Origin of the sequence: Nonomuraea sp. NPDC005501, from assembly GCF_040605905.1 — a bacterium.
Lineage (GTDB): Bacteria > Actinomycetota > Actinomycetes > Streptosporangiales > Streptosporangiaceae > Nonomuraea.
Window position 1 is genome coordinate 1 of sequence record NZ_JBEXDT010000063.1, and the last position, 55388, is coordinate 55388.

Consider the following 55388-nt stretch of genomic DNA (forward strand, 5'->3'; position numbering starts at 1 on the left):
CGTGCGACCAGTCGTCGGAGGCGAGCAGGATCTCGCAGACGGTCCGCGAGTCGCGCATGGCGCACGACAGGCCGGTGCCGAGGACCGTGTCGGCGCCGAGCCTCCCGCCCGCGACCCCTCGTCCGGCCTCGACGGCTCCGACGGCGCCCGGGAGCCCGGCGGCGCCGCGTACGTGATCCAGGAGCACCACGCCCGCTCCCTGCACTGGGACCTGCGGCTGGAGCGCGACGGCGTGCTCGCCTCGTGGGCCGTCCCGAAGGGCCTGCCGGCCGACCCCGCCGTCAACCACCTGGCCGTCCACACCGAGGACCACCCGATGGAGTACCTCTCCTTCCACGGCGAGATCCCGGCGGGCGAGTACGGCGGCGGCACGATGACGATCTGGGACCGGGGCACGTACGAGACGGAGAAGTGGTCGGATCGCGAGGTCAAGGTGGTGCTGCGCGGGTCCCGCGCCTCGGGACGGTTCGTGCTGTTCCAGACGAACGGCAAGAACTGGATGATCCACCGGATGGACCCGCCGGCGCGCGACCCGTTCCCGCCGCTGGAGCCGATGCTGCCGATCGAGCGCGCCCGGCCGCCGCGCGACGAGGAGGCGTACGCGTTCGAGTTCGCGTGGGGCGGCCGGCGGCTCCTGGTGCCGATCGACGGCGGCCGGACGGACGCCGCGCGGGAGCACCCGTGGCTGCGGCCCCTCGCCGCCTCGTTCGGCAGCCGCAGCGCGGTCCTGGACGGCGAGGTCGTCACGCTGGGCGGCGCGGAGGTACTGGTCTGCTACGACCTGCTGTACGACGACGGCCGCTCGCTGGTGGCCGAGCCGTTCACGGTTCGCCGCGCGGCCCTGGAGGCGCTCGGACTGTCGGCGGCGCGCTGGCAGACGGCCCCGTCGTGGCCGGGCCAGGCGGCACCGGTCCGCCGGGCCGCCCGCGAGCAGGGCCTGCCGGGCGTCGTCGCCAAACGCCTCGACGCCCCGTACGAGCCGGGCCCGTCCAGGGCATGGCTCCTCATCCCCTCCGCCAAGCCGTAGCGAACGGCGACCAGCACGTCAGGCAGGTGGGATGAGCTCCGCCCCGGCGCCCCGCGAACGGAGCGGGAGCCGAGGCACGGTGCGCGGTGAAGCCGGGTCAGTTGACGCGGATGTCGGGGAAGAGCGGCTCGGTGGAGTCGGTGTCGGGCATGAGGACGGCGAGCATCTCCGCGGTCCGCTTCCCCTCGTCCGCCGAACGGGCCAGCATCACGGCCTCGTAGGCGGCCAGGGCGTCTTCGACCGTGGGGTGGTCGACGAGGGCCTGGGCGAGTTCGGCGCCGTCGAGCATGGCGAGGTTGGCGCCGACGCCGGCCGGCGGCATCAGGTGCGCGGCGTCGCCGAGCAGGGTGATGCCGGGCACGCGCTGCCAGATGTGCGGGACGGGCAGCACGAAGATCGGCCGGTTGACGAACGGGCCCTCGTTGAGGCGCAGCATGGCGAGCAGGCTCTCGTCCCAGCCCTGGTACATCTCCAGGAGCCGGGCACGGACGGCGTCGGTGTCGTCGGGGGCGAGGCCGGCGTTCCAGTCGAGAGGGCCGCGGAAGGCGATGTAGACGCGGACGTGGGCGTTGCTGTTGCGCTGCGCGATGAGGCTGAGGCGGCCGGCCTTGGCGGTGAAGGTGCCCTGGCCGATCAGCCGGGCGAGGTCGGGGTGGCGGTTGTCGATGTCGTCGAAGTGGATCTCGACGAAGGTGACGCCGCTGTAGACGGGTTCGGTGTCGGTGAGGGCGGGGCGAACCCGGGACCAGGCGCCGTCGGCGCCCACCACCAGGTCGAACACCTCGCTGCCGCCGTTGGCGAAGTCCAGGCGCACCGTGCCGTCCGGCAGGGCGGTGGTGGTCTCCACGGAGTGCTCCCAGCGGACGGTGCCGGGGAGGAGGGAGTCCATCAGCAGGGTGCGCAGCTGTCCGCGGTCGATCTCGGGGGCGGCGGTGTCGTCTGGCTCGGGGACGAAGTGCCGCACCATGACGGCGTTGCGGTCCATCATGCGCAGTTCCTGGCCTTCGGGACGGGACAGGGCGAGGAACTGGTCGAACAGCCCGGCGGCGCGCAGGGCGACCTGGCCGGTGGGGGCCTGGATGTCGAGGGTGCCGCCCTGGGAGCGGGCGGTGGGGTCGGCCTCGCGCTCCAGGACGGTGACGGGGATGCCGTGGTTCTGCAGGATGCGGGCGCAGACGAGCCCGCCGGGGCCGGCGCCGATGATCGCGATACGGGAAGTGCCGGTCATGGGGTGGTGCTCCGTTCCGTAAGGGAGTGATTGAGGGATGGAGAGGGTCAGCTCTGCTGCTTCTCGGCCTTGGGCAGGAGGCAGGCGAGGGCGATGGGCGCGGCGGTGAAGGCGACGGTCCACCAGAAGGCGGTGCCGAACGCCGTGGCCGGCCCGGCGGCGGTGTGCGGGGCGTGGCCGATGGCGCGGGTCAGGACGATGGCGATGACGGTGGTCCCGAACGGCGCGCCGATGCGCTGGACGATGTTGAACGCGGTGGTGCCGCGGGCGATCTCGGCCTTGGGCAGCCCGGCGACGGCCAGTGCGCTGATGGAGGGGGTGCCGGCGCCGATCCCCATGCCCCGCACGACCAGGGACACGATCAGTAACCAGGTCATGTCACGGGTGGCGGGGAAGGCGAACGGGATGGTGCCCAGTGCCATCAGGATGAAGCCGCCGATGATCCGCCACCGGGCGGGGACATCGGCCAGAAGCTTCTTGGCGAAGATGATCAGGACGGCCGCGCCCAGGCCCTGGGGCACCAGGAGCAGGCCGGCTTCGATGATGGAGGCGCCGCGCACCTGCTGGAAGTACAGGGGGAGCAGCAGGAGCCCGCCGAACATGGTGAAGCCGGACAGGACGGTGAGGCCGCCGGCGACGGTGAAGCTGCGGTCCCTGAACAGCCGGACGTCGATCAGGGCCTTGGTCCCATCGCGCAGGGACCACAGGACGAAGGCGGCGAGCAGGGCGAAGCCCGTGGCGATGGGAGCCCACACGCCGGCGGAGGCCGGGCCGCTGCCGGCGTCGACGTTGCTCAGGCCATAGATCACGGCGACCAGGGCGGGGGCGAGCAGGGCCAGGCCGACGGCGTCCAGGGAGCGCTTCTGGCCATCGTCCTGCCTGGGCGGCAGAACGATCCGGGCGAGGATCAGCCCGGCGACGCAGAACGGGATGTTCACCAGGAACAGCCAGCGCCAGTTCGCGCCCTGGACGAGGGCGCCGCCGACGACGGGGCCCAGGATCGGGCCGACCTGCACCATGAGGGACAGGCTGCCCATGGCGACCATCAGGCGTTCCCGGCCGGCGGCCTGGGCCATCAGGGCCATCATCGCGGGCAGGATCAGCCCGGCGCCCAGGCCCTGCAGGACCCGGAAGCCGATCAGCGAGGGCAGGTCCCAGGCCAGGCCGGACAGCACCGAGCCGGCGAAGAAGACCCCGAGCGCGGTCGTCCACGTGGCCCGGCCGCCCAGGCGGTCGATCATCCAGCCCGACAGCGGCACGACCGCGGTCATCGCGAGCAGGAACCCGGTGATCACACACTGGGTGGCGGTCAGGCTCGTGCCGAACACCTGGGCGAGGTGGCCGACCGCGACGTTGACGATCGTCGAGTCCAGGATGCTCGCGATCGCGCCGACCCCGAGGGCGACGATCGTGAAGGTGAGCCGCCGGTCGCTGACCTGCGGCGGAGCGCCGGTCGTCGCGGGTTGCTGCGTCGTTTCCATCTGGGGGCTTCCTCTCAGCAGGTCGGCGAGGGGCGCCGGGGCGCCACCGGCGCGCTCCATCACCATAGGCGGATCTGCACCGAAATCAAAACTGATTCGACTTCGGACTCATTCCGGCGACTCGGTAGGATGGGAGGATGACGGAGACCACGGGGCGCCGCGAGCGCAAGAAGGCCCAGACCCGCCAGGCCCTGGCCGACGCCGCGCTGGCGCTGTTCAGCGAGAAGGGCTTCGACAACGTCGGAGTCCGGGAGATCGCTCAGGCCGCCGACGTCGCCCTGAGCACGCTGTTCCAGCACTTCCCCAGCAAGGAAGCGCTCGTCTTCGACATGGACGCCGATCTGGAGGCCGGCCTGGTGGCCGCCGTACGCGACCGGCCCGCCGGGCAGAGCGTCCTGCACGCCCTGCGCGACCACCTCACCGCCAGAGAGCAGCAGCGCGGCGATGACGACGACCCGGTCCACGCCGCCCACGCCGCCCTGGTGAACTCCAGCCCCGCGCTGCGCGAGTACGCGCGTGGCATGTGGCTACGTCACGAGGACGCCCTGGCCGCGGCCATCGCCGAGGCCGCCGGTGTTCCCAGGGATGATCTCGCCGCCACCGCCCTGGCCCGGTTCGCCCTGGAATGCCCTTCCCTGGTCCGTGGCGGCCACGACCTCCGGCAGCTGTTCGACCTGCTGGAACACGGCTGGGGAGGCTGGCTCACCGACCGGACGCACCGGCCCTGAGGCCAGGCCACACCCGCCGGCCGCCCGAGCGGAGGGCCAGGGGAGACCGGATAGGCCATACTCGTCGAGTGCTCATCTCGGACATCTCCCCGCATGACGACCCCTTCGGCCAGGAGCTGCTGGACCTGCAGCACGCCGCGTACGCCGTGGAGGCGCGGCTCATCGGCGACGACCGGATCCCGCCCCTGCACGAGACCCTGGACGCGCTGCGCGCCGAGCCGCTGACCTGGCTGGGCGCGTTCGACGAGGACGGGCGGTTGGCGGGCGCCGTGGCGTGGGAGGAGACGCCGGACGAGGTGGACGTCAACCGGCTGATCGTGCACCCCGGCGCCCACCGGCGCGGCATCGGCCGCGCGCTGGTCGAGGAGGTCGTGGCGCGGGCGGCCGGCCGCCGGGTGGTCGTGTCCACCGGCCGCGACAACGTCCCCGCCCGGACCCTGTACGAGCGGCTGGGGTTCGAGGGGCGGGGTGAGCGCGAGGTGATCCCGGGGCTGTGGATCGCCAGCTACGCCCTCACCGCCTGACCGTCTCAGGGGGCAGGGGGCAGCAGGCCCTCCGCCTCCAGCTCCGACCACAGGTCCTCCGGCACCGGGCGGTCCCACAGGGCGGCGTTGGCGTGGACCTCCTCCGGGGAGCGGGCGCCGAGCACGATCGAGGCCACCGCCGGGTGCCGCAGCGGGAAGGTCATCGCCGCCTGAGGGAGCGGCACGCCGTACGACTCGCAGACCCGGGCGACGCGGTGGGCCCGGTCGAGGACGGCGGGCGGCGCCGGGGCGTAGTCGAAGGTGCCCGAGGGTCGCGCGGTGGCCAGCAGGCCGCTGTTGAACACCCCCGCCGCGAGCACCCGCACGCCGCGTTTCGCGCACGTCTCCAGCAGCGGCAGCCCCGACTGGTCGAGCAGGGTGTAGCGGCCGGCCAGCATGACCACGTCGACGCCGGTCTCCTCCACGAACCGCAGCGGCGCCTGCCACTGGTTCATGCCGACCCCGACGGCCTTGACCACGCCCTGGTCGCGCAGCTCGGCCAGCGCCGGGTAGGCGTGGGCCAGCGCCTCCTCCATGTGGTCGTCCGGGTCGTGGATGAGCGCGATGTCCACGGCCGGCAGGCCCAGCCGTTCCAGGGACTCCTCCAGCGAGCGGCGGACGCCGTCGCGCGAGAAGTCCCAGACCCGGACGTGGTCGGCGGGAACGTCGAAGCCCTGATCGTCGTGCCCGTCCCGGCCGGACGGCACCAGCAGGCGGCCGACCTTGGTGGACAGCACGTATCCGGTACGGCCGGCGAGCGCGGCCCCGAGGCGGCGCTCCGACAGGCCGAGCCCGTAGTGCGGGGCCGTGTCGAACAGCCGGACCCCACTGTCCCAGGCGGCGTCGACCGTGGCGCGGGCCTGCTCCTCGCTCACCGCCTCGTACAGCCCCGCGATCGGCGCCGCGCCGAACCCGTGGCGCGGTAACGTGATCATGTCATCTCCCACACCAGTGAGAGCCCGCCGGAGCCCTTGTCGAAGTCTCCGTCGAGCAGCCGGTTCATCCTGGCCTGCCACGCCTGGTCGGCGGGGTGGTCGCGGAGGGCGGCCTGCAGGGCGGCGTAGTCCTCGACCTCCACGAAGTGGAACAGGTCCAGGCCGTCGCGGTAGATGCGCCACGAGCGCACCCCGTGCTCGCGCATGGCCTGCTCCAGCTCGGCCGGGATCTCGGCGTGCTCCCGGTCGTAGATCTCCTCGCAGCCCGGTCTGAGCCGGGTGCGCAGAGCGAGCCGTTCCATCAGTCCTGCGCCTTTCCGCCCGCGATGCGGCTGATGATGAGCGCGATCAGGATGATCCCGCCGTACACGACCGGCTGCCAGAAGCCGGAGACGCCCTTGAGCGTGAGGATGTTCTGCACCAGGCCGATCACGAGGACACCGGTCAGCGCGCCGAGGATCGTGCCCTTGCCGCCGTCCATGCTCACGCCGCCGATGACCGCCGCCGCGAACACCATGAAGATCCAGCCGACGCCCTGGTTGGAACCGATCGCGCCGAGGCGGCCCGTCTCCAGCACGCCGGCGAGCGCCGCGAGCGTGCCGCCGAGGATGAACACGCCCCACAGCACCCGGTCCACGCGGATGCCGGCGGCCCGGGCGGCGTCGATGTTGCCGCCGATGGCGTACAGGGAGCGGCCGATCCGGAAGTAGGCGAGCCCGGCGATGCCGGCCGCGAACAGCACCCCGGCGATCCAGATGGCCGCCGGCAGGCCGAACCAGACGGCGCTGCCCAGGTAGAGGATCGACTCGGGGAGCTCGAAGAGCGTCTTGCCCTCGGTCGGGCCGAGCTGGAGCCCGTGCACGATGATCAGCATGGCCAGCGTCACGATGAACGCGGACAGCTGGAACTTGACGATCAGCCAGCCGTTGAACGCCCCGATGGCCGCCCCGACCAGCAGGCAGAGCGGGATGACCAGGCCGCCGGGCAGGCCGAGGCCGAACCCGCCGGCCGAGGCCGGGATCACCAGCATGACCGCGATCGCGGGTGCCATGCCGACCGTCGACTCCAGCGACAGGTCGAACTTGCCGGCGATCAGGATCATGGCCTCGGCCAGCACCAGCAGGGAGATCGCCGCCTGTTGCTGGAGCACGTTCGTCAGGTTGCCGCTCGTCAGGAACGTCGGGTCCAGGAACGCGCCCACGACGAGCAGGATGAGGATCACCGGGACCAGGGTCAGGTCCCGGAGCCGGGCGAGCCGGACCCGGGGGGTCGGCGACGCGGTCAGTGTCGTCACTGTTCAATGCCTTCCATCACGGCCACGAGCTCGTGGTCGGTCCACCCACGCGGCACGTCCTTCACGACCCTGCCGTGGAACATCACCAGCACCCGATCGCAGACGCGCAGGTCGTCGAGGTCGTCGGAGACGAGCACGGCTCCCGCGCCCCGCTCGACCGCGTCCTCGACGGCGCCGAGCAGGGCCTGCTTGGCCTTGACGTCGACGCCGGCCGTCGGGTTGATCACTACCAGCGCGGACGGCTCGTCGACCAGCGCCCGCGCGAACACCACCTTCTGCGCGTTGCCGCCGGACAGGTCGCCGACGGGCTGCTCCGGTCCTTCGGTCTTGATGTCCAGGTCGCCGATGAGCTGTACGGCCCGGGCCCGCTGCCTGGACGGGGAGATCGTGCCGAGGCGGCCGAGCTTGCGGGCGACGGGGATGGTGGCGTTCTCGGCCACCGACAGCAGCGGCACGAACCCCTCGTGGTGGCGGTCCTCGGGGACGAAGCCGAGCCCGGCGCGCAGCGCGGACGGCACGTCGCCGGGGCGGACCCGGACGCCGTTGACCGTGACCGTGCCGGTATCGGGGCGGCGCAGGCCGACGAGGGTCTCGGCGAGCCCGACCTTGCCGCTGCTGGCCGAGCCGGCCAGGCCGACGACCTCGCCGGACCGGACGGCGAGGTCCACGTCCCGGTAGCGGCCACCGAGCGACAGGCCCTCCCCCGCGAGCACGACGCGGTCGCCGGCCGTGCGAGCACGCGCCTCGTAGGCGACCGTGGCCTCCCCGGTCATGGCGCCCACCAGCTCGTCGTGGGGGAACCCGGCGACGGGCCGGGTGACGATGTGCCGGGCGTCGCGGAAGACCGTGACGCTCTGACAGATCTCGTACACCTCGTCGAGGTGGTGCGAGATGTACATCATCGTGACGCCCTGCTCGCGCAGCGCCCGCATGCGGGTGAACAGCCGGTCGATGGCCGGGCCGTCGAGGCGGGCGGTCGGCTCGTCCAGGATGATGAACCGGGCGCCGAACGACAGCGCGCGGGCGATCTCGACGAGCTGGCGCTGCTCGACGCTCAGGTCGCCGGCCAGCGCCTGGACGTCGACGTCCACCTCGTACGTGTCGAGCAGCTCGCGGGCCCTGGCCCGCAGCGCCCGCCACCTGATCATCCCGCTGTCGGTCTGGCGGTTGAGGAACAGGTTCTCGGCCACGGTGAGGGCGGGGATGATCGTGGACTTCTGGTAGACACAGGCGACGCGACGCCGCCACGCGTCACGGTCGGCGAGGGCCGGCGCGGGCTCCCCCGCGAACAGCACCTCGCCCTCGTCCGCCGGCTGCAGGCCGGTGAGGATCGACACCAGCGTGGACTTGCCCGCGCCGTTCCGGCCGACGAGGGCGTGCGTCTCGCCCTCGGCGATCGCGATGCTCGCACCGTTCAGCGCCACGGTCGGCCCGAAGCGCTTCACCACATTGCGCGCTTCAACGTGATATTTCATCACTTGACCTGATTGCCCCAGAGGTTCTTGTCATCCACGTTGTCCTTCGTCACCAGCGGGGCCGGAAGCTGGTCCTCCAGGCCGTTGGGAAGCTGGATGATCGAGCTGTCGTGGTCCGTCGCGCCCGGCTTGAAGGTCTTCCCCTCGGTCGCCGCCTTCGCGTAGAACATCGCGTACTTCGCGTACAGGTCGGCCGGCTGGGAGATCGTGGCGTCGATCTCACCCTTGCGGATCGCCTCCAGCTCCTGCGGGATGCCGTCGTTGGAGATCACGAAGACGTGCTTGGGGTCGCTGGGCGGGACGAGCAGGCCCTTCTGCTTGAGCACCTGGAGTGTCGGGGCCAGGTGGACGCCGCCGGCGTGCATGTAGACCCCCTTGATGTCCGGGTTCTGCTCCAGGCGGGTCTGCAGCATGGACGCGGCCTTGCTGCCCTCCCACTCCGTCGGCTCCTCGAAGACCGTGATGCCGGGGAACTTCGTCTTCATGCACTCGCGGAACGCCTCGGCGCGGTCACGGCCGTTGATCGAGCCGAGCGAGCCCATGAGCTGGACGACCTTGCCCTTGCCGCCCAGCTTCTCGCCGAGGAACTCGCAGGCCTTGGTCCCGTACGCCCGGTTGTCGGCTCGGACCACCATGTAGACCTTGCCCTTGTCGGGGCGGGTGTCCACCGAGACGACGGGGATCTTCTTGTTCTCCAGCGTCTGCAGGGTGGTGGCGATCGCGCCGGTGTCCTGGGGGGCCATGACGATCGCCTTGGCGCCCTGGCCGACCAGCGCCTGGACGTTGCTGACGAGCTTGGCCACGTCGTTCTGCGAGTTGGTGGGCTGCATCAGCTCCACCTTCTGCTCGGCGGCCATCTGCGGGACGTACTTGATATAGGAGTTCCAGAAGTCGGAGTCGGCGCGCGGGTAGTCGACGCCGACCTTCCCACCGCCCGCCGCGCCGCTGCCGGTGGTGGACGTAGTACTGGAGCCGCACGCGGCGACGACCGCCATGAGGGCCGCGCCGGCGACGACCGGGCCGAGCTTCATCGTGGAGAGCCACCTTCCTCGGGCTGGGCCGGTCCCCCCACTGGGGCCGGCCCTGGATTGCTGTCTTCAGTTCGAGGGCCTGCGGGCCCTCAGGTGGCGGGGCGCAGCCGCAGCCCCTGCATGCCTCCGTCGACCGCGAGCGCCGTGCCCGTGGTCGAGCTCGACTCCGGGCTCGCCAGGTACGCGATCGCGGCGGCGACCTCCTCGGCGGTGACCAGGCGGCCCATCGGCTGCCTGGCGTTCAGCGCCAGGCGTTCCGCCTCCGGGTCGTCGGCCACGTCGAGCAGCCGGCCCACCCACGGGGTGTCGGCGGTGCCGGGGTTCACGCAGTTGACGCGGATGCCCTCACGGACGTGGTCGGCGGCCATCGCCAGGGTCAGCGAGAGCACCGCCCCCTTGGTGGCGCTGTAGAGGGCGCGGTTCGGCAGGCCGGCGGTGGCGGCGATGGAGCAGGTGTTGACGATCGCCGCGTGCTCCGACCTGCGCAGGTACGGCAGCGCCGCCCGGCTCACCCGGACCATGCCGAGCACGTTGACGTCGAAGACCCGCTGCCACTCGCTGTCGGGGTTGTCCTCGACCGTCCCCTGTGCGCCGATGCCCGCGTTGTTGACGACCACGTCGATGCCGCCGAGCCGCTCGGCCGCCTCGGCGACGGCCGCGCGCACCTCCGCGTCGTCCGTGACGTCCACCTTGACACCGACGAACGGGTCGCCCGGGGGGTTGAGGTCGAGGCACGCCACCTTCATGCCGCGCTCGGCCAGCAGGGTCGCGGTGGCCAGGCCGATGCCGGACCCGCCGCCTGTCACGATCGCTCTGAGACTCATGCGTCCTTCCAGACCTCGCCGTCGGGGAAACTGTGGGCCGCGATCGACTCGGGGCGCATCTCCGCGCTGAAGCCCGGCGCGGAGGGCGCGCGGTACCTTCCGTTGTCGATCACGACCGGGTCGATGAAGTGCTCGTGCAGATGGTCGACGTACTCGATCACCCGGTCGTCCATGGAGCCGCTGACCGCCGCGTAGTCGAACATCGACAGGTGCTGCACCAGCTCGCACAGCCCCACCCCGCCCGCGTGCGGGCAGACCGGGACGCCGAAGCGGGCCGCGAGCAGCAGGATGGCGATGTTCTCGTTGACGCCGCCGACCCGCGCCGCGTCGATCTGCAGGTACGAGATGGCGCCGGCCTGGAGGAGCTGCTTGAACACGATGCGGTTCTGCACGTGCTCACCCGTGGCGACGGGGATGGGCCTGATGCCCTCGGCGATGGCGGCGTGGCCCAGCACGTCGTCGGGGCTGGTCGGCTCCTCCACCCAGTGGGGGCCGAACTCGCCGAGCGCCTTCACCCAGGCGATGGCGGAGGCGACGTCCCAGCGCTGGTTGGCGTCGATCGCGATCGGGTAGTCCGGCCCGCACACCTCGCGGGCCACCCGGAAGCGGCGCACGTCGTCGGCCAGATCGGCGCCCACCTTGAGCTTGATCTGCCGGAAGCCCTGGTCGAGCGCCTCCTTGCAGAGCCGCCGCAGCTTGTCGTCGTCGTAGCCGAGCCAGCCGGGCGAGGTGGTGTACGCGGGGAAGCCGTCGCGCCGGAGCGTCTCGATGCGCTCACGCTTGCCGTCCTCGGCCCGCCTGAGGATCTCCAGGGCCTGCTCCGGCGTCAGCGCGTCGCTGAGGTAGCGGAAGTCGACCAGGTCGACGATCTCCTCGGGGGTCATCTCGGCCAGCAGCAGCCAGACCGGCTTGCCCGCGCGCTTGGCCTTGAGGTCCCACAGGGCGTTGACCACGGCGGAGATCGCCATGTGCATGACGCCCTTCTCGGGGCCCAGCCAGCGCAGCTGCGAGTCGTTGACCATCTCCTTGTAGAGCGCGCCGAGGTCCTCGGCGTCCCTGCCGATCACGTACGGCCTCAACGCGGTGATCGCGGAGGTCTGCACGTCGTTGCCGCGCCCGATCGTGAACGCGAACCCGTGGCCGGAGAAGCCGTCGTCGGTCCTGAGCACGACGTAGGCGGCGGAGTAGTCGGGGTCGGGGTTCATCGCGTCGGAGCCGTCCAGCTCGCGCGAGGTGGGGAAGCGGATGTCGTGGGTCTCCATCTCCACGATCCGGTACGGCCGCGCCGCCTTTCCGACGTCTCCCGTCATGCCTGCCCCACCGTCTGCCGCTGCCGGCCCAGGCCCTCGATCTCCAGCTCCATCACGTCGCCGGCCCGCAGGTACGGCTGGCCGGGCATGCCCATGGCGACGCCGGCCGGGGTGCCGGTGTTGATGACATCACCGGGTTCGAGCACCATGAACCGGCTCAGGTAGCGCACGATCTCCGCCACGTCGAAGATCATGTTCTTGGTGTCGCCGTCCTGGCGCAGCTCGTCGTTCACCCACAGCCGCAGCGCCAGGCTCTGCGGGTCGGGGATCTCGTCGGCGGTCACCAGCCACGGCCCGAGGGGGTTGAACGTCTCGCACGACTTGCCCTTGTCCCACTGGCCGCCACGCTCAAGCTGGAACTCCCTCTCGGAGACGTCGTTGGCCACCGCGTACCCGGCGACGACGTCGAGCGCCTCCTCGCGGCTGTCCAGGTAGCGGGCCCGCTTGCCGATGACGACCGCGAGCTCCACCTCCCAGTCGGTCTTCACGCTGCCGCGCGGCACCAGCACCTCGTCATACGGCCCCACCATGGTGTTGGACGCCTTCATGAACACGACGGGCTCGGCCGGCACGTCGGCGCCGGACTCGGCGGCGTGGTCGCGGTAGTTGAGGCCGATGCAAACGATCTTCCCCGGACGCGCGATCGGCGGCCCCACCCGCAGCCCCTCGCCGACGACGACGGGCAGCTCGTCGCGCTCCAGCGCCTCGCGGACGCGGGCCACTCCCCCGGAAGCGAGGAAAGCACCGTCGATATCGGGCTCTCCGATGTCACGCAGGTTGCCGGCGTCGTCCATCACCACCGGCCGCTCCTGCCCGACAGGTCCTACTCGCAGCAGCTTCACACCGCATCCTTCGTCCATACATCGGATGTCTATAGCTCTGATGCTGCTGGGCGTGGTGGGGGCATGTCAAGCCTTCCTGGAGCGATACATCGGATCCGTGACGCGAAATATGCCGACGTAGCACCTGAAGTCCCCCAGGACGGGATCGAAGCGCCCCAAAAGATCACCCGACCGGGCCGCAGAGACATCGGAGGAGGACGAACCCCCGGCCCGGCCTGGACGGCGCATCCGTGCGGCCCGATCATCGGACGGCTTCTCCGATCAGCCCTCACCCGGAGGAGCCCCTGGGAGGGCCCGCGCCTTGTCGCCCCTCGCCACGGCACTCCCGGCCGCCGAGCGGACAAATCGCGACAGCCAAACACCCGATGTCTCATACCCGCCAAGGGAAGCGGTGAAGCGCGGGTGGCCATGCGGGAGCAGGTGCGCTTGACTGGAGGGCACACCGCAATAGAACACGTTCCAGATAGCTGGGAACCATCCCCCTAGAGGTGAGTCACCGTGCGGATCGACCTCGTCGACCAGGACCTGTACGCGCAATCCGGACCACCCCTCGACCAGCTCCGCTGGCTGCGCGAGCACGAACCGGTCTACCGCCACGAAGGCGACCCGGCGTTCTGGGCGGTCACGCGCTACGACGACGTCGTGCAGGTGTCGCGGCGCTCCGACGTGTTCTCCTCGGAGCGCAGGCTCGCGCTGTTCGACGAGATGCCGGAGGAGCAGCGGGCGTTCCAGCGGATGATGATGCTCAACCAGGACCCTCCGGAGCACACGCGGCGGCGCTCGCTGGTCAACCGGGGCTTCACCCCGCGCACGATCGGCGCCCTGGAGCAGCACATCCGGGAGATCTGCGACGACCTGCTCGACAACTGCTCGGGCGAGGTGGACTTCGTCACCGAGGTCGCCGCCCCGCTGCCGCTGTACGTCATCTGCGAGCTGCTCGGGGCGCCCGTGTCCGACCGGGACAAGCTCTTCTCGTGGTCCAACCGCATGATCGGCGCCCAGGACCCGGACTACGCGGACGCGCCCGGCGAGGGCGGCGACGCGGCCATGGAGCTCTACGCGTACGCCAACCAGCTCGCCGCCCAGCGCCGGGAGAACCCGCGCGACGACATCGTCACCAGGCTCATCCAGTCCGACGAGCACGGCCAGACCCTCGACGAGAACGAGTTCGACCTGTTCGTGCTGCTGCTGGTCGTGGCGGGCAACGAGACCACCCGCAACGCCGCCTCGGGCGGCATGGTGGCCCTGTTCGACCACCCGGAGCAGTGGGAGCGCCTCGTCGCGGACCCGTCGCTGGCGCGCACGGCCGCCGACGAGATCGTCCGATGGGTCTCGCCGGTCAACCTGTTCCGCCGCACGGCCACGCGGGACGTGACGCTCGGCGACAAGCAGATCAAGGAGGACGACAAGGTCGTGGTGTTCTACTCCTCGGCCAACCGGGACGCCTCCGTCTTCCCCGACCCGGAGGTCTTCGACATCGGCCGCGACCCGAACCCGCACATCGGCTTCGGCGGCGGCGGCGCCCACTTCTGCCTGGGCAACCACCTGGCCAAGCTGGAGCTCAGGGTCCTGTTCGAGCAGCTGGCCCGCCGCTACCCGCGCCTGCGCCGCACGGGCGAGGCCCGGCGGCTGCGCTCGTTCTTCATCAACGGCATCAAGGAGCTCCCCGTCTCGGTCGGCTGAGCACCAAGATCGTTTTTCACGGGGCGGACGGCGGGCCGGCTGCCTAGCCTGGCCTGCATGACCGCCTCCCCCGCCCCGCCCACCACCGCGAGAGCCGACGTCCACGTCTCCTACCGTCAGCTCCTGGTCGCCGAGCCGGGGCGTGACCATCCCGGCAGCGTCCCCAACGGGCTGACCGCCTCCGTCCCCGGCGCCGCCGTGATCCTGACCGGCATCCACACCGGCGTCGTGGACGTCACGGTGCGCCTGGCCGCGACCCGGCCACCCGTGGACACGGGCTGGGACGAGACGGAGGAGGTGGAGCTCGTCACGTTCACCGGCGAGATCCACGTGTGCGGCCTGATGTCGGAGCATCCCGCGGCCCTCCCGGTCCTGACACCGCAGGGACCGGGACGGTACGGCATGCGCGTGCAGGCCCGCGGCCGCGACCTCGACCCCGCGGCGGTGCCGAAGGTGCCGTTCGAGTTCTACCTGGTGACGGTGTGGCCGCTGGACGTGGGGTCCGAGGCCGCCGCCCGGCTGGGAGTGGGGGTCGCCGAGGAGCTGGGACTGCCGGACAAGTCCTCCGAGCTCCGGCGATGGGCGCGCGAGCACGGGGTACCGCAGTCGGAACGAGCCCGTTCGCCGCGGTCGGAACGAGCCCGTTCCCCGCGGTCGGAGCCGGGCCGGGCGGCGGGCCTGGGTGCGCCGCTCCGCCTGCCCACGGCGGTGCGTGGTGTGGTGCCCGTGGTGGATCACCGGATCCGGATCGTCAATCCCTTCCAGGACGTCGCCGCCCCGCCGCCGCTGCCGGACGGGCTCGTCGCCGCCGCCCCCGACTCGCTGCTCATCCGTACGGAGAAGCGCAGGGGCGTCGTCGGCATGCACGTGACCTGGCAGCCCGCCGCGCCCCGGACGCGCGGGCGGGGCTGGGAGCAGTACGAGGAGATCGAGTTCGTCACCACGACCGGCGTGATGCGCGTACAGGGCATGGCTGTCGAGGACGGTGGCGAGACGAACCTGACGCCCCAGGGCGCGGGCCGTTACGGGCTGCGGGTCCACGGCCGCGCCCGTGACGCCGACCGGCTGTCGGACCGGCTGTCGAACCGGCCGGGCGAGTCGTACCTGCTGGTCGTGTGGCCCGCCGCCCTGGGCGCCGCAGCGACCCTGGCACCGTGACGAGGCATGGTCAGCGGTGGCGCTGGCGGTGGGTGTGGCGGGCGGCGCGGATGCGGGAGAGGATGCGGGTGGTCTGGCGTGGTGTGGGGCGCCAGCCGCATTCGATGAGGGCGTTGGCGACGTGCTCCAGCAACGCCGCCGTCTGGCCGGGGATCGCGTCCTTGCGCACCGGGATGACGCGCCACCCGTGCCGACGCAGCTCCGCGCGGCGGGTGTCGTCGCGGTGCTGGTCGGCCGTGGAGGTGTGGTGCTCCTGGCCGTCGTACTCGACCGCCAGCCGGTACGGCCTCCAGCCGAGGTCGAGGTAGGCGTGGCGGTCGCCGGCCAGGGTGACGCGGATCTGGGTGGCGGGGCGGGGCAGGCCGCCGTCCACGAGGATGACGCGCAGCCAGCTCTCCCGGGGTGAGCCAGCGCCCCGATCGGCCAGGGCGAGCGTGTCACGCACCTGCCACGAGGGGGCGCGACGCCACAGCTCCTCCAGGTCCACCCCGCGCCGGGCGAACTGGTCGAGGGCGGCCACCGCCTCCAGGCGCGGCAGCCAGCGGGCGCAGTCGAGCGCCGTGCGGCCGGGGGTGGTGACGCGCACCCCCTTGTGCGCGGTCACCTCCTCCGGCCGCAACAGGCAGACGTGGGTCACGCAGCCGGGGAGCGCCAGGTGACCGGGGGCGGCCAGCTCGACCGGCCAGTCGGCGTCGGCCGTCCCCGGGCTGAGCACGCGCAGGCCCCACACGTGCGCGGCGGTCTGACGGCAGGCGACGGCCTGCGGCACCGCCCTGGTGACGCTCCGCGCCCGGTCGAGCAGCGTGGCCCGACGACGCGGCACGCATTCCAAGGGCACGGGCACCGAGGACGTGGATGCCGGGGATACGGGCGCCCGAGACATGGGCCCCGGGGACACGGGCTCCGGAGACACGGGCGTCGACGGCATGGGCGCGGACGGCACGGGGGTCGTGGCCTGTGAGGGAGGGGGCGGTTTCACCCGCTCAGGATGGCGGGGGCCAAGGCCGCCCCCACGCGCCGAACGGGGTTCTGTGGACGACGCGGGCCCGTCCACAGAAGCGGGCCGTCCAGAGGCCGGGCCAGGAGGCGGCGGCGCGCCCGCCTGGCCCCCGGCGAGGAGCTCAGGAGGCAGGGGCTCCTACTCGACCCAGATGGGCCGCCAGTCCGGGATCTCGTGGAAGCGGCGCAGCTCCGACAGCCCCGCCAGGATGCCGCCCCAGGCCCCGTACGGCGGGCGCTCGCCCTCGAAGCCGCTCTGCACCAGCGTCAGCCGCGTCCGCCCGCCGGAGCCCTCCAGCTCCCAGGTGCCGACGCCGGTGGGGCCCCAGTCCACGGAGAGCCGCCGCCCCGGCTCCAGTTCGAGGATCTTGGCGGGCTGGGGGTTGTCGAACCCGCCCATGGCGTAGCGCCCGCCCACGTACGGCTCGATCGCGATGGGGAACCCGAACCAGCGCGTCACCTTCTCCGAGTCGACCAGCGAGTCGAACACCGCCTCCGGCGCCGCGTCGATGACCACGCCGGCGCTCATGTCCCGCGTGGTGAAGTCGATCTTCGGGGTCAGCTCGCGGCCCTCCAGGTGCTCGGCCAGGTTCGCCAGGGCCAGGCACCAGTACGTCTGCAGGACCCCGCGGATGCCGGTGTTGGCCATGGCCTCCTGGTGGTCGTAGTGGCTCTGCGTGATCGTCACGATCGTGGCGTCCGGGCCCTCTTCCTCGACCCCGAACTCGGCGGTCGTCTCGACGCCGCCGAGTGTCCAGGCGAAGCGGACCGTGCGGTCGTCGGCGTGCAGGAGCCGCTGGTGCGGCGCGTCGCCCTCGGGCGTGTGGCGGCCCCAGAAGGCGAAGGAGCCGTCCGGGCCGGCCTCCGCGCGCTCGGCCAGCCAGATCCGCATGGCGGCGGGGTCGGTCAGCGCGTTCCGGACCTCTTTGACGGGGGCCTGGACGCGGGCGCGCAGGGTCATCGGGTCACTCATCGTGCTCCTCCTTCGGTTGCACCGGGTAACAGGCGACGGCGAGCTTGAAGGCGTCTCCCTCGGCTCCGCCGTACCTCGTGAACAGCTCCTGCAGCGTGGTCTGCAGGTCGCTCAGGAACCGCTGACGGTCCTCCGGCCGTACGTGGATCTCCCCCGACACGCCGATCGACGGCAGCTCGGGAGCGGTGCGGTCGAGGGCCGCGACGTCGGCCTGGACCTCCTCCATGAGGTCCAGCAGGTAGCCGAGGCTCAGCTCGTCGCGCGCCCTGCGCAGCCCGATCCGGCCCACCAGGCGCGGCGACAGCCAGTACGCGCGGGCGCCGGCCCGGTAGATGCCCTCGCTGATGCCGCGCACCTTGCGCTCCGAGACCAGGTCGACGAGCCCTGCCTCGACGAGCCGTTTGACGTGGTAGTACACGCGCTGCGGCGTCTGGCCGAGCCGCTCGGCGACCTCGGTGCAGGTCCGCGGCTCGGCGAGCTGCCGCAGCACCTCGACGCGCTGGGGCTTCAGCAGGGCCTCGGCCTGCTCGATCTCTTCCAGGTACAGGACGTCTCTCATCGCAAAAACAAGCTTTTACGTAAAAAGCAATTTTGTCAATGGGGCGCGGCGAAGGAGCCCGCGAGCACGGGGAGGATCAGGGCCAGGAACTGTCCTGGTCGTGGTCGCCGCCCTCGGAGAGCAGGCTGATGTCCGACTCGACCATCATCGCGACCAGCTCGTCGAACGGCACGGTGGGCTCCCAGCCGAGCTGCACCCGCGCCTTCTTCGGGTCGGCGCAGAGCAGGTCCACCTCGGCGGGGCGGTGCAGGGCCTGGTCGGTGACGACGTACCGCTCCCAGTCGAGCCCGGCCGCGGCGAAGGCGGCCTCGGCCAGCTCCCTGACCGACTTCATGTGGCCGGTGCCGATCACGTAGTCCTCGGGCACGCCGGCCTGGAGCATGAGGTGCATGGCCCGCACGTAGTCGCCGGCGAACCCCCAGTCGCGCCGCGCCTCCAGGTTGCCCAGGCGCAGCTCGTCGGCCAGCCCGAGCTTGATGCGGGCCACCCCGAGCGAAACCTTGCGGGTGACGAACTCGGCGCCGCGCCGCGGCGACTCGTGGTTGAACAGGATCCCCGACACCGCGTACATGCCGTACGACTCGCGGTAGTTCTGGGTGAGGAAGTGCCCGTACGCCTTGGCCACCCCGTACGGCGAGCGCGGGTGGAAGGCGGTGCGCTCGTTCTGCGGCGTCTCGCTGACCTGGCCGAACATCTCCGACGACGACGCCTGGTAGAAGCGGATCTGGCCGCCGGCCGTGCCGCCGCGCGACACGCCGGAGCAGACCCTGATGGCCTCCAGCATGCGCAGCACGCCCATCCCGGTGACCTCGGCGGTCAGCTCGGCCTGCTCCCACGACATGGGCACGAACGAGATGGCGCCCAGGTTGTAGACCTCGTCGGGCTGCACGCGCTCCACGGCGGAGATGAGCGATCCCTGGTCGAGGAGGTCGCCGCGCACCACCTGGACGTCGGCGAGCAGCTTGCGCATCCGCGACACGCGCGGGTTGGCCTGGCCGCGGACCAGCCCCCAGACCTCGTAGCCCTCGCGGAGCAGGTGCTCCGCCAGATAGGAGCCGTCCTGGCCGGTGATGCCGGTGATCAAAGCGCGCCTGGCCAACGGGTCCTCCCCTATCACTACCGCGTCTGCTTGGGACGGGAATGTACAGCTAAGGCATTGTCACAGCACCAAGTGACCTAGAACACGTTCCACCGAATCCCGCTCGGGCATGCCAATGTCGCAGTTCGCACGCCATGCGGACGAGGTGAGGAACAATTCCAGGCGACCTACCGAATGGTAGCCTTTTCGGACTAAGGTCATCTTTCACGGTACACGCCGGACTCAGCGTGCCTACCGGCGGAGAAAGGGGTGTCCGTTGCGGATCGCGCTGCTGTCCTACCGCAGCAAGCCGACCTGTGGGGGGCAGGGCGTCTACCTGCGCCACCTGAGCCGCGAGCTGGTGGCGCTCGGGCACCACGTCGAGGTGTTCTCCGGACAGCCGTACCCGGAGCTGGACGAGGGCGTCGTCCTCAACGAGGTGCCGAGCCTGGACCTCTACCGCGACGAGGACCCGTTCAGAACCCCCAAGCTGCACGAGTACCGCGACTGGATCGACGCGCTAGAAGTCGGCACCATGTGGACGGCCGGCTTCCCCGAGCCGCTGACGTTCACCCTGCGCGCCCTCCGCGAGCTGAAGAAGCGCGTCGGCGACTTCGACGTCGTCCAGGACAACCAGACCCTCGGCTACGGCCTGCTGGGCATCCAGAAGCTGTTCCCCGTGGTCGGCACCATCCACCACCCGATCAGCGTGGACCGGCGCATCGAGCTGGAGGCCGCGCAGGGCTCCAAGCGGCTGTCGCTGCGCCGCTGGTACGGGTTCGTCAAGATGCAGGCCCGCGTCGCGCCCCGGCTGAGCCCCATCCTCACGGTCAGCGAGTCGTCGCTGGCCGACATCCACCGCGACTTCAACGTCCCCCAGGCCAACATGCGCCTGATCCCCCTCGGCGTCGACACCCGCTACTTCCACCCGCGCCCGGACAAGCCGCGGCGCAAGGGCTCGATCGTCGCCGTGGCCAGCGCCGACTCCCCCATGAAGGGCGTCGCCACGCTGCTGCGCGCCGTGGCCAAGCTCGCCACCGAGCGCGACGTCAACCTCACCGTCGTCAGCAAGCCCACGCCGGGCGGCCCCACCGAGCAGCTCGTCCAGGAGCTGTCGCTGCAGGAGCGCGTCCGCTTCGTCCACGGCATCTCCGACGACGAGCTCGGAGAGCTGATCGCGACCTCCGAGATCTCGGTCGTCCCGTCCCTGTACGAGGGCTTCTCGCTGCCGGCCGTCGAGCACATGGCCTGCGCCACGCCGCTGGTCGCCAGCCGCACCGGGGCGCTGCCCGAGGTGGTCGGCGACGCGGCGATCCAGGTCGCGCCCGGCGACGCGGAGGAGCTGGCCGCGGTGCTGCGGCGGCTGCACGACTCCCCCGAGGAGCGCGAGCGGGTGGGCCGCGCCGGATACGAGCGGGTCATGGAGCGCTACACCTGGCACGTCGTGGCCAAGCGGACCGTCGAGGCGTACCACGAGGCCATCGCCGCCCACCGGGCCCGCCGTACCCGCTGACCGGCCCGCCCCCAAGCCGTGCAGCCCCCTTCTAGCTGATCACAAGGAGACGGATCAAGTGCTGACCGTGGACTTCGCCCGGCTGCCCGTCGGGCCCGGCACACGCGTGCTCGACCTGGGGTGCGGCGGGGGCCGGCACGCCTTCGAGGTGCTGCGCCGAGGCGCGGACGTGGTCGCCTTCGACATGGACCAGGCCGAGCTGGACGGCGTGGCCGCCATGTTCGCGGCGATGGACAAGGCCGGCGAGGTGCCGCCGGAGGCGACCGGCGAGACCGTCCGGGGCACGGCGCTGGAGATGCCGTTCGAGGACGGGAGCTTCGACCGGGTCATCGCCGCCGAGGTGCTGGAGCACATCCCCGACGACATGGCCGCCATGCGGGAGATCTTCCGGGTGCTCAGGCCCGGCGGCACGGCCGCGATCACCGTTCCGAGCTTCCTGCCCGAGCGGATCTGCTGGGCGCTCGACGAGGACTACCACACCGCCCCCGGCGGTCACGTCCGCATCTACACGCTGGCCGAGCTGTCGGCCAAGCTCAAGTCCACCGGCTTCGTCATCGGCCCCCACCACCACGCCCACGGCCTGCACGCGCCGTACTGGTGGATCAAGTGCGCGGTCGGCGTCAACAACGCCGAGCACCCGCTGGCCAAGGCGTACCACGAGCTGCTGGTGTGGGACATCATGAAGCGCCCCGCCGCCACCCGCCTCGCCGAGGCCCTGCTCAACCCGCTCATCGGCAAGAGCGTGGTGCTCTACGTCAGGAAGCCCGCGGCGTGATCGGCCGCGAGGAGGTCGTCCGTACGGCCTTGAGCATCGCGGCGATTCAGCAGGACGACGGCGGCGTGCCGTGGCCCGAGGGGCACGTCGACGCCTGGAACCACGTCGAATGCCTCATGGCCATGACCGTCGCCGGGCTGGACGGGCCCGTACGGCGCGGCTACGACTGGCTGGAACGGCACCAGCGCGAGGACGGCTCCTGGCCGATGAAGCTGGTCGACGGCGTCGCCGCCGAGCGGGGCGGCGAGACCAACCACGCGGCGTACGTGGCCGCCGGGCTGTGGCACCACCACCTGGTGACCGGCGACCAGCAGGTCACCGAGCGGCGCTGGCCGATGGTCAAGGCCGCCCTGGACTACGTCGCCGGGCTGCAGACCCCGCGCGGCGAGATCGTCTGGGAGAGCGACGCGCAGGGGCGGCCCTCGACGTACGCGCTGCTCACCGGCTGCTCGTCCATCCACCAGGCGCTGCGCTGCGGCGTGCTGCTGGCCGAGCACCTCGGCGACCCGCAGCCGCACTGGGAGCTGGCCGCCGACCGGCTCGCGCACGTGCTGTCGGCCCACCCGGAGGCGTTCGCCGACAAGAGCCGCTTCTCGATGGACTGGTACTACCCGGTCCTCGGCGGGGCCGTGCGCGGGGCGCAGGCGGCGGAGCTGCTGGAGCGCGAGTGGGACACGTTCGTGGTGCCCGGCCTGGGGATCCGGTGCGTGTCGGACCAGCCGTGGGTGACGGGGGCCGAGACGTGCGAGCTGACGCTGGCGCTGGACGCGCTGGGTCAGCGCGAGCGGGCGGAGCGGCTGTTCACCGACATCCAGCACCTGCGGCACGAGGACGGGTCGTACTGGACGGGCTGGCAGTTCGCCAACCGCAAGCACTTCCCGCACGAGCGGTCCGGGTACACGGCGGCCGCCGTGGTCCTGGCAGCCGACGCGCTGGAGGGGCTGTCGGGGGGCGCCGGGCTGTTCCGCGACGTGAGCGCGACGCCCGTCCCGCCGTCGGACCCGGACCTGTGCGGGTGCACGCCGGCCCGCGCCTGATCTTGCCCTGCCCCGGCTCCGCAAGGGCTTTTGCGCTTTCTTTGCCGTAAAAGCCGGAGCGGCACCCTGGGCAGGCGCAAGCGGGTCACTAGCGTCGGGAGTGGCCGTACGAGGCGTCTTCGGGGGAAGCGTGGGCGACACGGGCACGACTGCTTTCTTGCATCATGACGGGATCGATCCGGCCTCTGCGCCCCCGGCCGGCGGTTGGCGCAGGCTGCTGGCCCGGGACGCCGACGAGGTGGTCGCCGGCCCCTGGGCCGCCGGACCCGCCCGGCGCGCCGTCGAGGAGGCCGAGAGCTCCTACGTGTCCGGCTTCAATGCCGCTCTGGCCCGCGATCCTGCCGTGTTCCAGGAGCTGCTCGACGGGCTGCCGCACGAGCGGTGGACGTTCGCCTGCGAAGGTGCGGGGGCGGCGAGCGCGGTGCTCGACCTGCTCACCCTGGCGCGGGGCCGGCGCCTGCGCGAGCTGCTGTCCGGACCGGCCGCGCGCCACCACCACGCCGTCCACCTCGGCGCCGGGCGCGGGTACGCGCTGCTGCGCCTGCCTCCGGTACGCGGGGCGCGCCGGGGGCATCCGCTGCTGCGCTGGCTGGCGGTCGACGGGTACGGATTCCAGCGGAGCCAGGAGTCGAACGCCCGCATGCTGGACGAGCGGGCCATGCCGGGGCTGCTGACGCGGGCCCGCTGCGCGACGTTCGACCAGGGGCTCGGCCGGCTGCTGTGGCACCACGAGCGGGCCTCGGCCGTGGCCGTGGCGGACCGGATCGCCGGGTTCCCCGTGGGGCGACGGGCCGACCTGTGGGCAGGGGCCGCCTTCGCCGCCACCCGCACGGGCGGCGCCACCGGCGAGGAGCTGGCGCTGCTGACCGAGCGGGCGGGGGCCGACGGGTACCGGTCCTGCCTGGCTCAGGGGTGCGCGTTCGCGTCGATGGCCGTGGTGCGGGAGGGGGCGCTGCTGGGGCCGGCCATGCTGGCCGTGCCGATCCTGGCGGGGGCCGAGCCGGAGGAGGCGGCGTCCTGGGCGGACCGGTCGCTGCTGGCGCTCGGCCACGACGTCCGCACGCACGACGACTACCTCGCCTGGCAGGCGGAGACCCGCCGCGCCTGGTCCCGCCGCCACCACCTCGTCACCCGCTGACGCCCCGCCGCGATCCCGGCCCCGGCCCCGGCACGCCTCAGACGCCGGGGCGGACCCGTTCCAGCACCCGCAGCGATCCCCGTACCGCGACCTCCTCGAACGCCCCCGACTCCAGTGCCCGCAGGTACACCCGGTACGGCGCCTGCCCGCCGTCGGCCGGATCGGGATAGATGTCGTGGAAGACCAGCGCCCCGCCCTCCATGACGTGCGGCGCCCACCCCTCGTAGTCGCGCGTCACCGGCTCCTCGGAGTGGCCGCCGTCGATGAACAGCATGCCGAGCGGGGTACGCCACAGCGCGGCCACCCGCTCCGACCGGCCCACGACGGCGATGACCTCGTCCTCCAGCCCGGCCGCGGCGATCGTCGCCCGGAAGACCGGCAGCGAGTCCATCCTGCCGAACCTGGGGTCCACCAGCGTGGGGTCGTGGTGCTCCCAGCCGGGCTGGATCTCCTCCGAGCCGCGGTGATGGTCCACGGTGACGACCACGGTCCCGGCCTGCCGAGCCGCCGCGCCGAGGTAGACGGCGGACTTGCCGCAGTACGTACCGATCTCGCAGATGGGGCCCTGCTTGCCGTATCGCAGGGCCGTCTCGAACAGGGCGAGGCCCTCGTCCGGCGGCATGAAGCCCTTGGCGCGCTGGGCGGCGTCCAGCAGATCGGGCGGCATCATCATGAACCGCACCCTATTCGACATCCTCCTCCGAGACCGAACAACGTTCCGGAGACCTCTTGCCCGGCATTCTGCAACCTGTTCTACTTGGCACGTGAATCAGCGCGCTCGCATCGCGATGTCCGGCGACGAGGCCGACGCGTTCCTCGCGTCCGCCCGCAAGCTGCAGCTCGCGACGATCAACCCGGACGGCACGCCGCACCTCGTCACCATGTTCTACGCGCTCGACGAGCGCGGGCGGATCGTCTTCTGGACCTACGCCAAGGCCCAGAAGACCCGCAACCTGGAGCGCGACCCGCGGGTGACCTGCCTGGTGGAGACCGGCGAGGACTACGGCGAGCTGCGCGGCGTCCTGCTGTACGGCAAGGCCGAGCGCGTGGACGAGCCCGGGCGCGTCCTCGACATCGGCCTGCGCGTGGCCCGCGCCATGACCCCGGGCGTCGCCGACGAGCACCTGCTGCCGTATGTCGAGCAGACCGGCCGCAAGCGGGTCGGATTCGTCGTGGAGCGCACCAAGGTGGTCTCATGGGATCACAGGAGGCTCACGTGAAAGTCAAGGTCGACGAACTGGTCTGCGAGGCCAATGCCGTGTGCATGGGGCTCGCTCCCGAGGTGTTCGATGTGGACGACGACGACCAGCTCCACATCCTGCTCCCGGACCCGCCACCCGAGATGCACGACCGCGTACGCCACGCGGTCCGGTCCTGCCCGAAAGCCGCACTCTCCCTAGAGGAATAGCCGTCCCCACAGGACCGGCCCGGAGGAGGAACCCCCATGCGCGCCGCGCTTCTGCACGCCGTAGGCGATGACAAGCTCGACATCCGTGACGACGTCACGCTGGCTCCCGTCGGCCCCACCGAGGTACGGGTCCGGGTCAGGGCCACCGGCGTCTGCCACTCGGACCTGTCGGCCATGTCCGGCGTACTGCCGCAGCCCGTGCCGCTCGTCCCCGGGCACGAGGGCGCGGGCGAGGTGGTGGAGGTCGGCGACCACGTCACCTCCGTCCAGCCGGGCGACCACGTCATCATCAGCTGGCGCCCCGCCTGCCAGGAGTGCCGCCTGTGCGTGGGGGGCCAGCCGTACCTGTGCATGAAGTACACGGTGGAGGCGTTCAGCAAGGGCAACTTCCGCTTCGGCGGCGACACCATGGCCTTCGGCATGGCCGGCTGCGGCACCTGGGCCGAGGAGGTCGTCATCCCCTGGCAGGGCGCGATCAGGATCGACGCGGACGTGCCGTGGGAGGCGGCGGCGCTCATCGGCTGCGGCATCACCACCGGCGTCGGCGCCGCCGTCAACACCGCCCGCGTCCGCCCCGGCTCCACGGTCGCGGTCGTGGGCTGCGGCGGCGTCGGCCTGTCGGTCATCCAGGGCGCCCGCCTCTCCGGGGCCAGGGTGATCCTCGCCGTCGACCCGTTGGAGTCCAAGCACGAGCTGGCCAGGAAGGTCGGCGCCACCCACGCCGTCACCCCGGACGGCGTCCAGGGCGCCCTCGCCGAGCTGACCGGCGGCCAGGGCTTCGACCACGCCTTCGAGGCGGTCGGCAAGGGCGCCACGATCCAGGCCACCTGGCAGCTCGCCCGCCAGGGCGGCGACGTGATCGTGGTGGGCGCGGGGGCGCTGGACGACATGGTGTCGATCTCCGCCTTCAGCCTGCTGTTCGAGGGCAAGAAGCTGCTGTCCAGCGTGTACGGCGAAGCGGACGTCCGGCACGACTTCCCGTACTTCGCCGACCTCTACAAGGCGGGCCGGCTCGATCTGGACTCCATGATCAGCGCCCGCATCCGCCTGGCGGACCTGAACGACGCGGTGGCGGCCCTGAAGGGCGGCGAGGTCCTCCGCCAGATCGTCATCCTGGACTGACCTGTTACGTCCCCTTGGCGGTTTCGGGTCAGTCGCCCCGCAGCAGGGTGTGCAACCGGGCTGTGTCGATGATGTGGGCTCGTGCGGGAAAGACGCGACGGAGCAGCATGTCGTGGACGTCGGGGTCCGGGTCGGCGACGCCGTCGGACAGGACGTAGAGCCGATAGTCGCGGTCGGCCGCGTCGACGACGGTGGACAGGACGGCGCCGCCGGTACTGATGCCGGCGAGGACCAGAGTGTTGATGCCGCGTTCGCGCAGCCGCTGGTGGAGGTCGGTGGTGGAAAGGCCGCCGTGGCGGATCTTGCGGACCGTGATGTCGCCCTCCTGGGGAGTCAGGCGTTCATGCACGGCGACGGCAGGGTCCTCGTGGTGCAGGAGGCGGTGCCGGGCCACCGGGGCGAAGGACTTGTTGGTGGCCGGGACCGCGTCCCAGTCGGCATCGGTGAAGCCGACGCGGACGTAGGCGACGGTGCCATCGCCGGCGCGAACGCCGGCGATGGCTCCCTCCACGCGACTCAGGAGTGCTTCCCGGGTCCCGTCTTCGGGCAGGTGGGCGAGGATGGCGGGCTGGCAGTCCATGACCAGCAGGGCGGTGTGCGCGGGGTCGAGTGCAGGCGCTGTGCTCACGCAGGACATTCAAGCGACTGGTGGACGCCGCGATCAAACAACCGATCCGCTCGCGATGTACAACCGGCTGTTGTGCCACTGACGACCCGTGTCCGGACGCAGGTGGTCGCGGAGCGCGGCGAGTGGCTGGACACCGGCATGGGCATGGCGGTCGGAGCCCTGCCGCGGATGGAGCGGGTTGGGGCAGGGCCGGGGCAGGGCCGGGAGCGGCCCGCCGGTCAGTCGGCCATACCGGCGAACATGCCGGGCTCGTAGGAGCCCCCCGGGTTGCGCACGATCACGTTGAGCCGGTTGTTGGCGTTGATCATGGCGATCAGGGAGACCAGCGCGACGATCTGGTCGTCGTCGTAGTGCTCGCGTACCTGCGCCCAGATCTGGTCGGACACGCCGTGGTGGGCGTCGGCGATCCGGGTGCCCTCCTCGGTGAGCGCCAGGGCGGCCCGTTCGGCCTCGGTGAACACGGTCGACTCGCGCCAGGCCGCGACCAGGTGGAGCCGGACCGCGGTCTCCCCGGCGGCCGTGGCGTCCTTGGTGTGGTAGTCGACGCAGAAACCGCAGCCGTTGATCTGGCTGGCGCGCAGCATCACCAGGTCCTGGGTGGCCTGGGGCAGCGGCGACTGCTGGATCGCCAGGGCGACGTTGTAGATGCGCTTGCTGATCTTGGCGCCGAGCTCGTTGGTCAACAGGTCGATACGGGGTTCCATGATCTGGTCCTCACTCGTGGTGCTGCGTGCCGCGCGGGTCGTTCGCACGGCGTCCTGACGAACATGGAGATGCCGGCGACCCGCCCCCTGTGACAAACCGGCCATGTGACGTGCGCCACTCCGCAGTACTCGTGGAGGCGGAGTCATCTCGTCGGCGCCGCGATTCGAGCTTCGTCACCGGAAAGAAGAAAGGCCGTCCGGAAAAAGCCCTGCAATACGGGCCAGGGCCTCGGAGTGCCCACTCTCACATGGCCGTCACATGAACAGCAGATGAGGACCGGCCTGCGAGAATGAGCCCTTCCGTGGCGTCCCGGAACAGGGCTGTCCACGATTCCGCACCGGACTCCGAAACGTCTTCCGAACGACGGGAAGGATATATACGTGTTCAAGCACCTGGCTGTCGCGGCCATTCTCGCGGCGATCGCGGCCCTACCGGCCACGACCGCGCGGGCCGAAACGCGGCCGCGGCCCGCGACCGGTCATTCACAAGAAATGATCGGCTATGAAAAAGCGGGCGGGTTCGCCGGAATTCAGCGCAGTATTTCGATAGACCGGCACGGCCGGGCGCGGGCCGCCTCCGCCGCGGCCACCGCCGCCTTCCAGCTCACCGCCGCGGAGTTCGGTCTGCTGCGGCGCAGGCTCGGCAACGTCTCCACGTGGGCCCCGTCCACGGACGGCTGCGACGTCGCGGATCACTTCACCTACACCCTGCGCTACCGGGGCCACCGCGCCGTCCGCTGCCACACGGTGCCGCGTGACTGGGAGCCCGCGGTCGCGCAGCTCGACCAGATCATCGACCGCCACCTCACGGCGACCAGGTCCACAGCGCACGACTGATCCCGCTCCCGCCGCCACAGCGCGCCCGGCGGGGTGTGGGTGCATTCCGGGGTGACGAACACCAAGCCGTCGTAGGCGGCGACGGCTTCGGCCCACTGATGAACGTGGGGATGGGTGGCACCGTCCCCCCGCCCGAGCGGCCTATGCGCCGACCGGCCGACCGGCGAACATCCGGACCAGGCCGTGGGGCGCGTCCTCGCCGAAGCACAGGTCGAGACCGGCGAGGGACTCGGCGGCCTTCTCGGCGGAGCGCGGGAACAGCTCCTCCTCGTAAGCCGCGAGGGCCCGCTCGACGTCGCCGGGGTGAGCGGCGACGGCGTTCCCGAGCTCCGCGCCGTCGAGCAGGGCCAGGTTGGCGCCCTCACCGGCGAACGGCGACATCAGATGCGCCGCGTCGCCCACCAGCGTCACGCCCGGGACCCGGTCCCAGCGGTGACCGATCGGCAGCGCGTGGATCTTCCGCGGGATCAGCGGGCCATCGGCGTCGGTCACCAGAGCCTTGAGGCTGTCGTCCCATCCGCCGAACCGCTCCAGCACCGCCTGCCTGGAGGTCCCGGCGTCGGCGAAGTCGATGGCGTCGATCCAGTCCTCGACGGCCTGGACGGCGGCGTAGACGTGCAGGCTGCCGTCGGTCTCGCGGTGAGCGAGGAAGCCCTTGCCATCGCCGAGCGCGAAGAACATGCCGCCGCCGATCAGGTCCGCGGCCCGCGGGTGGCGGAGGTCGGCGTCCAGCAGGTCGAGCTCGACGAACGAGATGCCCGTGTACGCGGGCCGCGTGCCGGAGACCAAGGGGCGGATCCGCGACCAGGCGCCGTCCGCGCCGACGAGCAGATCGGTGGTGAACGAGCCGCCGTCGGCCAGGGTCACCTCATGCCGTCCGCCGCCCAGAGGACGGGCCGCGGCGACCATGACGCCCCAGCGCACGGCGCTTTCGGGCAGTGAGTCCAGCAGCAGGTCGCGCAACCGGCCGCGGTCCACCTCGGGGCGGTCGCCGATGCCGCCGTCGCGCTCCTCCCAGTGGGCGACGGCGTGCCGGTCCAGGACGCGGACGGCCTCGCCGCCCGGATGGACGATCGTCGTGAACTCCTCGTGCAAGCCGGCCATGCGCAGGGCGACCTGGCCGCTCTCGGCGTGGATGTCCAGCATGCCGCCCTGTGTACGGGCGTGGCGTGCGGGTTCGAGGTCGTAGACGACCGCCTCGATCCCGTTGAGGTGCAGGACGCGGGCGAGCGTCAAGCCGGACAACCCGGCTCCGACGATCGCGATGGGGTGATGGGTCATGGTGATGCCTCCTTCCAAAGGCGCACCCTCACGCTAGCCGAACATGTTCGTTACGAACAAGTTCGTCGCGAACGCGATCGGGCCCTGGTACGGTGACCTTCGTGACCGATCAGCCCCGCAGCCGTCGCGAGCGCCCCGCCAAACCCGCGCTGACCAGGAAGGGGATCATCGCGACCGCGGTGCGTCTGATGCACGCCGAGGGGCTGCCGCGGGTCACCATGCGCCGTCTGGCCCAGGAGCTGGACACCGGCCCGGCATCCCTGTACGTGTACGTGGCCAACACCGCCGAACTTCACGCGGCGATACTCGACGAGCTCCTGGGCGAGGTCGATCTGGGCCCCGTCACCGTCGCCGGGGACTGGCGTGAACGGATCGAGGCCGTACTGACCTCATATACGGACGTGCTGTACCGCCACCCCAGCCTGGCCCGCTCGGCCCTGGTGGCCCGCCCGTCCGGCCCGAACTACCTCAACCTGCTGGAGGCTCTGCTGGCGCTGCTCAGCGAGGGCGGCGTGCCTGACGGGCAGGCCGCCTGGGGCGTGGACGTGCTCCTGCTGATGGCCACCGCCTCCGCCGCGGAGCACGCCACCGAGGACCGGTCGATCGACGCCGCGGACGAGTGGAACGCGCTCACCCGGGCACTGCGCGACGCCTCACCGGCCGGGCTGCCGCACGTCGCCGCCCTGGCGTCGGAGCTGGTCTCGGGCACCCCCGAGGAACGCGCCAGGTGGGGCCTCCGCGTGCTGCTCAACGGCACGCTGCAGACGCCACGCTGACGGACGCGGGACGCCGGCCGCGCCGCACCTTCGTGTCGCCCATGGGCGATCACCAGGGAGGCGCCATCGAGATCACTCGTCGTCCCAGAGGCCGGGAGGGCACTCCATGGGCTCGACGGAGCCGTCGGCGTTCTGGATCTCGCACTGGCCTCGGGAGTCACCGCCCCCGATGCCGTCACCGACGTCACCGACGCCGGTGAACCCACCGGAGACACCGGCGAAGAAGGCCAGGCCGATGACGATCACGATGATCCCGGCGACCATTCCGGCGTAGCCGCCGGAGCTCTCCGCGGGCACGGCGCGGGTCGGGTCCTGCGGGTCGTAGAGCACGTCGGTCGCGTTGCCGACGCCGAGGTGGGAGGTGGTCCGCGCCTCGGTGGTGATCTCCTGCCCGTCCACGGTCGTGAAGGTCAGGACCGGCCGCCGTCTCGCCCTCAGGTGCTCCCCCTGCCCCGTGAACGTGGTCCGGACGTCGCTGACCACGCCCGGCACCCGCTGCGCCCGCCGGGCGAACTCTCTGCCGTCCACGTTCCCCTTGATCGAGACCAGCACGATCAGCATCCCGAACGCCACGAACAGCAGCGGGACGTAGGTGATCAGGTTTTCCAACGCGCGTCTCCTCGAGTCGGCTCGAACCTTAGAACGCTCCTGGCGAGCAAGGGTTCCCGCACCCCGGCCTCTCGTCCACCGATGCCCGCGGCCTTCCGGCCCACGAGCGGGCTCACCGGAGTGACGGGCACGAAAGACTTGACCTTGACACTGAGGTCAGGGTTTACGCTCGGGCCCCCTGTCACCCGAGGAACGGACCACCCATGACCGCAGACCGCCGATCCCTGCTCGACCACGACCAGCGCTTCTTCGAGGCGCTGACGGCCGCTGAGGTCAAGGTCCTGGGCGACCTACTCGCGGACGACTTCGTCCTGGTGAGCGTGGAGGACGGGGCCGCCGTGGGCCGGGACGTCCTTCTCGACGCCATCGCCACCGGCGCCGTACGGTTCCCGGCGATCGAGTCGTTCCCGGACGAGGCCCTCGTCCGCCGCATCGGGGACGTCGGGATCGTCGTAGGGCGTACCGGCATGAACGTCACCCGTCCCGACGGTACGGCCTTCAGCGCCGGCAGCCGCTACACCCATGTCTACGTCGCCGTCTCCCCCGGCCTCTGGCGGCTCGTCTCCGCGCAGGGCACCGCCATCGAACCCCCGGCATAATCACCCGCATGCGGTTCGCAATCCTCGGCCAGACCCGGGCCTGGCGCGACGACGGGACCGAGGTTCCGCTGGGCGGGCCGGCCCGGCGGGCGCTGCTGGCGCTGCTGCTGCTCCGCCCCGGCGAGGTGGTCCCGGTCGACCGGCTGGCCGACGAGATCGGCCCGCCAGGGGGGACGTCGGCGCACGCGCTGCACTCCCAGGTGTCGAGGCTGCGCGCGACCCTGGGCGGCGGGGCCGCGATCGAGCGGGCGGGAGCGGGCTACCGGATCGTGGTCGCGCATGACGACGACGTGGACGCCTGCCGGTTCGAGCGGCTGACCGGGCAGGGCCGGGCCGCGCTGCGTGACGGCGACGCCGGGCGGGCCGTCCCGCTGCTGCGCGAGGCACTGGAGCTGTGGCGGGGGCCTGCTCTGGCCGACCTCCCCGAGAGCCCGACGGCCCGGGCCGCCGCCGTACGGCTGGAGGAGCAGCGGCTCGCGGCGCTCGAGGACCGGATCGAGGGCGAGCTGCGCCTGGGCGAGCACCGCGCGGCCGTACCCGAGCTGCGCGAGCTGGCCCGCCGCCATCCCCTCCGGGAACGGCCGGCGGCCCTGCTGATGCGGGCGCTGTTCGCCGAGGGCGGGCAGGCGGCGGCGCTGGAGGTGTTCGAGGAGACCAGGCGACACCTGGCCGAGGAGCTGGGCGCCGATCCCTCGGCCGAGCTCGCCGCGTTGCACCTGGAGGTGCTGAGCGCCGATCCGTCGCCGTCGCCCGCCGCGCCGCCCGCGCAGCTCACGTCGTTCGTCGGCCGTGCCGCGGAGGTGGCCGAGGTCGCCGGCCTGCTGCGCGTGGCCCGGCTGGTCACGCTGATCGGCCCCGGCGGCGTCGGCAAGACCCGGCTGTCCGTCGAGGTCGCCGGGGCGGCGGGTGACACCGTCTGCTTCGTGGAGCTGGCCGCGCTGCGCGACGGCGCCGGCCTGCCGCGGGCGCTGCTGAGCGCGCTCGGCCTGCGCGAGAACGGGCTCCTCGGGGAGGGGGCCGGGCAGCAGGAGCCCGTCGACCGTCTGATCTCCGCGTTGTCGGACCGCGTGCTGCTGCTCGTCCTCGACAACTGCGAGCATCTCGTCGAAGAGGCCGCCACGCTGGCGGCGCGGCTGCTGGCCGCCTGCCCGCGGCTACGGGTGCTGGCCACCAGCCGGGAGCCGCTGGGTGTCATCGGCGAGAACCTCTGGCAGGTGCGGCCTCTGGACGGCGACGCGGCCGTACAGCTCTTCACCGACCGGGCCAGGGCCGCACGGCGCGGTTTCGCCGCCGACCCGGAGGTGGTGCGGCGGATCTGCGCGGCCCTGGACGACCTGCCGCTGGCCATCGAGCTGGCGGCGGCGCGCCTGCGCACGCTGGACATCGACGACCTGGCGGGACGGCTGGACGACCGGCTCGGGGTCGCGGCCCGAGGCGCCCGGACGGCCGCCGAGCGGCACCGGACGCTGCGCTCGGTGGTCGCGTGGAGCTGGGACCTGCTGTCGGAGGAGGAGCAGCGGGCCGCGCGGCGGTTCACGGTCTTCGCCGGTGGCGCGACGGCCGAGTCGGCTCTTCGGGTGTGCGGCGCCGACGGCGAGCTGCTGGAGTCTCTGGCCGACAAGTCCCTTCTGGAGGCGGCGGGCGGCCGCTACCGGATGCTGGAGACGATCCGCGCCTACGGCGCCGAACGGCTCGAAGCGGCGGACGAGGCCGAGCCGGTGCGACGCGCCCACGCGCGGCGCTTCCTGGAGCTGGCGCGGACCGCCGACCCGCACCTGCGGCGGGCGGGGCAGCTGGAGTGGCTGCCGATCCTCGCCGCCGAGCACGCCGACCTGCTGGCGGCCCTGCGCTGGGCCGTCGAGGCCCGCGACGTGGAGACGGCCCTGCGGCTGCTGGCCTCGGCCTCGAACTACCTGTGGCTGAGCGGCCTGTCCGCCTCCGCCGCGCCCTACGCCACCATGCTGCTGGACGGCGCACTTCTTGACGGGCCCAGTGATGAACTCGGTGAGGAGTATGTGACGTGCGTGCTCCTGGCCGCGTCCGACGCCGCCGGGCATCCGGTCTGGCAGCGGCACCTCGCGCGGGCCGGTCAGGAGCTGGCCGCCGCGTGGCCGGGTGACCGGCCGGGCCGCTACCCGGTGGCCCTGCTCCTGTGGATGATGCGCAACGCGGTCGGGGGCGACATGCAGGGCGCGTTCGAACTCGTCCGGGCCCAGCTCGCGTGCCCCGAGCCGTGGGCGCGGGCGACCGCCCGGTACGTGTCGGCGTTCGGGGCGCTCGGCGAGGGGGACGCCGCGGCGGCCGAGGTGCACTTCCACGCGGCGGCGGAAGAGTTCCGCTCGCTCGGCGACCGCTGGGGCACCGCGCTGGCCCTGGACTCGCTCGCCGGCCTGGCCGGAACGCGCGGCGACCGGGCGAGGGCCGTCGAGCTGACCGACGAGGCGCTCGCGCTGACCGAGCAGCTCGGCGCGCTGGAGGACAGCGCCGACCTGCTGGTCAACCGGGGAGATCACCTCGCCGGCGAGGACGCGGCGGCGGCTCGCGCCGACTACATGAGGGCCGCCGCCCTGGCCCGCCGCGCCGGCAGCTCCACCTACCTGGCGGCGGCCCTGCGTGGGCTCGGCGACATCGCGCTGCTGGAGCAGGACCTGGCCGAGGCCGAACGGCTGTACGTCGAGGCCCTCGAACGCCTCGACCCGCACTGGATCAAGAGCCTCGGCGACCGGGTGCGCACGCTCGCCGGGCTCGGCCGTGTCGCCGAGGCGCACGGCGACCGCGCCGCGGCCCGTGAGCGATTCCGGGAGGCCGGCGAGACGGCGGCCGTGATGGGGATCTCCACCCCCGCGGTCCTCCGCCTGATGGGGCTGCCCGAGACCGTCGTGGAGGCGGTGACCCGGTGGTGAGACGGCGGCGAGACGCGTCGGTGCGATGGGGGCGGTGAGCCGGCGGTGAGCCCGCGGTGAGCCCTCCCCGGCAGGCTCGGGGTCATGAGAAACGGCATGAGGAACACCAACGTCCTGATCTCCGGCGCCTCCGTCGCCGGGCCCGCGCTCGCCTACTGGCTCCACCGCCACGGCTTCACCCCCACGATCGTGGAGCGCGCCCCCGCCCTGCGCGAAGGCGGCTACGCCGTCGACTTCCGCGGCGAGGCCCACCTGTCGGTCCTGCGCCGCATGGGCATCCTCGGTGACATCGAGCGGGCCAGGACCGGCATGGGCTCCATGTCGTACGTCAACGCGGCGGGCCGGACGCAGGCGACGATGCCCGCCGACCTGTTCGCGGGCGACGTCGAGATCCTCCGCGGCGACCTGGGGCGCATCCTCTACGACGCCACCAAGGACTACACCGAGTACGTCTTCGGCGACTCCATCGCCTCGCTCACCGAGGACGCCGACGGCGTGACGGTCACCTTCGAGCGCGGCGCGCCGCGCCGGTTCGACCTGGTGATCGGCGCCGACGGGCTGCACTCCAACACCCGCCGCCTGACGTTCGGGCCTGAGGAGCGGTTCGTCAAGCACCTCGGCCTCTACTGCGCGATCTTCACCACGGCCAACCACCTCGGCCTGGACCACACCGGCCACGCCTACCGCACCGCGGGCAGGCTCGTCGCGCTCTACAGCGCCCGGCACAACACGCAGGCCAGGGCCGTCTTCTACTTCGTCTCCCCGGCCCTCGACCTGAACCGTCGCGACGTGGCGCGGCAGCAGGCCGTGCTCGCCGAGAGCTTCGCCGGCAACGGCTGGCAGAGCGAGCGGTTGCTGCACGACATGCGGCAGGCGCCCGACTTCTACTTCGACTCGGTCGGTCAGGTCCACATGGACACCTGGACGCGCGGGCGGGTCGCCCTTGTCGGCGACGCCGCCTGCTGCCCCTCGTCCCTGTCGGGCATGGGCTCGGGACTCGCGCTGGTCGGCGCGTACGTGCTGGCCGGCGAGCTGGCCGCGGCGCGCGGCGACCACCGCGTGGCGTTCGCCCGCTACGAGGAGGAGATGCGCGAGTACGCCACGGGCTGCCAGAAGATGGGCGACGGCGTCGCCAAGCTCATGGTGCCGGGCAGCCGGCTCCTGGCCTCGTTCCTCAACCGCTACTACAAGATCATGCCGTACCTGCCGGGCAAGAACATGGCCGCCAAGATGGCCCGCAAGGCCGCCGAGAACATCACGCTGCGCGACTACGAGAGCCTTGTCGGCCGCGCCTGAGCCGCACCTGCGCGCGGCCGTCGATATCCGGTGGCGGGCCCGGATCCGTTTTCGGCATAGTCGTGAGGATGCACCGTCAGCTCATCAGCCACCTCGCCCACGCGGACCATCCGATCGCCGCGCCCGTCAGCGAGGCCAACCTCATCCGTCTGCTCACCCGTGCCAAGCTGCCCTCCGGCGCCCGTGTCCTCGACCTCGGCTGCGGGGAGGGCGCGTGGCTCACCCGGGCGCTGGACCTCTACCCCGAGGCGACGGCGGACGGGGTGGACATCTCGGAGGAGGGGCTCGCCGCCGCCGCCGAGGCCGCCGCCCGCCTCGGCCTGGGCGACCGGCTCCGGCTGCACCAGACGCCCGCGGACGCCTTCGCCTCCGCCGAGCCGTACGAGCTGGTGCTGTGCGTGGGAGCGACGCACGCGTTCGGCACGCTGGCCGAGACCCTCGACGCCGTGCGCCGGCACCTGCGGCCGGGCGGGCTCGCGCTGATCGGCGAGGGCTTCTGGGAGGGGGAGCCGTCCAAGGAACTGCACGACCTGCTCGGCACGGGCCCGGACGACTACGCCGACCTGGCCGGGACCGTGGCGCGCGCCCGCGACGCCGGCTACGCCACCATCTACGCCCACACCAGCACCCGCGACGAGTGGGACGACTACGAGTGGTCCTGGACCGGCACCCTCACCCGCTGGGCCCTCGACCACCCCGGCCCGGACGGCGACGAGGCCATGGCCGCCGCCGACTCCCACCGCGACATGTGGCTCAACGGCTACCGCGACGGGCTCGGCTTCGTCACCCTCCTCCTCCGCCGGACCGACCAGTAGCGGAAGGGGCCGGGGAGCGCGCTCCCCGGCCCCTCACTCGCGGTGTCCGTCAGCGGGTGTAGACGACCGCCAGGGTCGGCGGCTTGACGCCCTGCTCCTTGTTCTCCGACGCGGCGAAGGCCCGCCAGTTGGTGGCCTCCTTCTCGTCCGCGCCACGGAGCTGGATGCCGTAGTCGGGGGCGCCCGACGCCCACGCCTTGACGATGTTCGTCACCGGCCACGCCAGGAAGCCGGCGCCCGTGGCGCACGGCGCGGTCCAGGTACGGCCGCGGCCGGCGCGGGTGGTGGAGGCGCCCTCGCCGGTTGTCGTGGGCTTGTTGTCCCAGTTCAGGTCGTTCTCGTCCCAGGCGCTGGTGACCCGCTCGGCGGTGAGGCCGGAGCCGACGACGAGGCCGCAGCCGTTGGTCTCCAGGTTCCACATGCCGAGGGTGGCCAGGATGACCTTCTTGCCCTTGACCTTGGCCGTGTTGAACTTGACCAGGCTGCGCATGACGTCACCGCCCTGGCCGTTCTCCCATGGCATGGTGCCCGCGATGATCATAGGGTCGCCGGGGTGCGAGGCCCAGGTGCTGGCCACGTCCGTGTCGGTCTCGACCTGCGGGAGCGTGATCGACGGGAAGACCGTGACCGGGTACTTCCGCTTGGGGTCGGCGAGGAAGCCCGCGTCGGGCTTGAGCACGAGCACCTTGACGCCGTTCTGGGTCTCGACGCTGGTGTCGATCGGCTTCAGCGCGTCGCCGCGCGGCTTGCCGTGCCCGCTGGCGTCCCACATGACCGGACGCGAGCCGGAGGCGACGACCTTGCCGTCACCGGCCGTGCTCTTGAGCAGGAGCCGGCCGCTCGCGTCCTCGGCGAGGTCGACGCCCTCGGTCTGCACGGGGATGCGCAGCTCCAGCGGGCCGGACGGCTTCTCGCGCAGCACCACGTCGTGGCGGAATCCCGTGGGCAGAACGGTGACGACCAGGTCGGCGCCCGGGCCGGCGGCGTTGGCGAAGGTGGCGACGTTGTCCTTGATCGCGGGCTTGGGCAGCGCGGTCGGCCACCGCACGGCGAACACCCGGCCGGCGTCGTCCACGATCTTGGCGAGCGGGCCCTCGCCGCCGGCGGAGACCTCGACGTTCGCCCGGGAGACGCGCGGCTTGAGCACCGCGCCGTCCTGGACGAGGGAGGTGTCGACCGGCAGCCACTGGTCTCCCCGCTTGACCTGGGCGACGCCGGAGCTGATGGTCTCGGTGAAGGTGCCGTCGGGGTTGGCGACGGTCGTGCTGTTCTCGTTGGTCAGGGTCGGCACGGACACTGCCTGACCGCTCTTGGCCGCCTGCGCCGACGCGGCGTCCATGGTCGCTTCGACGGCCGCCGTGTCACTGCTCTGTGCCGTGTCGGCCGGTGGCGTGGGCGTGGCGGCGTTGGCCTCGATCGCGGTGCCTCCGGCGAGGACGGTGGCGGTGAGCAGACCGAGAGCGAGCTTCCCCGTGAGCGAAATACGCAAGTCTCATCCTAAGTAATGTGAAAACTGCTGATAATCCTGTTTGTCCGACTATTCGACTTAAGTGCGGATAAGTCGGCGTTAGTCGGGCAGGTGGCATCGACAGGCGGCGCTTCTGCGAGCGCGGCCCTTCAGCCCCGGCGACGACGCCGGCGCTTCCCCTGTGTCAGGCGGCCCCGTGTGTGAACGCGTGCATGATTCCCCGTTCGCGAATGCGAGCATGATCGCCCGCAGGTCACAGAAATATCACGCAACATATCCGTACACGACAGACTTTTCAGAGTATGACGTATATCACATAGCAATGCGTTATCAAGTCAACCTTCTGCGTGATCAACGTGACTCCGCCGGCGAGGGCTGGTGTCATCCGCGGCGGAGGCATGGCGCGCGGGCGGGTTGACTTTCGTCAGGGGTACGGCTGGCCGGAAGGCCGATGTCCCGGGCAGGCCCCGGTCCCTAGGTTTTCGCAGGTCCCCCTTGAACGGAGCACCTGTGAAAAGCCTCCTCACCGCCCTCGCCCTGGCGATCGGCCTGGCCGTGACGTGCACGCCGGCCGCATGGGCCGCCGGGCCCGCGCGCACCGCCGAGCTCACCCCGGCCGCCATCGACGCGTACGTCGGCCGCGCCCTCGACCAGACCGGTCTGCCCGGACTGTCCGTCGTCGTGACCCACGGCGACCGGATCGTCCACGCCGCCGGCTACGGCCACGACTCCGCGGGCGAGCCGGTCACCGCCGGCACGCCCATGCGGGTCGCCTCGGTGACCAAGTCGTTCACCGCCATGGCCGCGATGATCCTCGTGGAGGAGGGCAGGCTGTCCCTGGACAGGCCCGTGGCCGAGCAGCTCCCCGGGTTCCGCATGGCCGACCCGCGCGCCAAGGCGATCACGCTGCGGCACCTGCTGAACCAGACGTCCGGGCTGTCCGACACCACGACCGACATCGGCGACCTGGACACGGCCGGCTCGCTCAAGGAGTACGCCGCCAAGCTGGGCACCGCCACGCTGCGGGCCGCGCCCGGCACGCACTGGGAGTACTGCAACGTCAACTACAACGTGGCGGCCAGGCTGGTGGAGGTGGCCAGTGGCCGAAGCTTCGGCGACTTCATGCGGGAGCGGGTCTTCGGGCCGCTCGGCATGCGCTCCAGCGGCGTCAGCGAGCGGACGGTCCGGCCGGCCGACGGCTACAACTCCGTGTTCGGCCTCTGGCTGCCGCGCCCCGAGCTGCCCGCGTTCCTCGACGGCAGCGGCAGCGGCAGCGTCATCACCACGGCCGCCGACATGGGCCGCTGGCTGATCACCCAGAACGGCCGGGGCCGCCGCCTCGTCGGCCCGGCCGGCCTGACCACCATGCACGCCCCGAGCAGCGTGCGTGAGTACGGCATGGGCTGGGGCATCGACGACGAGACCCGGCGGCTCACGCACTCGGGGAACCTGTTCACCTACACCGCCGTCGAGACGATCGTCCCGCGGACGGGCTACGGCTTCGCCGTCATGGCGAACAGCGCGAGCCTGACGGACGACACGTTCGCCATCGCGAGCGGGCTGGCGGACCTGAGCGAGGGCCGGACGCCGGAGGTGCCGGGGGGCGACAGGCAGCAGTTCGAGCTGGTACTGGGGGTGGTCACGCTGGCGGCGGCGGCGCTCGGGACCCTGGGAGCCGTACGCTCCCGGCGCTGGGCCGCCCGGCGACTCGCCACGAGGACGCCGAGGAAGTGGCGGGCCGGGCTCCGCCTGGTGCCGGTGCTGCTGCCCGCGGCGCTGCTGGCGGCGTACCCGGACCTGATCTCGTTCCTGATGAACGGCCGGACGGTCACGTGGGCGCAGCTCACGTACTTCGCGGCGCCGCTGACGATCACTCTCGTGGTGGCGGCCGCGGCGGGCCTCGTGACGGCTGTCCTGCGCCTCGCTCACTACCGCACGCTCACCGGGCGGCAAAGGCCCCGTCACACCCACTGACGTGATCACACACGGGATTCGCACCGTCCGCAGTTGATCTTCACTCACCACCTGGATGTACGGTTTGCGCCCCCTCATCGCAGCCTTGGCCCTCGCCACCGCCGACCATGCCCCGACCCCCGGACCCGACCCGTGGCGGGCGCGCGCTCGCTGCTCGCCCGCGGCACCCGTGCGACGACCGAGTTCCACGGCAACGCCGCCACGAACGTGCCGCGGAAGGGGGCCGGTCAGGGTCTTACCGCCGTCAGGCGAGCCGCACATCGGCGCCCCGCGTCACGGGGTCCGGAGACGACCCCGTGACAAGCTGTGGCTGTCAGTCGTCGATGGCCTGGTAGAGCGTGGTCCAGAAGTCGTGGATGAGCCGCGCGGGATCTGGGACGGACATCCCGACCTGGGTCAGCAGGATTCCGGTGAGCCGGTTCTCGGGGTCGGCGTAGGTCGAGGTGCCGCTTCCGCCGTCCCAGCCGAACTGGCCGACGGGGGCGTAGTCGCCGCGGTAGGTGCGCACCGCCATCCCCATGCCCCAGCCGCCGTGCTGCCCCTGGCCGAATGACACATGGACGTTCTCGGTGGCCATGGCGTGCCGGGCGGCTTGCTGCTCGGACGTGAGGCGGTTGGTGGTCATCAGCTCGACGGCGGGCCGGGACAGGATCCGCTCGCCGCCGTGCATCCCGCCGTTGAGCAGCATCTGGAAGTAGGCGTGGTAGTCGTCCGCGGTGGAGACCAGTCCGCCGCCGCCGCCCTGGAACGCCGGAGGCCGGCTCCACCGTCCCCCCACGGCCTCGTCCCACACGTGGAACTCCTCGGTCTGCGGGTCGGGGGCGTACAGGGCCGGCAGCCGGTCGATCTTGTCGGCGGGCACGTGGAAGGCGGTGTCCTTCATCCCCAGCGGGCCGAAGATGCGTTCACGCAGGAACGTCTCGAACGACTGGCCCGTGACCCTGGCCACCAGCACGGCGAGCACGTCGTGGCTGATCTGGTACTGCCAGCGCTCTCCAGGCTGGTACATCAGCGGCAACGTGCCCAGGCGGCGCATCCACTCGTCCGGCTCGGGCATCGGCTCCGGCAGATCGGGCGTGAGCCCCTGCTCGAAGATCGCGCCCATGATCGGGCTGCCCAGCGCCGTCATGTCCATGCCGAGCCCGAACGTGGAGGTCAGCAGGTCCCGTACGGTGATCGGCCGCCGGGCCGGCACGGTCTCGTCCAGCGGGCCGTCGATCCGCTTCAGCACCCGGCGGTCGGCGAGCTCCGGCAGCCACGGCTCCACCAGGTCGTCCAGCCGCAGCCTGCACTCGTCGAGCAGGACCATCGCCGCCGCCATCGCGACCGGCTTGGTGGTCGAGGCCATCCGGAAGATCGTGTCCCGGCGCATCGGCGCGCCACCGTCATGGCGCATCGTCCCGAGCGCCTCGACGTGCGTCTCACCGCCCCGGCCGACCAGGGCGACGAGCCCGGGAATCCTCCCCGACTCGACATGCCGCTCCAGCACTTCACGCAGCCTGCGCAGCCCCGCTTCGGAGAAGCCGTTGTTGCTCTTTTCCATCATGAATCCCTTACCTACGGTGTTCGATCTTGCGAGACGGGCGTTCGGCGAGCTGGAGCTCGGCCACGGGACTCCCTCTGCGGCGCCACCGGCACCCGCAAGCGTTCGGGAATCTCTGAATGTCTGCGACAGTACATTGCGTTTATAAGTCCGTCAACAGGCAATGATGCTGCGTGATGCCTGCTAAATTCGGCTTATCGAGCAGTCTTTGCAATGAACATGACACTGAACGCAAAGGGTGGGCCGCGATGCGGCATTGCAATGGAATCTGAGTGAATGCATACTGTGCAGCGGAGGGTGCCGGGGCGCCGCGCTTCGCGCATGTCGACGGATAGGAGCCGAGCACCGATGCCCGGAGGCAGACTGACCGGCCAGGACCGACAGCACATCGCCGCGTGGCTGGCCGAGGGACTCGGATACGCGGAGATCGGCCGGCGTATGGGGCGGCCCGCCTCGACCATCATGCGGGAGGTCACCCGCAACGGCGGACCCGACGACTACAGAGCGGACCAGGCGCACGAGGCCACCCGGCATCGTGCCCGCCGGCAGAAGCAGGCGCCGCCTCCGGCGCCGCCGATCTCCGACAGCGACCATGGGCGAGACCCGCAGGCGGTGCAGGACTTCGCGGAGTCCTTCACCGCTCTCCTCGTTCAGCAGGGGCTGCCCCGGATGGAGGCCAGGGTGCTGGTCTGCCTGTACATCACCGACTCCGGCGCTCTCACCGCCGCCGACCTGGTCCAGCGGCTTCGCGTCAGCCCGGCGTCGGTCTCGCACGCCGTCGCCTTCCTCGAAGAGCAGGGAATGCTCAGGCGGGAACGGGTTCCCGGCGCGCGGCGCGAACGCTACGTCATCGACGATGAGATCTGGCTCCGGTCGATCCTCGCAGCTCTGCAGATGAACGACGCTCTGACGGCCGCGTCGCAGCGCGGAACCGAGATTCTCGGGGCCACGACCCCGGCGGGCGCCCGCTTCCAGTCCTCCGCCGAGCTCCTTCTCCTTGTCAGCGAGGCCTTCCGGCAGGTCATGGAGCAGTGGCGGCAGAGAGCCTGACCGCCTGCCGGCCCGCGAAGATCAACCCTCGTAGTACGTCATCTCCACCCCCGACACCGTGCGCCGGACAGGCTCGAACCCCGCCAGGTCAGCGCGATCGGCGTGGCCGGCCACGGCGTCGCGCACGGCCTCGCTCAGGTGGACGCGGCCGGGGCTGCCGAGGTCCTGGGCCATCTTGGACGCCAGGTTGACCGGGGCCCCGGCGACGTCCCAGCCGCCGCCGGGTGTCCGCCCTGCCAGCACGGGCCCGGCGGCCACCCCGATCCGGGCCACGATCTCCCGCTCGGCGAGCCCCGTGCGCAGCCTCAGTGCGAAGCGCACGGCCGGCGCCGGCTCCTCGAACAGGTAGATGCCCAGCGGCCCGGCGACCTTGATCTCCACGGCACCCTCGGACGGCAGGAGGCGGAGACCGGCCTCCCGCATCGCCGCCGACAGCGACAGCCCCCTGAGCAGCTCCACCTCCGGCGTGTCCGCTGGAGCGGCGCTCCGCTCCACGAGGACCACGGTCCGGTCGCGCAGGTGGCCGGCCGCCAGCCGTTCGGCCAGCTCGGCGTCCCCGGGGCGGGCGTCCAGCAACAGCAGGTCGGCGTAGAAGGCCGCGGAGTACGGGATGGGATAGTGCTCCTGCCCGGCCGATCCGGACGCGCCCGGCCATCCCTCGCCCGACCACGCCTCGCCGAGCCGGGGAACATCCAGCCGGGGGCCGTCGACCACCTGGTGGACGGGGCCGACGAGACCGTCGGGGCCGTCGGGGCCGTCGGGGCCGTCCTTGCGCCGCAGCACGAACGGGTGGCCGTCCGGCAGCCGGTCGACCACGGCCTGTGTCACCGCGATCTCGCCGCCCTCGGTGTCGTTCTCCGCGAACTCCTCGGCGGCGTCGGCCTCCGCGCCGTACAGCCCGCCCGACAGCTCGTAGAACGACCCCAGATGCACGCCGATCCCGATGCGGACCACGCAGTGGCGCCGGATCTCGTCCTGCGCCGTCAGCAGAGCGGACAGCAGCGTGGACGGGTCCGCGGCCTCCGGGTGGAACAGCTGGGCGTTGTCGGCCGCCCACACGCCCACCGCGCGCCCGCCGGCGCTCCGGGCGCAGGCGTGCAGGATGCGCTTGGGCCGGTCGATGAGCGCCAGCACCTCCAGCAGGCCGAGCCGCTGGCTGAGCCGGGTGAGCCCGGCCGAGTCGGACACGACGGAGTATCCGCGGATCTCGTGGGGGCTCAGCAGGCGCCGCGCGTCATCGGCGGTGCCCGCGCTTGCGCGCCACTGCTCGACGAGGGACAGCGGCAGGCCGGCGGCGACGTCTCGTGAGGTGTCGAAGCCGCCCGGCGTGAGCGGGCCGGCGGGGGGTTCGTAAGCCACCCGTCAAGGCTAACTCACCCAGAGTAACTCTTCGTACGCGCTGGGTGACGCGACCCAGCCGGACCAGCGGGTCACGTCCACGAGGATGACCGGCCCGTCCGGCGGATCCCGGCGGTACTGCTCGTACTTCCCGGTCAGCGTCCCGATCGCCTCGCCCGCCTCGGGGGAGCCGGGGGCGACGACGCGGGCGGTGCCGTCGGCGCGCACCCACCACAGGCCGGTCCAGTCGTCCTCGTAGCGGTCGGCCAGGAGGGACACCCGGGGGTGCGCCCGGATGTTGCGGAGCCGCTGCAGGTCGGTCGTCGTCTTGGGCTTGTGGTCGACCGCGATGACGACCCGGTCTCCGGCCAGCGCGAAGGTGACGGGCACCAGGTGGGGCGCCCCGTCGCCGGCCACGGTGCCGAGCCGGGCGACGCGCTGCCCGCCGAAAAGCCGGCGCGCCAGGTCGGCGTCCATCCCCTCATCGTGTCACCGCCACCCCTCATCGTGTCAGCGCCGCTCTTCGGGTCAGCGCCGCCCCGGACCGCGCCCGCGCGTCACTCGGTCGCGCCGGCCCCGAAGGCCGCTCGTACGGCGTCGGCGATCTGGCGCTGGATCGGGTCCGCGTCCGCCCCGAACAGCGTCTCGTCCACCGCCGCCACCGCCCGCATCGCCTCCTGCATGAGCCGCGCGCCTTCCGGCGTGAGCTCCAGCGTCGAGGCCGACCCGGCCCTGGCCTTTCCGTCGCGGACGAGCCCCGCCCCGGCCAGCGCCTTCACCGCCGTGTGGACGCTCTGCACGGTGATGCCGGACATGCGCGCCAGGTCGCTGAACGACGCGCCGGGCACGCCCGCGATGTGCCCGAGCAGTCCGAGCCTGCTGACCGTCAGCCCGAGGGGCGAGAGCGCGGCGCCCAGCTCCGACTCGATCCGGTGCGCCAGCGTGAGCAGCACGATGGAGGGACTCGTCGCGGGCGGGCCCGGGCGGGCGCTCTCGGTGGTCACTCCCCCAGTCTCCCGCAGCCGACGCCCCGCACCCCGCCCCCGTGATCGGACACCCTGGAACCAAACGCGAAGCCGCGCCGGCCATGGCTCTCAGGACGTCATCGCTGTTCCGGGGATCAGCCGACCAGATCGAACGGCAGCCGCGGCTCGATCTTGGCGAGCCGCGAAGCTCCAGCTCGCGTGGTCAGCACGGGTGACGACCGGTTGAGTGCGAGGTCGGCGGTCTGGGCGTCCTCGACCGTGAGACCCAAGGCGCCCATGAGAAAGCCCGAGCGGATCGCCCGTTCCCCGTCGCCGCCTCGACCGACGAGATGGTCCACCACCACAGCCGGGTTCGTGAGCAGCGCGTCGACTCGGGCGGCCAGCTGTTGGAGGTACAGCTCCGGGTAGCCGCTCGCGGCCGTGGCGAGCACGGTGGAGGGCAGGACGAGCGTGACCATCTCACGGGCGGCAGCCGAGAGCAGCAGGCGCAGGTCCCTGTCCCCGCCGAGATAGCCGGCCACGGCGGGGGTGTGGAGAATACGGCCCCGCTTCACGTGGCGTCGTGTGCGTTGTCGCTGAGGACTTCGGCGGTGGAGCGGCGCAACCGAGCCGCCCAGTAGTTCTCACGGTCGGGATCATCGGGCATCGGCTCTCCAAAAGCTTCTGCCTCGCGGGTCAGCCATGCCTCACGCCGGCGGGCGGCCGCGATGAGCTCGGCCAGGCCTGCGGAGAACGACTGAACTTCGCCGGCACGGACCTTCTCGTCGAGCCAGGCGGCATCTTCGTCGGGAAGGCTGATGGCCCTCTTCTCGGTCATACCAAAACGGTACCCCAGTAGTACCGTCACGGCTCGGCTCTTCTCGGATTCACTTGCATCCTCCGAGTCGCTCACCGGGCGACCCTGGGGGCGCGCACGAGCGCCGGAACGCGCGCGGCGCGCCCCCAGGTGAGGACCTTGCCGTGTGCCCCATGGCTGAGGTTCCGGAAGAAACCGCGGGAGCCCGGAGTCAGGTGGTGGAGAAGGCGGCGTCGAAGGAGGTGGCCGGCGGGGTGATGGCGTTGAGGCGGCGGATGTAGCCCAGCGCCTCCTTGGCCCCGTCCAGGCGGTCCATGCCCGCGTCCTCCCACTCGATCGAGATGGGCCCGGTGTAGCCGATCGAGTTGAGCGCCCGGAAGCAGTCCTCCCACGGCACGTCGCCGCGGCCCGTCGAGACGAAGTCCCAGCCGCGCCGCAGGTCGGCCCACGGCAGGTGGGAGGACAGGCGCCCGCGCCGGCCGTCGCCGACCCGGACCCGGGTGTCCTTGCAGTCCACGTGGTAGATCCGGTCGGCGAAGTCCAGGATGAACGCCACCGGGTCGAGGTCCTGCCAGACCATGTGCGACGGGTCCCAGTTGAGGCCGAACGCGGGCCGGTGGCCGATGGCCTCCAGGGTGCGCTGCGTCGTCACGTAGTCGTAGGCGATCTCGCTCGGATGGATCTCGTGCGCGAACCGTACGCCCACCTCGTCGAAGACGTCGAGGATGGGGTTCCAGCGGTCGGCGAAGTCCTGGTAGCCCGCGTCGATCATGGAGGCGGGCACCGGCGGGAACATGGCGACCGTGTGCCAGATCGACGAGCCGGTGAAGCCCACGACCGTGTCGACGCCGAGCAGGGCGGCGGCCCGCGCGGTGTCCTTCATGTCCTCGGCGGCGGCCTGCCGCACCGACTCCGGGTCGCCGGAGCCCCAGATCCGGGCGGGCAGGATGGCCTTGTGGCGCTCGTCGATGGGGTGGTCGCAGACGGCCTGGCCGACGAGGTGGTTGGAGATGGTCCACACCTTGAGGCCGTGCTTGTCGAGCTGGGCGCGTTTCTGCTCGACGTACGACGGGTCGGACACCGCCTGGGCGACGTCGAAGTGGTCGCCCGAGCAGGCGATCTCCAGGCCGTCGTACCCCCATTCGGCGGCGAGCCGGCACACCTCCTCGAACGGCAGGTCGGCCCACTGGCCCGTGAACAACGTGACCGGTCTCATGCGTCCTCCACGACTGTGTAGCGGCTGGAGTCGGCCGCGCTCCGTTCGACCGCCGCGAGGACGCGCTGCACCCGCAGCCCGTCGGCGAACGACGGGGCGGGATCGCGGCCGTCGGCGATCGCCTCCAGGAAGTCCTTGATCTCATGGGTGAACGTGTGCTCGTAGCCGAGGCCGTGGCCGGGCGGCCACCAGGCGCCGGCGTACGGGTGGCCGGGCTCGGTGACGAGGATCCGGGTGAAGCCGGCGTCCCCTTCGCTGACCCAGAGCTCGTTCATGGCCTCGAAGTCGAAGGCGAGGCTGCCGAGCGAGCCGTTGAGCTCGATGCGCAGCGCGTTCTTGCGCCCCGTGGCGAAGCGGGTGGCCTCGAACGAGGCGACGGCGCCGCCCGAGAGCCGCCCGATGAACAGCGCGGCGTCGTCCACCGTGACCTGCCCGGTGGCCGTCCCGCCGGTGGCGGCCAGGCCGGCCGAGTCCTCCGCCAGGGGGCGCTCCTTGACGAACGTCTCGGTGAGCGCCGAGACGCCCACCACGCGCTGCCCGGTGACGAACTCGGCGGTGTCGATGATGTGCGCGCCGATGTCGCCGAGCGCGCCCGAGCCCGCCTTGTCCTTCCGCAGCCGCCACACCAGCGGGAACTCCGGGTCCACGATCCAGTCCTGCAGGTACTGGGCGCGGACGTGCCGGATCTCGCCGAGCCGGCCCTCCTCGACGTACCGCCGGGCCAGGGCGATGGCCGGCACCCGGCGGTAGTTGAAGGCGACCATGTTCTTCCCGGGCGCCGAGGCGGCGGCGCGCACCATGGCCTCGGCCTCGGCGACGGTGTTGGCCAGCGGCTTCTCGCAGATGACGTGCTTGCCGGCCGCCAGCGCGGCGATGGCGATCTCGGCGTGGGAGTCGCCGGGCGTGCAGACGTCGATGATCTGCACGTCGTCGCGCCGTACCAGCTCCCTCCAGTCGGTCTCGACGTCGGCCCAGCCGAGCTGGGCCGCGGCGGCCGACGTGCGCTCCTTCGACCTGCCCGCGAGCACCGCCATGCGGGGCGCCAGCGGCAGGTCGAAGAAGGCTCCCACGCTGCGCCATGCCTGGGAGTGGACGCGGCCCATGAAGGCGTGGCCCACCATGCCCACGCCGATGCTGATCTTTTCTGACATGCAGCCCCCGATCAGGACTCGAAGCCGAGCGGCAGGTACTTCTCGACGTTCTCCTTGGTAATGGTCTCCGATGCGAGCGTGATGGACTGCGGAACTTGGTTCTCCACGAGGTCACTCATGCCCTTCCCCTGGGCGATGAGCCGGGCGAGTTTGATCGCCGAGGAGGCCATCGTGGGGCTGTACGTGACCGTGGCCTCCAGCACGGAGGAGCCGGACTGGATCTCCTTCATGGCGTTGAGCGAGCCGGCGCCGCCGACCATGAAGAACTCCTTGCGTCCCGCCTCCTTGATGGCGGCGAGCACGCCGATGCCCTGGTCGTCGTCGTGGTTCCACAGGGCGTCGATCTTCTTGTGCGCCTGGAGGAGGCTGGTCGCCACCTGGTTGCCGGTCTCGACGGTGAACTTGGCGTCCTGCTTGGCGGTCACGCTGAAGCCGTACGTCTTGAGCGCGTCGGCGAAGCCCTTGCTGCGGTCCTGGGTCAGCGGGAGGGTGGCGATCCCCTGGATCTCGACGATGACCGGGTTGGAGACGCCCTTGTCCTTGAGCTTCTTGCCGATGTAGTGGCCGGCGGCGACGCCCATGCCGTAGTTGTCGCCGCCGATCCAGGTGCGGTAGGCGAGCTTGTCCGGGAAGACGCGGTCGAGGTTGACGACGGGGATGCCGGCCTGGGTGGCCTGGAGGGCGACCTGGTTGAGCTGCTGGCCGTCGTTGGGCAGGATCACCAGCGCGGCGACCTTGGCCGCGATGAGCGACTCGACGGCGGAGATCTGCTGGTTGATGTCGTTGGTGGGCTCGACCGGCTTGAAGTCGATGTCGGTGTACTGCTTGGCGGCGGCCTCGGCGTTCTTGGCGATGGCGGCGATCCAGCCGTGGTCGGCGGCGGGGGCGGAGAAGCCGATGGTGACCTTGGTGCCGGGCTGGTCGTTGCCGCTGGAGGCCGGTGAGGGGGCGGGCGCGGCGGCGCTGGCGGGCGCGGCCGACGGGTCGTTGCTGGTGCAGCCGGCGACCGCTAACAGGGCGGCTCCGCCGACGAGGAATCCCCTGCGCGCGACTTTGTCGGTCATGACGTTCTCTCCTTCAGGTTCCGCCGCTGGAGCAGGACCGCGACGACGATGATCAGGCCCTTGGCGATGAGCTGGTCGCTGGTGTTCAGGCCGTTGAGGATGAACAGGTTGGTGATGATCGTGAAGATCAGCAGGCCGAGGATCGAGCCCACGATCGTGCCGCGACCGCCGGTGAGGAGGGTGCCGCCGATGATCACGGCGGCGATGGCGTCCAGTTCGTACAGGTCGCCGTGGGTGGAGGAGCCGGTGGTGGTGCGGGCCATGATGAGGATGGCGGCGATGCCGCAGCACAGGCCGGACAGGGCGTACAGGAGCATGGTGTGCCGCCGCACGTCGATGCCGGCCAGCCGGGCCGCCTCGGGGTTGCCGCCCACCGCGTACGTCCGCCGCCCGAACGTCGTGCGGTTGAGCACGATCCAGCCGAGGACGACGACCAGGGCGAAGACGTAGACGAGCAGCGGCACGCCGAGCACCCGGGTGGTGGCGAGGTCCACGATGGCGTGGTTGTCGGCGCTGACGAGCTGGGTCCTGCGGTCGGACATGCGCTGCGCGAGGCCGCGCGCCGCGACCAGCATGGCGAGCGTGGCGATGAACGGCACCAGCCGCCCGTACGCGACGAGCAGCCCGCTGACCAGCCCGGCGCCCGTGCCGACGAGGATCGCGCAGACCGCCATGACGACCGGCCCGAACTCCTGCGTGGCCAGGGTCGTGGCCCAGACGGAGGCCAGCGCCATGACGGCGCCCACCGACAGGTCGATGCCGCCGCCGATGATGACGAACGTGGCGCCGACGGTGATGACGCCGATCGTGGCGGCCAGCGACAGGATGCTGACCAGGTTGTCGGCGGTGGCGAAGGCGGCCGGCCGGGTGACGAGGCCGACGGCCACGAGCAGCGCGAGCGCCACGAACAGGCCCAGATGCCGCAGCTCGAAGGAGCGGGGGGCGGTCGTCGCGGGGGCCTCCGCGACCGTTCTTCCTGCTTCCGCCATCAGGCGGCCCTCCCGTTCGTGACTGCTTCCGCCATCAGGCGGCCCTCCCGTTCATGATCATGTCGAGGACGCGGTGCTCGTCGAGGTCGCGGGCGTCGCCCTGGTGGATGACCGTCCCCTCGCGCAGCACGAGGACGCGGTCGGCCAGGCCGAGCACCTCCGGCACCTCGCTGGAGACCAGCAGCACGCCGATGCCCTCCTCTGCCAGGCCGCGGATGACCGTGTACAGCTCGGCCCTGGCGCCCACGTCCACGCCCCGGGTGGGCTCGTCGAGCAGCAGCAGCCGGCGCCCGCCGAGCAGCCAGCGGGCGAGCACGGCCTTCTGCTGGTTGCCGCCGGACAACGTCTTGACCGGGCGCTCCGGGTCGCGCGGCCGGATGTCGAGCGCCTCGGCCAGCCGGGCGGCCTCGGCGCGCTCGCGGGCCCGGTCGAGCCAGCCGAGCCGGGCGAACCCGGACAACCCGCCGAGCGTGATGTTGGCGGTGACGCTCTGGTCGAGGAGCAGGGCCTGCGCCTTGCGCTCCTCGGGCGCCAGGCCCATGCCGAGCTTCACGGACTCGACGACGCCGCCGCGCCGCAGCGCCCGCAGCGGGCCGTCCTGCCGTACGGACTGGAGGAGGCCGGCGCGGCGGACCGGGCGGCCGCCCACCTGCACCTGGCCGGTGGCGCGGCGCGCGCCGTAGACGGCCTCCAGGATCTCGGAACGGCCGGAGCCGACCAGGCCGGCCAGGCCGACGATCTCGCCCGCGCGCACCGAGAACGACACGCCCGCGAAGGCGCCGGGTGAGGACAGGTCCTCCACCCGCAGCACCTCCTCGCCGGGCGGCCGGGCGGCGCGGGGCGGGAAGACGTACTCGACGTCGCGGCCCGTCATCAGGGAGACGATCTCGGAGGTGGGCGTGTCGCGGGCGGGCAGGCCCACCGCGATCGTGCGGCCGTCCTTGAGGACGGTGACGCGGTCGCCGATCTCGCGGATCTCCTCCATCCGGTGGGAGATGTAGACGACGGCGACGCCGCGGGCGGTGAGGTCGCGGATGATGCGGAACAGGTTCGCCACCTCGTCGTGGGCGAGCGCGGCGGACGGCTCGTCCATGACGATGAGCCGGGCGTCGCGCGAGAGCGCCCGCGCCATGGACACGATCTGCTTGGCCGCCGGGGCGAGCCGCCCGACCTCGATGGACGGCCGGATCTCGGGGTGGCCGAGCCGGGACAGCACCTCGCCGGCCGCCCGGTCGGCGCCTCGCCGGTCGGTGAAGCCGAGACGGGTGTGCTCGTGGCCGAGGAAGATGTTCTCGGCGACGCTGAGCCCGTCGACGAGGTCGAGCTCCTGGTAGATGGTGGCGATGCCGAGCCGGATGGCGTCCACGGGGCCGGCGGGGCGGGCCGGGACGCCGTTCAGCTCGATCGTGCCCTCGTCGGGCCGGTGGGCGCCGGCGAGGATCTTGATCAGGGTGGACTTGCCGGCGCCGTTCTGGCCGAGCAGGCAGTGGACCTCCCCGGCCCGCACGTCCAGGTCCACGCCGTCGAGCGCGCGGACGCCCGGGAACTGCTTGACGATTCCCCTCATGACCAGCATCGGGGGTCTCTCCTGTCAGGCGTTGACGATCTTGTTGATGTTGTCGGGTGACAGGTAGTGCTCGATCGCCAGGAGGCCGGCGCCGAGCGCGGCGGCGTCCTCCCCGGTACGGCTCGGCACGATCGACAGGTGGTGGGTGGCCAGCGGCAGCGACCGCCGGTAGACGGTCTCCCTGATGCCGGCGAGCAGGTGCTCGTGGACCCGGGACAGGACGCCGCCGATGACGATGACCTCGGGGTTGAAGAAGTTGACCAGGCCGGCCAGCACCTCGCCGATGTGCCGGCCCGCCTCCCTGACCAGGCGCAGCGCCCGCGTGTCGCCCGCCTGGACGAGCGTCACCACGTCGGCGCCGGTCGTGGCGGGCACGCCCAGCTCCGTGAGCCTGCGGGCGAGCGCCGCGCCGCCGGCCACCGCCTCCAGGCAGGCGCTGTTGCCGCAGCGGCACCCCGCGTCGTCGTGGCCGGACACGCGGATGTGGCCGATGTCGCCGGCCGAGCCCTGGGCGCCGCGGTGCAGCCGGCCCTCGGCCACGATGCCGCAGCCGATGCCGGTGCCGACCTTGACGAACAGCAGGTGGCCGGTGCCGGGGAAGGCGTTGCGGTGCTCGCCGAGGGCCATCACGTTGACGTCGTTGTCGACCAGGACCTCGCAGCCCTGGAAGTGCTCGGGGATGGGGTAGTCGTTCCAGCCGGGCATGATCGGCGGGTTGTTCGGCCGGCCGGTGGCGAACTCGACCGGTCCCGGCACGCCCATGCCCAGCGCCCGCAGCGCCGACCTGGGCCGGCCGGCCTCGGCGAGCAGCCGGTCGAGGCGCCCGTCCACGTGGGCCAGGACGGTCTCGGGGCCCTCGGTGACGAGCAGCGGGTCCTCGCACTCGGCGAGCACCTCGCCTGAGATGTCCATCAGCGCGACGCGGCAGTGGGTGGCGCCCACGTCGACGCCGGCGAAGGCGTGGCCGTCGGTGTGCAGCCGGAGCTGGCGGGGTGGCCGGCCGCCGGTGGACTCGCCGCTCTCGGTCTCCTCGACGAGGCCGCTCTCGATGAGGGCGTCGACGCGCTGGGAGATCGTGGAGCGGGCCAGGCCGGTGAGCCTGGCCAGGTCGGATCGGGTCGTCGCGGAGCCCGCGCTGATGAGGGTCAGCACGTCCCCGGGCGAGCCCGGAGCGGGGGTCATGCCGCGACCTTAGGAGCGTCGGCCGTCCGAATCAAGAGCGAATTTCGTCCTAAGTCGGACATCTTCCGCCGATCGTCGAACAAAGATCGCCCGCGCATAACGAAAAGACCCCTCCTCGCGGAGGGGTCCTCGAACGGGCGGAAAGGTTTCCTTGGAGGTGCGGAAGGGTCCTTGAACGGGCGGGCGAGCCGTCAGAGCATGGCCTTCATGGAGTCGGCGGCCGTGAGGACGTACGGCTGCTCGGCCATGATCGCCCCCCAGTTGTCCGCGACCGCCTCCGGCGTGATCTCGTCCGAGCGCCAGCCCGGCCCCTCGGCCACGATCACCCGCGACACCCGGCCGCCCCCGACCGTGAACACCTCGCCGCTGACCTCGCACGAGTCGTGGACGAGGTAGGCGACGAGCGCGCTGACCCGCTCGGGCGTGAACTTGGCCTCGAACTCGGCCGGCAGCAGCGACTCGGTCATCCGCGTCCAGGCGACCGGGGCGATGGCGTTGGCCTTGACGCCGTTGCGGGCGCCCTCGATGCCGACGGTCTTGGTCAGGCCGACGAGGCCCATCTTGGCGGTCGAGTAGTTGGCCTGGCCGAAGTTGCCGAACAGGCCGGCCGGGCTGGAGGTGTTGACGACGCGGCCGTAGCCGGCCTCCTTCATGTACGGGTAGGCCGCGCGGGTGACGAGGTACGAGCCGCGGACGTGGACGGCGAGCACGGCGTCGAACTCCTCGACCGACATCTTGCCGAACGAGCGGTCACGCAGGATGCCCGCGTTGTTGACGACGATGTCGACCTTGCCGTAGGCGTCGATCGCCGCCTGGACGATCGAGGCGGCGCCTTCGGGGGTGGCGACGTTGTCGGCGTTGGCGAGGGCCTGGCCGCCGTTCTTCGCGATGAGCTCGGCCACGTCGGCGGCGGGGCCGGCGGAGGCGCCGCTGCCGTCGAGCGCGCCGCCGAGGTCGTTGACGACGACCTTGGCGCCCCGCTCGGCCAGGAGGAGCGCGTGCGACCTGCCGAGGCCGTGCCCGGCCCCCGTGACGATCGCCACCTTGTCATCGAACCGAAGCATCGGACCTCCAGCGCAGGAGAACAAACTTCTAGTACGAGTACGATAACCCGAGCCGGCGCAACAGGGACTGATCGTCGCGGATAGTGATCGGCGAGCCGGTTGTCTGCTAGAGTTGCGGGCTCCCAAAGGCGAGGGGTTCAGCCTCGCCATCCCTCCATCGGGCCTGGGAGGCCGGACATGCCGGTGAACGCGCCCATCCGCGTGGTCCAGTGGGCCACCGGTTCCATCGGCCGCTACGCGTTACGCAGCGTGCTCGGCCGGCCGGGACTCGAACTCGCGGGTGTCCTCGTGTACGACCCGGACAAGATCGGCAAGGACGCGGGCGAGCTGGTCGGGCTGCCGCCCACCGGCGTCACCTGCACCGACGACGTCGACCGGGTGCTGGCCCTCGACGCCGACTGCGTGCTCCACATGCCACTGCCGGCGTTCTACTTCGGCACCGACCAGACCTCCGACGTCGAGACCATCTGCGCCCTGCTCGCCTCGGGCAAGAACGTCATCACCACCACGGGATTCGTCTACCCCAAGTCGTACGGCCGGGGCGTCGTCGACCGCGTCGAGGCGGCCTGCGCCGCGGGCGGCACCACCCTGCACGGCACCGGCATCAACCCGGGCTTCATGAGCGACTTCCTGCCCCTGGCGCTGACCGGATTGTCCGACCGGGTGGACCACGTCTACGTGCGGGAGTCGTCCGACTTCCGGGGACATCCGTCGCGGCAGGTCGTCGTGGACCTGGTCGGGTTCACCCGCTCGGCCAAGGACTACACGGCCGCGGTCCGGCCGTACCGGGCGTTCCAGCGCTCGCTGTTCGCGGAGAGCGTCCAGCTCGTCGCCGACGCGCTGGACGTGCGGCTGGACGAGGTCGAGGAGAGCGACGACTTCGAGCTGGCGACGAGCGAGTTCGAGATCGCGGCCGGCACGGTCAGGGAGGGCACGGTGTGCGCCTCGCGCTGGGTCTTCTCCGGGCTGGTGCGGGGGCGGCCGTTCATGACGATCGAGGTGGTCTACAAGGCCGACGCGGCGCAGGTGCCGCGCTGGCCCGACCCGGGGTTCGTCCTGCACATCGAGGGGGTGCCGCACATGACGCTGTCGGTGGACGAGGTCTCCCACGGCCCGGCCGCCGCCGCGGCGCACGCCATCAACGCCATCCCGGCGGTCTGCGCCGCCCCTCCGGGCATCCGCACCCTGCTCGACCTGCCGTTCGCCACCGGCCGCGGCCGGGTCCGCCTGCGCTGAGGGCCTCACACGCGGTACCCGTGCGCCCGTACGGGGAGGGCCGTACGGGCGCCGGGTGTCGAGGGGCGCCGCTCAGGAGCGGGGCTGGAGGCGTCCGCGCTCCCAGGCGGCGATCTGGGGCGCCACCTGGTCGGCCCAGCGGCCGATCGGCTCCTCGCCGGGCAACTCCGGCTC

56 protein-coding genes and 1 pseudogene (1 of these 57 running past the window's edge) are annotated in these 55388 nt (G+C 71.8%); 21 read left to right on the forward strand and 36 right to left on the reverse strand.

The window, feature by feature from the left end:
* Positions 1 to 190 (reverse strand): hypothetical protein (locus tag ABZS51_RS27060; protein WP_355446447.1); only part of this gene is annotated, 190 nt, incomplete at its 3' end.
* On the opposite strand from ABZS51_RS27060, the gene ABZS51_RS27065 reads away from it, so the two are divergent.
* A complete protein-coding gene (locus ABZS51_RS27065) occupies positions 173 to 1027 on the forward strand; it encodes a DNA polymerase ligase N-terminal domain-containing protein (protein ID WP_355446450.1) in 855 nt (284 codons plus the stop codon). The genes ABZS51_RS27060 and ABZS51_RS27065 overlap by 18 nt on opposite strands.
* Before the next feature lie 97 nt (positions 1028 to 1124).
* Here ABZS51_RS27065 and ABZS51_RS27070 read toward each other — a convergent pair whose 3' ends face one another.
* Together ABZS51_RS27070 and ABZS51_RS27075 are read right to left on the reverse strand one after the other, a co-directional pair.
* Positions 1125 to 2255: an NAD(P)/FAD-dependent oxidoreductase gene (locus ABZS51_RS27070; RefSeq protein ID WP_355446453.1), complete on the reverse strand. Its 1131-nt coding sequence runs from the start codon at positions 2253 to 2255 to the stop codon at positions 1125 to 1127.
* Positions 2256 to 2302: 47 nt separating this feature from the next.
* On the reverse strand, positions 2303 to 3736 hold the full coding sequence (locus tag ABZS51_RS27075; RefSeq protein WP_355446455.1) for a DHA2 family efflux MFS transporter permease subunit: 1434 nt from the start codon (positions 3734 to 3736) through the stop codon (positions 2303 to 2305).
* A gap of 137 nt (positions 3737 to 3873) precedes the next feature.
* On the opposite strand from ABZS51_RS27075, the gene ABZS51_RS27080 reads away from it, so the two are divergent.
* Together ABZS51_RS27080 and ABZS51_RS27085 are read left to right on the forward strand one after the other, a co-directional pair.
* Entirely contained in the window at positions 3874 to 4464 is a 591-nt protein-coding gene (locus ABZS51_RS27080) for a helix-turn-helix domain-containing protein (RefSeq protein WP_355446458.1), read from the forward strand.
* A 68-nt stretch (positions 4465 to 4532) separates the two neighbouring features.
* Positions 4533 to 4988 (forward strand): GNAT family N-acetyltransferase, encoded by a 456-nt coding sequence (locus ABZS51_RS27085; protein ID WP_355446461.1) that lies wholly within the window; start codon positions 4533 to 4535, stop codon positions 4986 to 4988.
* 5 nt (positions 4989 to 4993) lie between these two features.
* Here ABZS51_RS27085 and ABZS51_RS27090 read toward each other — a convergent pair whose 3' ends face one another.
* The 8 genes from ABZS51_RS27090 to ABZS51_RS27125 all read right to left on the reverse strand — a co-directional run bounded on the left by ABZS51_RS27090 (position 4994) and on the right by ABZS51_RS27125 (position 12699).
* Positions 4994 to 5923, reverse strand: a complete 930-nt coding sequence (locus tag ABZS51_RS27090) for an aldo/keto reductase (protein WP_355446464.1) — start codon at positions 5921 to 5923, stop codon at positions 4994 to 4996.
* Positions 5920 to 6225: an L-rhamnose mutarotase gene (locus ABZS51_RS27095; protein ID WP_355446467.1), complete on the reverse strand. Its 306-nt coding sequence runs from the start codon at positions 6223 to 6225 to the stop codon at positions 5920 to 5922. Before ABZS51_RS27095 ends, ABZS51_RS27090 begins: the two co-directional genes overlap by 4 nt.
* A complete protein-coding gene (locus ABZS51_RS27100) occupies positions 6225 to 7217 on the reverse strand; it encodes an ABC transporter permease (RefSeq protein WP_310708664.1) in 993 nt (330 codons plus the stop codon). Before ABZS51_RS27100 ends, ABZS51_RS27095 begins: the two co-directional genes overlap by 1 nt.
* Positions 7214 to 8692, reverse strand: coding sequence for a sugar ABC transporter ATP-binding protein (locus ABZS51_RS27105; RefSeq protein WP_355446470.1), 1479 nt, complete (start codon positions 8690 to 8692; stop codon positions 7214 to 7216). Before ABZS51_RS27105 ends, ABZS51_RS27100 begins: the two co-directional genes overlap by 4 nt.
* Positions 8692 to 9723 carry a sugar ABC transporter substrate-binding protein gene (locus ABZS51_RS27110; RefSeq protein WP_355446473.1) on the reverse strand — a complete coding sequence of 344 codons (1032 nt, stop codon included), beginning with the start codon at positions 9721 to 9723 and terminating at the stop codon, positions 8692 to 8694. Before ABZS51_RS27110 ends, ABZS51_RS27105 begins: the two co-directional genes overlap by 1 nt.
* A gap of 89 nt (positions 9724 to 9812) precedes the next feature.
* Positions 9813 to 10547, reverse strand: coding sequence for an SDR family oxidoreductase (locus ABZS51_RS27115; RefSeq protein ID WP_355446476.1), 735 nt, complete (start codon positions 10545 to 10547; stop codon positions 9813 to 9815).
* Entirely contained in the window at positions 10544 to 11857 is a 1314-nt protein-coding gene (locus tag ABZS51_RS27120; protein WP_355446479.1) for an L-fuconate dehydratase, read from the reverse strand. The genes ABZS51_RS27115 and ABZS51_RS27120 overlap by 4 nt, the downstream gene beginning before the upstream one ends.
* Positions 11854 to 12699: a fumarylacetoacetate hydrolase family protein gene (locus ABZS51_RS27125; protein ID WP_355446482.1), complete on the reverse strand. Its 846-nt coding sequence runs from the start codon at positions 12697 to 12699 to the stop codon at positions 11854 to 11856. Before ABZS51_RS27125 ends, ABZS51_RS27120 begins: the two co-directional genes overlap by 4 nt.
* 498 nt (positions 12700 to 13197) lie before the next feature.
* On the opposite strand from ABZS51_RS27125, the gene ABZS51_RS27130 reads away from it, so the two are divergent.
* Both ABZS51_RS27130 and ABZS51_RS27135 read left to right on the forward strand, forming a co-directional pair.
* Complete coding sequence (locus ABZS51_RS27130; protein ID WP_355446485.1) at positions 13198 to 14382, forward strand: cytochrome P450; 1185 nt, start codon at positions 13198 to 13200, stop codon at positions 14380 to 14382.
* 57 nt (positions 14383 to 14439) lie between these two features.
* Positions 14440 to 15540 (forward strand): hypothetical protein, encoded by a 1101-nt coding sequence (locus tag ABZS51_RS27135; RefSeq protein WP_355446488.1) that lies wholly within the window; start codon positions 14440 to 14442, stop codon positions 15538 to 15540.
* A 10-nt stretch (positions 15541 to 15550) separates the two neighbouring features.
* Here ABZS51_RS27135 and ABZS51_RS27140 read toward each other — a convergent pair whose 3' ends face one another.
* The 4 genes from ABZS51_RS27140 to ABZS51_RS27155 all read right to left on the reverse strand — a co-directional run bounded on the left by ABZS51_RS27140 (position 15551) and on the right by ABZS51_RS27155 (position 19170).
* Entirely contained in the window at positions 15551 to 16363 is an 813-nt protein-coding gene (locus ABZS51_RS27140) for a DUF559 domain-containing protein (protein WP_355446491.1), read from the reverse strand.
* Between the two features lie 315 nt (positions 16364 to 16678).
* On the reverse strand, positions 16679 to 17512 hold the full coding sequence (locus ABZS51_RS27145) for an SRPBCC family protein (RefSeq protein WP_355446494.1): 834 nt from the start codon (positions 17510 to 17512) through the stop codon (positions 16679 to 16681).
* A complete protein-coding gene (locus ABZS51_RS27150; RefSeq protein WP_355446497.1) occupies positions 17505 to 18071 on the reverse strand; it encodes a helix-turn-helix domain-containing protein in 567 nt (188 codons plus the stop codon). Before ABZS51_RS27150 ends, ABZS51_RS27145 begins: the two co-directional genes overlap by 8 nt.
* A gap of 76 nt (positions 18072 to 18147) precedes the next feature.
* A complete protein-coding gene (locus ABZS51_RS27155; RefSeq protein ID WP_355446500.1) occupies positions 18148 to 19170 on the reverse strand; it encodes a GDP-mannose 4,6-dehydratase in 1023 nt (340 codons plus the stop codon).
* Positions 19171 to 19426: 256 nt separating this feature from the next.
* Here ABZS51_RS27155 and ABZS51_RS27160 point away from each other — a divergent pair, with 256 nt between their 5' ends.
* The 4 genes from ABZS51_RS27160 to ABZS51_RS27175 all read left to right on the forward strand — a co-directional run bounded on the left by ABZS51_RS27160 (position 19427) and on the right by ABZS51_RS27175 (position 23612).
* A complete protein-coding gene (locus tag ABZS51_RS27160; protein ID WP_355446503.1) occupies positions 19427 to 20662 on the forward strand; it encodes a glycosyltransferase family 4 protein in 1236 nt (411 codons plus the stop codon).
* Positions 20663 to 20720: 58 nt separating this feature from the next.
* Complete coding sequence (locus ABZS51_RS27165) at positions 20721 to 21437, forward strand: methyltransferase domain-containing protein (RefSeq protein ID WP_355446506.1); 717 nt, start codon at positions 20721 to 20723, stop codon at positions 21435 to 21437.
* Positions 21434 to 22474 carry a prenyltransferase gene (locus tag ABZS51_RS27170; protein ID WP_355446509.1) on the forward strand — a complete coding sequence of 347 codons (1041 nt, stop codon included), beginning with the start codon at positions 21434 to 21436 and terminating at the stop codon, positions 22472 to 22474. Before ABZS51_RS27165 ends, ABZS51_RS27170 begins: the two co-directional genes overlap by 4 nt.
* A gap of 157 nt (positions 22475 to 22631) precedes the next feature.
* A complete protein-coding gene (locus ABZS51_RS27175; protein ID WP_355446512.1) occupies positions 22632 to 23612 on the forward strand; it encodes a DUF1702 family protein in 981 nt (326 codons plus the stop codon).
* Positions 23613 to 23649: 37 nt separating this feature from the next.
* Here the strand turns inward: ABZS51_RS27175 and ABZS51_RS27180 are convergent, their stop codons facing one another.
* The gene (locus ABZS51_RS27180; protein ID WP_355446598.1) at positions 23650 to 24279 is read right to left on the reverse strand and encodes a class I SAM-dependent methyltransferase; all 630 of its coding nucleotides are present in this window, start codon (positions 24277 to 24279) and stop codon (positions 23650 to 23652) included.
* A 97-nt stretch (positions 24280 to 24376) separates the two neighbouring features.
* Here ABZS51_RS27180 and ABZS51_RS27185 point away from each other — a divergent pair, with 97 nt between their 5' ends.
* From ABZS51_RS27185 to ABZS51_RS27195, 3 genes are read left to right on the forward strand one after another with little or no spacing between them, the layout of a single operon-like run.
* On the forward strand, positions 24377 to 24832 hold the full coding sequence (locus ABZS51_RS27185) for a pyridoxamine 5'-phosphate oxidase family protein (protein ID WP_355446515.1): 456 nt from the start codon (positions 24377 to 24379) through the stop codon (positions 24830 to 24832).
* A complete protein-coding gene (locus ABZS51_RS27190) occupies positions 24829 to 25020 on the forward strand; it encodes a ferredoxin (protein WP_310708648.1) in 192 nt (63 codons plus the stop codon). Before ABZS51_RS27185 ends, ABZS51_RS27190 begins: the two co-directional genes overlap by 4 nt.
* A gap of 36 nt (positions 25021 to 25056) precedes the next feature.
* Positions 25057 to 26142, forward strand: coding sequence for a Zn-dependent alcohol dehydrogenase (locus ABZS51_RS27195; RefSeq protein ID WP_355446518.1), 1086 nt, complete (start codon positions 25057 to 25059; stop codon positions 26140 to 26142).
* A 28-nt stretch (positions 26143 to 26170) separates the two neighbouring features.
* On the opposite strand, the gene ABZS51_RS27200 is transcribed toward ABZS51_RS27195, so the two are convergent.
* Both ABZS51_RS27200 and ABZS51_RS27205 read right to left on the reverse strand, forming a co-directional pair.
* Positions 26171 to 26770, reverse strand: a complete 600-nt coding sequence (locus ABZS51_RS27200; protein ID WP_355446521.1) for a cysteine hydrolase — start codon at positions 26768 to 26770, stop codon at positions 26171 to 26173.
* Between the two features lie 218 nt (positions 26771 to 26988).
* Positions 26989 to 27474, reverse strand: a complete 486-nt coding sequence (locus ABZS51_RS27205) for a carboxymuconolactone decarboxylase family protein (RefSeq protein WP_355446524.1) — start codon at positions 27472 to 27474, stop codon at positions 26989 to 26991.
* 492 nt (positions 27475 to 27966) lie between these two features.
* Between ABZS51_RS27205 and ABZS51_RS27210 the strand changes: the two genes are divergently transcribed.
* On the forward strand, positions 27967 to 28311 hold the full coding sequence (locus tag ABZS51_RS27210) for a hypothetical protein (RefSeq protein WP_355446527.1): 345 nt from the start codon (positions 27967 to 27969) through the stop codon (positions 28309 to 28311).
* A 29-nt stretch (positions 28312 to 28340) separates the two neighbouring features.
* Here the strand turns inward: ABZS51_RS27210 and ABZS51_RS27215 are convergent.
* Both ABZS51_RS27215 and ABZS51_RS27220 read right to left on the reverse strand, forming a co-directional pair.
* Positions 28341 to 28421, reverse strand: a pseudogene (locus ABZS51_RS27215) (NADPH-dependent FMN reductase); the annotation flags it as partial.
* 31 nt (positions 28422 to 28452) lie between these two features.
* Positions 28453 to 29592, reverse strand: a complete 1140-nt coding sequence (locus tag ABZS51_RS27220; RefSeq protein ID WP_355446530.1) for an NAD(P)/FAD-dependent oxidoreductase — start codon at positions 29590 to 29592, stop codon at positions 28453 to 28455.
* A 101-nt stretch (positions 29593 to 29693) separates the two neighbouring features.
* Here ABZS51_RS27220 and ABZS51_RS27225 point away from each other — a divergent pair, with 101 nt between their 5' ends.
* The gene (locus tag ABZS51_RS27225) at positions 29694 to 30368 is read left to right on the forward strand and encodes a TetR/AcrR family transcriptional regulator (protein WP_355446532.1); all 675 of its coding nucleotides are present in this window, start codon (positions 29694 to 29696) and stop codon (positions 30366 to 30368) included.
* A 72-nt stretch (positions 30369 to 30440) separates the two neighbouring features.
* On the opposite strand, the gene ABZS51_RS27230 is transcribed toward ABZS51_RS27225, so the two are convergent.
* Positions 30441 to 30977 carry a DUF3592 domain-containing protein gene (locus tag ABZS51_RS27230; protein ID WP_355446535.1) on the reverse strand — a complete coding sequence of 179 codons (537 nt, stop codon included), beginning with the start codon at positions 30975 to 30977 and terminating at the stop codon, positions 30441 to 30443.
* A 203-nt stretch (positions 30978 to 31180) separates the two neighbouring features.
* Here ABZS51_RS27230 and ABZS51_RS27235 point away from each other — a divergent pair, with 203 nt between their 5' ends.
* The 4 genes from ABZS51_RS27235 (at position 31181) to ABZS51_RS27250 (ending at position 36590) form a co-directional block, all read left to right on the forward strand.
* Complete coding sequence (locus ABZS51_RS27235) at positions 31181 to 31576, forward strand: nuclear transport factor 2 family protein (RefSeq protein ID WP_355446538.1); 396 nt, start codon at positions 31181 to 31183, stop codon at positions 31574 to 31576.
* Positions 31577 to 31584: 8 nt separating this feature from the next.
* A complete protein-coding gene (locus tag ABZS51_RS27240) occupies positions 31585 to 34479 on the forward strand; it encodes a BTAD domain-containing putative transcriptional regulator (RefSeq protein WP_355446541.1) in 2895 nt (964 codons plus the stop codon).
* An 84-nt stretch (positions 34480 to 34563) separates the two neighbouring features.
* Positions 34564 to 35775 (forward strand): FAD-dependent monooxygenase, encoded by a 1212-nt coding sequence (locus tag ABZS51_RS27245; protein ID WP_355446544.1) that lies wholly within the window; start codon positions 34564 to 34566, stop codon positions 35773 to 35775.
* A gap of 68 nt (positions 35776 to 35843) precedes the next feature.
* Positions 35844 to 36590: a class I SAM-dependent methyltransferase gene (locus ABZS51_RS27250; RefSeq protein ID WP_355446547.1), complete on the forward strand. Its 747-nt coding sequence runs from the start codon at positions 35844 to 35846 to the stop codon at positions 36588 to 36590.
* Positions 36591 to 36639: 49 nt separating this feature from the next.
* Here ABZS51_RS27250 and ABZS51_RS27255 read toward each other — a convergent pair whose 3' ends face one another.
* Positions 36640 to 38079 carry a DNRLRE domain-containing protein gene (locus ABZS51_RS27255; RefSeq protein WP_355446550.1) on the reverse strand — a complete coding sequence of 480 codons (1440 nt, stop codon included), beginning with the start codon at positions 38077 to 38079 and terminating at the stop codon, positions 36640 to 36642.
* 489 nt (positions 38080 to 38568) lie between these two features.
* On the opposite strand from ABZS51_RS27255, the gene ABZS51_RS27260 reads away from it, so the two are divergent.
* Positions 38569 to 40032: a serine hydrolase domain-containing protein gene (locus ABZS51_RS27260; protein WP_355446553.1), complete on the forward strand. Its 1464-nt coding sequence runs from the start codon at positions 38569 to 38571 to the stop codon at positions 40030 to 40032.
* Between the two features lie 313 nt (positions 40033 to 40345).
* On the opposite strand, the gene ABZS51_RS27265 is transcribed toward ABZS51_RS27260, so the two are convergent.
* Positions 40346 to 41575 (reverse strand): serine hydrolase domain-containing protein, encoded by a 1230-nt coding sequence (locus ABZS51_RS27265; protein ID WP_355446556.1) that lies wholly within the window; start codon positions 41573 to 41575, stop codon positions 40346 to 40348.
* A gap of 348 nt (positions 41576 to 41923) precedes the next feature.
* Between ABZS51_RS27265 and ABZS51_RS27270 the strand changes: the two genes are divergently transcribed.
* Complete coding sequence (locus tag ABZS51_RS27270; RefSeq protein ID WP_355446559.1) at positions 41924 to 42625, forward strand: helix-turn-helix domain-containing protein; 702 nt, start codon at positions 41924 to 41926, stop codon at positions 42623 to 42625.
* Positions 42626 to 42646: 21 nt separating this feature from the next.
* Here the strand turns inward: ABZS51_RS27270 and ABZS51_RS27275 are convergent, their stop codons facing one another.
* From ABZS51_RS27275 to ABZS51_RS27330, 12 genes are all read right to left on the reverse strand, one after another.
* Entirely contained in the window at positions 42647 to 43984 is a 1338-nt protein-coding gene (locus tag ABZS51_RS27275) for an adenylate/guanylate cyclase domain-containing protein (protein WP_355446563.1), read from the reverse strand.
* A gap of 9 nt (positions 43985 to 43993) precedes the next feature.
* A complete protein-coding gene (locus ABZS51_RS27280; protein ID WP_355446566.1) occupies positions 43994 to 44440 on the reverse strand; it encodes a TIGR03668 family PPOX class F420-dependent oxidoreductase in 447 nt (148 codons plus the stop codon).
* Positions 44441 to 44520: 80 nt separating this feature from the next.
* Entirely contained in the window at positions 44521 to 44967 is a 447-nt protein-coding gene (locus ABZS51_RS27285) for a MarR family winged helix-turn-helix transcriptional regulator (protein WP_355446568.1), read from the reverse strand.
* Positions 44968 to 45083: 116 nt separating this feature from the next.
* Positions 45084 to 45503: a hypothetical protein gene (locus tag ABZS51_RS27290; protein WP_355446571.1), complete on the reverse strand. Its 420-nt coding sequence runs from the start codon at positions 45501 to 45503 to the stop codon at positions 45084 to 45086.
* Positions 45500 to 45766 carry a hypothetical protein gene (locus ABZS51_RS27295; RefSeq protein WP_355446574.1) on the reverse strand — a complete coding sequence of 89 codons (267 nt, stop codon included), beginning with the start codon at positions 45764 to 45766 and terminating at the stop codon, positions 45500 to 45502. The genes ABZS51_RS27290 and ABZS51_RS27295 overlap by 4 nt, the downstream gene beginning before the upstream one ends.
* Positions 45767 to 45956: 190 nt before the next feature.
* Entirely contained in the window at positions 45957 to 46961 is a 1005-nt protein-coding gene (locus ABZS51_RS27300; RefSeq protein WP_310708630.1) for a sugar phosphate isomerase/epimerase family protein, read from the reverse strand.
* On the reverse strand, positions 46958 to 48112 hold the full coding sequence (locus ABZS51_RS27305; protein ID WP_310708629.1) for a Gfo/Idh/MocA family oxidoreductase: 1155 nt from the start codon (positions 48110 to 48112) through the stop codon (positions 46958 to 46960). The genes ABZS51_RS27300 and ABZS51_RS27305 overlap by 4 nt, the downstream gene beginning before the upstream one ends.
* A gap of 11 nt (positions 48113 to 48123) precedes the next feature.
* A complete protein-coding gene (locus tag ABZS51_RS27310) occupies positions 48124 to 49176 on the reverse strand; it encodes a substrate-binding domain-containing protein (RefSeq protein ID WP_355446578.1) in 1053 nt (350 codons plus the stop codon).
* Positions 49173 to 50165, reverse strand: a complete 993-nt coding sequence (locus ABZS51_RS27315) for an ABC transporter permease (RefSeq protein ID WP_310708627.1) — start codon at positions 50163 to 50165, stop codon at positions 49173 to 49175. The genes ABZS51_RS27310 and ABZS51_RS27315 overlap by 4 nt, the downstream gene beginning before the upstream one ends.
* Positions 50166 to 50199: 34 nt before the next feature.
* A complete protein-coding gene (locus ABZS51_RS27320; protein WP_355446581.1) occupies positions 50200 to 51732 on the reverse strand; it encodes a sugar ABC transporter ATP-binding protein in 1533 nt (510 codons plus the stop codon).
* A gap of 24 nt (positions 51733 to 51756) precedes the next feature.
* A complete protein-coding gene (locus ABZS51_RS27325; protein WP_310708625.1) occupies positions 51757 to 52914 on the reverse strand; it encodes an ROK family transcriptional regulator in 1158 nt (385 codons plus the stop codon).
* Between the two features lie 191 nt (positions 52915 to 53105).
* Complete coding sequence (locus ABZS51_RS27330) at positions 53106 to 53978, reverse strand: SDR family oxidoreductase (RefSeq protein WP_355446584.1); 873 nt, start codon at positions 53976 to 53978, stop codon at positions 53106 to 53108.
* 177 nt (positions 53979 to 54155) lie between these two features.
* Between ABZS51_RS27330 and ABZS51_RS27335 the strand changes: the two genes are divergently transcribed.
* Positions 54156 to 55214: a dihydrodipicolinate reductase gene (locus ABZS51_RS27335; RefSeq protein ID WP_310708623.1), complete on the forward strand. Its 1059-nt coding sequence runs from the start codon at positions 54156 to 54158 to the stop codon at positions 55212 to 55214.
* A gap of 72 nt (positions 55215 to 55286) precedes the next feature.
* On the opposite strand, the gene ABZS51_RS27340 is transcribed toward ABZS51_RS27335, so the two are convergent.
* Positions 55287 to 55388 carry the 3' portion of an NAD(P)H-dependent oxidoreductase gene (locus ABZS51_RS27340; RefSeq protein ID WP_355446587.1) on the reverse strand. Its footprint extends 420 nt past the window's final position, so only the last 102 of its 522 coding nucleotides appear in the window; the start codon falls outside the window, past its right edge — the gene reads right to left on this strand; the stop codon is at positions 55287 to 55289.

Coding starts and splice junctions, on each gene's coding strand:
- ABZS51_RS27150 (WP_355446497.1), bottom strand. CDS start 18,071: ATGAGAGACGTCCTGTACCTGGAAGAGATCGAGCAGGCCGAGGCCCTG.
- ABZS51_RS27210 (WP_355446527.1), top strand. CDS start 27,967: ATGATCGGCTATGAAAAAGCGGGCGGGTTCGCCGGAATTCAGCGCAGT.
- ABZS51_RS27245 (WP_355446544.1), top strand. CDS start 34,564: ATGAGAAACGGCATGAGGAACACCAACGTCCTGATCTCCGGCGCCTCC.
- ABZS51_RS27295 (WP_355446574.1), bottom strand. CDS start 45,766: ATGACCGAGAAGAGGGCCATCAGCCTTCCCGACGAAGATGCCGCCTGG.
- ABZS51_RS27135 (WP_355446488.1), top strand. CDS start 14,440: ATGACCGCCTCCCCCGCCCCGCCCACCACCGCGAGAGCCGACGTCCAC.
- ABZS51_RS27220 (WP_355446530.1), bottom strand. CDS start 29,592: ATGACCCATCACCCCATCGCGATCGTCGGAGCCGGGTTGTCCGGCTTG.
- ABZS51_RS27075 (WP_355446455.1), bottom strand. CDS start 3,736: ATGGAAACGACGCAGCAACCCGCGACGACCGGCGCTCCGCCGCAGGTC.
- ABZS51_RS27180 (WP_355446598.1), bottom strand. CDS start 24,279: ATGCCGCCCGATCTGCTGGACGCCGCCCAGCGCGCCAAGGGCTTCATG.
- ABZS51_RS27110 (WP_355446473.1), bottom strand. CDS start 9,723: ATGAAGCTCGGCCCGGTCGTCGCCGGCGCGGCCCTCATGGCGGTCGTC.
- ABZS51_RS27240 (WP_355446541.1), top strand. CDS start 31,585: ATGCGGTTCGCAATCCTCGGCCAGACCCGGGCCTGGCGCGACGACGGG.
- ABZS51_RS27265 (WP_355446556.1), bottom strand. CDS start 41,575: ATGGAAAAGAGCAACAACGGCTTCTCCGAAGCGGGGCTGCGCAGGCTG.
- ABZS51_RS27270 (WP_355446559.1), top strand. CDS start 41,924: ATGCCCGGAGGCAGACTGACCGGCCAGGACCGACAGCACATCGCCGCG.
- ABZS51_RS27305 (WP_310708629.1), bottom strand. CDS start 48,112: ATGTCAGAAAAGATCAGCATCGGCGTGGGCATGGTGGGCCACGCCTTC.
- ABZS51_RS27320 (WP_355446581.1), bottom strand. CDS start 51,732: ATGAGGGGAATCGTCAAGCAGTTCCCGGGCGTCCGCGCGCTCGACGGC.
- ABZS51_RS27145 (WP_355446494.1), bottom strand. CDS start 17,512: ATGAGTGACCCGATGACCCTGCGCGCCCGCGTCCAGGCCCCCGTCAAA.
- ABZS51_RS27330 (WP_355446584.1), bottom strand. CDS start 53,978: ATGCTTCGGTTCGATGACAAGGTGGCGATCGTCACGGGGGCCGGGCAC.
- ABZS51_RS27235 (WP_355446538.1), top strand. CDS start 31,181: ATGACCGCAGACCGCCGATCCCTGCTCGACCACGACCAGCGCTTCTTC.
- ABZS51_RS27300 (WP_310708630.1), bottom strand. CDS start 46,961: ATGAGACCGGTCACGTTGTTCACGGGCCAGTGGGCCGACCTGCCGTTC.
- ABZS51_RS27310 (WP_355446578.1), bottom strand. CDS start 49,176: ATGACCGACAAAGTCGCGCGCAGGGGATTCCTCGTCGGCGGAGCCGCC.
- ABZS51_RS27115 (WP_355446476.1), bottom strand. CDS start 10,547: ATGAGTCTCAGAGCGATCGTGACAGGCGGCGGGTCCGGCATCGGCCTG.
- ABZS51_RS27315 (WP_310708627.1), bottom strand. CDS start 50,165: ATGGCGGAAGCAGGAAGAACGGTCGCGGAGGCCCCCGCGACGACCGCC.
- ABZS51_RS27325 (WP_310708625.1), bottom strand. CDS start 52,914: ATGACCCCCGCTCCGGGCTCGCCCGGGGACGTGCTGACCCTCATCAGC.
- ABZS51_RS27195 (WP_355446518.1), top strand. CDS start 25,057: ATGCGCGCCGCGCTTCTGCACGCCGTAGGCGATGACAAGCTCGACATC.
- ABZS51_RS27080 (WP_355446458.1), top strand. CDS start 3,874: ATGACGGAGACCACGGGGCGCCGCGAGCGCAAGAAGGCCCAGACCCGC.
- ABZS51_RS27070 (WP_355446453.1), bottom strand. CDS start 2,255: ATGACCGGCACTTCCCGTATCGCGATCATCGGCGCCGGCCCCGGCGGG.
- ABZS51_RS27250 (WP_355446547.1), top strand. CDS start 35,844: ATGCACCGTCAGCTCATCAGCCACCTCGCCCACGCGGACCATCCGATC.
- ABZS51_RS27105 (WP_355446470.1), bottom strand. CDS start 8,692: ATGAAATATCACGTTGAAGCGCGCAATGTGGTGAAGCGCTTCGGGCCG.
- ABZS51_RS27090 (WP_355446464.1), bottom strand. CDS start 5,923: ATGATCACGTTACCGCGCCACGGGTTCGGCGCGGCGCCGATCGCGGGG.
- ABZS51_RS27335 (WP_310708623.1), top strand. CDS start 54,156: ATGCCGGTGAACGCGCCCATCCGCGTGGTCCAGTGGGCCACCGGTTCC.
- ABZS51_RS27095 (WP_355446467.1), bottom strand. CDS start 6,225: ATGGAACGGCTCGCTCTGCGCACCCGGCTCAGACCGGGCTGCGAGGAG.
- ABZS51_RS27205 (WP_355446524.1), bottom strand. CDS start 27,474: ATGGAACCCCGTATCGACCTGTTGACCAACGAGCTCGGCGCCAAGATC.
- ABZS51_RS27280 (WP_355446566.1), bottom strand. CDS start 44,440: ATGGACGCCGACCTGGCGCGCCGGCTTTTCGGCGGGCAGCGCGTCGCC.
- ABZS51_RS27120 (WP_355446479.1), bottom strand. CDS start 11,857: ATGACGGGAGACGTCGGAAAGGCGGCGCGGCCGTACCGGATCGTGGAG.